The following is a 57,671-nucleotide window of genomic DNA, read 5'->3' as shown; positions in this document are numbered from 1 at the left end:
CGGCTCGACCCGGCCGCGGCCGCGGTCGCCAAGCGCCTCCAGCGCGAGCTGCGCGCCCCCGAGGTGGTCGTCCTGCTGGCCGGCTACTTCGCCCTGCTGACCTCCCACGGCGCGGGCCCCGACCTCACCGTGGGCTCGCCGATCAGCGTGCGCGGACGCGAGCAGAGCAGGACCGTCGGCTACCACATCAACGTCCTGACGCTGCGTCAGTCCGTCGCACCCGAACGGACGTTCCGCGATCTGGCCACGGGACTGCGGACTACCTTCCTGGACGCCGTCGGCCACGCCGGCTTCCCCGTCGACGAGTTGCTGGAGATCGTCCCCCGGGCCGACGCCTCCTGGCGCAACACGCTCTTCCGCCACGTCTTCAACTACGTGCCGCAGAGCGACCCGCGCTTCACCATCGGCGGCGGCAAGGCCCGGCTGGTGACCGTGGAGAACGGCTACAGCAAGTTCGACCTGGAGTTCTTCGTCACCGAGTCCGGCGACACGCTGCAGATCCGGGCCGCGTTCTACCGCGACGCCTACGACCGGGCCGACGTCGAGCTGATGATCGACCGCTACGAGGCGCTGCTGCTCGCCGTCGGCGAGGACCCGGACGTCACCCTCGGCGAGCTCAACGCCTGGTCCCGGTGCGACCGGACGGTGATCGACGGCGCCAACGCCACCGAGCAGGAGGTGCCGTACCCGTCCGTGCTGCACGCCGTCGCCGAGCAGGCCGCCGCCGCCCCCGAGGCCCCCGCCGTCCGCACGGACGAGGCCACCCTGAGCTACGGCGAGCTGTGGGCCGACGCGCAGGCCGTCGCCGCCCGGCTGCGGGAGGCCGGCGCCGGTCCGGGCGCCGTGGTCGCACTGCTCGGCCGCCGCGGCGCCGAGCTGGCCGCCGCCGTCCTGGGCGTCTGGCTGGCCGGCGGCGTCTACCTGCCGCTCGACCCGGAGCACCCGCACCAGCGGATCGCCTACCAGCTCGACGACGCCGATGCCCGGTTCGTCCTCGCCGCCGAGGGCGTGGCCGTGCCCGAGGGCGGCGAGCGGACGGTGCTGCCGCTGGGCGGGCCCGGGCCCGAGCAGTCGCTCGATCAGGCGCTCGATCAGGACCCCGAGCGGGCCCTCGAGCGGGCCCTCGAGCTGCCTCTGCCCGAGATCGACCCGGACGCCTGCGCGTACCTGATCTACACCTCCGGCTCCACCGGCCGCCCCAAGGGCACCCTGATCAGCCACCGCAACCTGGCCAACCTCGTCTCCCACTTCGCCGAGGAGCTGGCCTGCACGCCGGACACCTCGACGCTGTGGATGACCACCTTCAGCTTCGACATCTCCGCCCTGGAGCTGTTCGTCCCGCTCGCCACCGGCGGCCTGGTCGTCGTCGCCCCCGACGACGCCCGGGTGGACGGCGGCCGGCTGCTGGAGGTGCTCGACCGGCACTCCGTCGACCTCGTCCAGGCCACGCCGACCACCTGGCGCCTCGTCGTCCAGCAGGCCGGCGCCCGGCTGGAGGGCCGGAAGCTGCTCTCCGGCGGCGAGCCGCTGCCGCCCGCGCTGGCCCGCCAACTGCTCGCCACCGGCGGCGAGTTGCGCAATGTCTATGGGCCGACGGAGACGACCGTCTGGTCCGCCTCCGGCAGGCTGGACGACCTGGAGGAGGGCGGCCGGCTGCACGTCGGCGGCCCGATCGCCAACACCCGGATCTTCGTGGCCGACCCCTGTGGCCGCGAACTGCCCGTCGGTCTCCGCGGTGAGCTCTGCATCGCGGGGACCGGGGTGGGCATCGGCTACCACGAGCGGCCCGACATGACCGCCGAGCGCTTCGCCGACCACCCCCGCTACGGGCGCCACTACCGCACGGGCGACCTCGCCCGCTGGCTGCCGGACGGCACCCTGGAGGTGCTGGGCCGCATGGACCGGCAGGTGAAGCTGCGCGGCAACCGGATCGAGCTGAGCGAGGTCGAGTCGGTGCTGCTGGAGCACCCGGCCGTACGGGCGGCGGCCGTCGTCCCGGTCGGGGACCCGACCACGGACGGGGCCCTGGTGGCCTTCGTCGTCCCGGCCTCCGAGGCTTCGGACGGCGCGGTTTCGGCCGCGGAGGCTTCGGACGGCGAGGCTTCGGACGCCGGTCTCGCGGACGGGCTCTGGGCGCACAGCCGGGCGCTGCTCCAGGGGGCGGCCGTGCCACAGGACTTCATCGTGGTCGAGGCGTTTCCGATGACCGGCAACGACAAGGTCGACTACCCCGCGCTGGTGCGCGCCGCGATAGCCCGCCGGGCCGAGCGGGCGCGCGGCGAGGAGGGCACGGCGGCCGGCGGCACCGGGGACGAGGTGGTCGACGCCCTCACCGCGATGTGGAACGACCTGCTGGAGACCACGGGCCTCGACGCCGACACCCACTTCTTCACCAGCGGCGGCCACTCGCTGCTGGGGGCGAAGCTGCTCCAGCGCATCAGCAAGGAGATCGGGGTCCGGCTGAAGCTGGCCGACCTCTTCGCCAACCCGACCCCGAGGACGCTGGCTGACCAGGTCAGGGCCCACCAGGGCTGACCCTCCGAGGTCCCCCCGCCGTCCGGGCCCGCCCTCACCGGCCCGGACGGCCCCGGTACTCCGTCCGTGCCCGCGCCCGCCCTGGTGGTCGCGCTCCGGTGCCGTGGGCACGGGCGGTCCGCTTTGCCCTGTCCCACTCCCTTCACCCCTCCACCCCCTTCACCGTCCTTCCGCCAGGCCGCGAGGAGCGAGTAGCAGAGATGGCTGCCAACGACACCAAGCTGATCGATGCGTTGCGCGCGTCGCTGAAGGAGACCGAACGGCTGCGCGAGCAGAACCGCCAGCTGGCCTCCGCCGCGCGCGAACCGATCGCGATCGTCGGCATGGCCTGCCGCTACCCCGGCGGGGTCACCTCGCCCGAGGAGCTGTGGCAGCTGGTCGCCGAAGGGCGGGACGCCATCGGCGAGTTCCCGCAGGACCGGGGCTGGCCGCTCGACCGGCTCTTCGACGAGGACCCGGACCACCACGGCACCAGCTACACCCGCACCGGCGGATTCCTGTACGACGCCGCCGAGTTCGACCCGGCGTTCTTCGGCATCTCGCCCCGCGAGGCGATGGTCGTCGACCCGCAGCAGCGGCTGCTGCTGGAGGTCTCCTGGGAGGCCCTGGAGCGCGCGGGCCTCGACCCCCGTGGGCTGCGCGGCTCCCGCACCGGCGTCTACACCGGCCTGATGCACCACGACTACGCGACGCCGTTCCCCGCCGTGCCCGGCGACCTGGAGGGCATGGCCAGCACCGGCAAGGCGGCGAGCGTCGCCTCCGGCCGGGTCTCGTACGAACTCGGCTTCGAGGGACCGGCGGTGACGGTCGACACCGCCTGCTCCTCCTCCCTGGTCGCCCTGCACTTCGCCGCGCACGCTCTGCGCCAGGGCGAGTGCGAGCTGGCGCTGGCGGGCGGGGTCACGGTCATGGCGACGCCGGCCTCCTTCGTGGAGTTCAGCCGCCAGCGCGGACTGGCCCCGGACGGGCGCTGCAAGTCCTTCTCCACGACGGCGGACGGCACCTCCTGGGGCGAGGGCGTCGGGGTCCTGGTGCTGGAGCGGCTCTCCGTCGCCCAGGCCAGGGGCCACCGGGTGCTGGCGCTGCTGCGCGGCTCGGCGATCAACCAGGACGGCGCCAGCAACGGGCTCACCGCGCCCAACGGGCCCTCGCAGGAGCGCGTCATCCGCCAGGCGCTCGCCCAGGCGGGCCTGGCGTCGGCGGAGGTCGACGCGGTGGACGCCCACGGGACGGGCACGGCCCTCGGGGACCCGATCGAGGCGCAGGCACTGCTGGCCGCGTACGGGCAGGGGCGTGAGGAACCGCTCTGGCTGGGCTCGTTGAAGTCCAACATCGGGCACGCGCAGGCGGCCGCGGGCGTCGGCAGCGTGATCAAGATGGTGATGGCGATGCGCCACGGCGTGCTGCCGCAGACCCTGCACGTGGAGGAGCCGACCCACCACGTCGACTGGTCGCCGGGTGCGGTGCGGCTGCTCACCGAGCGGCGGGAGTGGCCCGCGCTGGACCGGCCGCGCCGGGCCGGGGTGTCCTCCTTCGGGATCAGCGGCACCAACGCGCACGTGGTGCTGGAGCAGGCGGAGCCCGTCGAGGCGCCGGAGGCTGATCCGCGGACCGGTCCGCGGGCCGGTGCGCAGGCCGGTGCGCAGGCCGGGCCGCACGCCTGGCTGCTGTCGGGGGCGAGCCCCGAGGCGCTGCGGGCGCAGGCCGCGCGGCTGGCGGCGTTCGTGTCGCAGCCGGGCGAGCCGGGCCCGGCGGCCGTCGCCTCGGCACTGCGGGGGCGGACGGCGTTCGAGCGCCGGGGTGTGGCCGTCGGGTCCTCCACGGCCGAACTGGCGGCCGGGCTGGCGGAGTTCTCCGTGACGGGTGTGGCGCACGGCCTGCCGAAGGCGGGCGTGCTGTTCACCGGGCAGGGGGCCCAGCGGTCCGGCATGGGACGGGAGTTGTACGCGGCCTTCCCGGTGTTCGCCACGGCCTTCGAGGAGGTGTGCGCGGCCTTCGACCCGCTGCTCGGGCGGTCGCTGCGTGAACTGTGCTTCTCCTCTGACGAGTTGGACGAGACGCGGTACACGCAGCCCGCGTTGTTCGCGTTCGAAGTCGCCGCGTACCGACTGCTGGAGGCATTCGGGGTGCGGCCGGCCGTGCTGGTCGGGCACTCGATCGGTGAGCTGGCCGCTGCGCACGTCGCCGGGGTGTTCTCGCTGGCGGACGCGGCCCGGCTGGTCGAGGCGCGCGGGCGGCTGATGCAGGAACTGCCCGGGGGCGGCGCGATGATCGCCGTCCGGGCGAGTGAGGCGGAGGTGCTGCCGCTGCTCGCGGGGCTGGAGCACCGGGCTGCCGTGGCGGCGGTGAACTCGCCCACGTCGGTGGTGGTTTCGGGCGAGGAGGAGGCCGTCACTGCGGTCGCCGAGAAGCTGGCCGCCGAGGGGCGCAAGACCCAGCGGCTGCGGGTGAGCCACGCCTTCCACTCGCCGCTGATGGACGGGATGCTGGCGGAGTTCCGCGCGGTCGCCGCCACCGTCGCGTACAGCGAGCCGGTGATCCCCGTCGTCTCCAACGTGACGGGCACGCTGGCGACTTCGGGGCAGCTCACCGACCCCGAGTACTGGGTACGCCACGTCCGCGAGGCCGTCCGCTTCGCCGACGGACTCGCCGCCGCACACGCCGCCGGGGCCCGCGCCCTGGTGGAGACCGGCCCGGACGCGATCCTCACCGCGCTGGCCCGGCAGATCTTCGCCGAGGACGAGCGGGTGGTCGCCGTTCCCGTCGCCCGGCGCGAGCACGAGGAGGCGACCACGCTGGTCACGGCCCTCGGCGGGCTCTGGGCGCGCGGGGTCGACGTCGACTGGTCGCCGCTGGAGCCGGGCGCCCCCGGTCCGGTGGACCTGCCCACGTACGCCTTCGACCACCAGCACTACTGGCTGCGCACCCACGTCACGGCCGGGGATCCGACCACCGTCGGCCTCGACGCCGTCGCGCACCCGCTGCTCGGCGCCGCCACCGAACTCGCCACCGGGGACCGGCTCGTCCTCTCGGGGCGGGTCTCCTTCGGCAGTCACCCGTGGCTGGCCGACCACGCCGTCCACGGATCCGTCATCCTCCCCGGCGCGGCCTTCGTCGAGCTGGCGCTCCAGGCCGGTGCCCGGACGGGGGCGCCCGGACTGCACGAACTCGCCCTCCAGTCACCGCTGGTGATCGCCGAGGGCGAGGCCGTCCGGCTGCAGGTCGTGGTGGAGGCTCCCGGCGAGGACGGGCGGCGCGAGGTCGGCGTGTACTCCTGCGCCGAGGGGGACGCCGAGGACGGCGGGTGGGTCGCGCACGCCACCGGGCTGCTGGGCGACGCCTCGCCGGCGGAGTCCGCTTCCGCCGAGTGGCCGCCCGCCGGCGCCGAGCCCGTCGAACTGGACGACGCCTACGGGCGGTTGGCGTCCATCGGGCTGGAGTACGGCCCGGCGTTCCGTGGTCTGCGCGCCGTGTGGCGGACGGAGGACGCGCTGTACGCCGAGGTCGCACTGCCGGAGGAGGCGCGGGCGGAGACGGACGGCTTCGCGCTGCACCCCGCGCTGCTGGACGCCGCCCTGCACTCCATCGCGCTGCGCTCCACGGCGCTGGACTCCACCGCGCTGCACTCCACCGCGCTGCACTCCGCCGCACCGCACGCCGCCGCCTCGGGCCGGTCGGACACCCTGCTGCCGTTCACCTGGTCGGGCGTCACCCTGCACGCCTCGGCCGCGACCGTGCTGCGGGTGCGCCTGGCCGCGCGGGGCCCGCAGGAGTACGCGCTGCACCTGGCGGACCCGTCCGGCGCGCCCGTGCTGAGCGTGGACGCCCTCACCCTGCGCCCGCTGGCCGCCGGGCAGTTGGGCGCCGCGACCGACGCCCTGTTGCGGGTCGAGTGGGAGCCGGTCACCGCCACCGGGGAGGGCGAGCCCGAACCGTACGCGCTGGCGGAGATCGTCACCGACCCCGCCGACGACCCGCTCACCCGGCTGCGCAGCGCCACCCGGCAGACCCTCGCCCATGTGCAGCTGCACCTGGCGCAGAGCGAGGAGTCCCGGCTGGTGGTGGTCACCCGCAGCGAATCGCCCGACCCGGCGCTCGCCGCCGCCCGGGGCCTGCTGCGGGCCGCGCAGGCCGAGCACCCCGACCGCTTCGTCGTCGTCGACGCCGACGGGGAGAGCCTGCCGCTGCTCCCCGCCGCCCTGGCCACGGGCGAGCCCGAACTCGCCCTGCGCGGTGGGACGATGAGCGCTCCGCGCCTGGTCCGACTGCGGGAGGCGAAGGGCGCCGCCGTGGCGCTCGACGGCACCGTGCTGATCACCGGCGGGACGGGCGGGATCGGCGCGCTGGCCGCCCGGCACCTGGTCGCCGTCCACGGCGTGCGCAGCCTGGTGCTGGCCGGCCGGCGCGGCCCCGAGGCCCCCGGCGCCGCCGAACTGCGGGACGAGCTGGTCGCGGCGGGCGCGGAGGTCGTGATCGCCGCGTGCGACGTCTCCGACCGCGAGGCGCTCGCCGCGCTGATCGCCTCGGTTCCGGCCGCGCACCCGCTCACCGCCGTCCTCCACACGGCCGGCGTCCTGAACGACGGCCTGGTCGAGGGGCTGACGGCGGAGGCTCTCGACAGCGTCCTCCGGCCGAAGGCCGACGCCGCCCGGCACCTGCACGAGCTGACCCGGGAGCTGCCGCTCACGGCCTTCGTCGTCCTCTCCTCGCTCGCCGGGGCCTGGGGCAACCCCGGACAGGCCAACTACGGCGCCGCGAACGCCTACCTGGATGCCCTGATCGCCGAGCGGCGGGACGCCGGCCTGCCGGGTTCGGCGCTCGCGTACGGGCTCTGGAACGCGGGCGGGATGGCCGGGGAGCTGGACGACGCGCAGGTGCGCCGCCTCGCGACCTCCGGCGTCCTGCCGCTGACCGACGCCCAGGGGCTCGCCGCCCTCGACCTCGCGCTCGGGGACGCCGGGCTGCTCGTCCCCGCGCGGCTCGACCTGCGGGGGCTGGCCGAGCGGGCGCCCGTACGGCCGCTGCTGCGTCGTCTGATCACCGCGCGGCCGCAGCGGGCCGCCGTCCTGGCCTCCGCTTCCGGCGGCGCCGACGCCTCGGGTCGGGAGGCGCTCACCGAGCGGCTCACCGGGCTGGACGCCGCCGGGCGGCTGGACCTGCTACTGGACGTCGTCCGTCGCCGGATCGCCGCCGTGCTCGGGTTCGCCGGGCCGGAGGCCGTCCACGTGGACCGGCTCTTCCAGGACCTCGGGCTCGACTCGCTCACCGCCCTCGAACTGCGCAACCAGCTCAACCAGGCCACCGGCCTGCGCCTGCCCGCCACGCTCGTGTTCGACCACCCCACCCCCACCGCCCTCGCCCGGCACCTGCTCGCCGAGCTGGCCCCGGCCGAGGCGCCCAACCCGCTGCTCGCCGACCTCGACCGGATCGAGGCGGCGATGGCGGCGCTCTCCCCCGACGACGAGTTGCGCCAGGAGGTGGCCGCGAGGCTGCGCGAGCTGGCGCGGTCGACGGCGGACGCCGAGCTGGCGGAGGCGTCCGAGGACGACCTGCTGGCGGCGCTGGAGAGCGAACTGCACAACTTCTGATCCTGACCGGGTTCGGAATCTTCCCTGGTTCCGAACCTGACCGAGTCAGAGTTGCGACCTTCTGATCTTCCGACCTTCTGAATCTCTGAGCTAGGGCTAGGGGACTGGCGATGTCGAACAACGAGAGCGGTCTGCGCGAGTATCTGCGTCGCGCCACGGCAGAGCTGCGGGACGTCAACCGCCGGATGCGGGAGATGGAGGAGCGGCAGCAGGAGCCGATCGCGATCGTGGGCATGGCCTGCCGGTTCCCGGGCGGGGTCGCCTCGCCCGAGGACCTGTGGCGGCTCGTCGCGGACGGCCGGGACGGCGTCAGCCCGTTCCCGACCGACCGTGGCTGGGACCTCGACACCCTCTTCGACGACGACCTGGAGAAGGCCGGCACCTCCTACTGCCGGGAGGCCGGATTCCTGCACGACGCCGGACAGTTCGACCCGGCGTTCTTCGGCATCTCCCCGCGCGAGGCCGTGGCCGTCGACCCGCAGCAGCGGCTGCTCCTGGAGACCTCCTGGGAGGCGATCGAGCACGCGGGCCTCGACCCCCGCGCCCTGCACGGCTCCCGCACCGGCGTCTTCGCGGGCGTGATGTACCACGACTACCAGCCGCCCGTGGCCGCCGTCCCGGAGGAACTGGAGGGCATGGTCGGCACCGGCAGCGCGGGCAGCATCGCCTCCGGCCGCATCGCCTACACCCTGGGACTGGAAGGCCCGGCGGTGACGGTGGACACCGCCTGCTCCTCCTCCCTGGTCGCCCTGCACCTCGCCGCGCACGCCCTGCGCCAGGGCGAGTGCGAGCTGGCACTGGCGGGCGGCGTGACGGTGATGGCCACACCCTCGTCGTTCGTCGAGTTCAGCCGCCAGCGCGGGCTGGCCCCGGACGGGCGCTGCAAGTCCTTCTCCTCCTCCGCCGACGGCACCTCCTGGGCCGAGGGCGTCGGCGTCCTCGTGCTGGAGCGGCTGTCGGTCGCTCAGGCCAAGGGGCACCGCGTGCTGGCCGTCGTGCGCGGCTCGGCGATCAACCAGGACGGCGCCAGCAACGGGCTCACCGCACCCAACGGGCCCTCGCAGGAGCGCGTCATCCGGCAGGCGCTCGCCCAGGCCGGGCTGGTGTCGGCCGACGTCGACGCGGTCGAGGCGCACGGGACGGGCACGGCGCTCGGTGACCCGATCGAGGCGCAGGCGCTGCTGGCCACGTACGGGCAGGAGCGCGAGGAGCCACTCTGGCTCGGGTCGCTGAAGTCCAACATCGGGCACTCCCAGGCGGCTGCCGGTGTCGGTGGCGTCATCAAGATGGTGATGGCGATGCGGCACGGTGTGCTGCCGCAGACGCTCAACGTGGACGAGCCGACCCGGCACGTGGACTGGTCGGCGGGTGCGGTGGAGCTGCTCACCGAGCGGCGGGACTGGCCGGCGGTGGACCGTCCGCGCCGGGCAGCCGTCTCCTCCTTCGGGATCAGCGGCACCAACGCCCACGTCATCCTCGAACAGGCCGAGGCGACCGAGCCCGCCGAGGTGGAGGCGGCGACGGAGACGCCTGCTGGGGTCGTCCCGCTGCTGATCTCGGCGGCGAGCCCGGAAGCGCTGCGGGGGCAGGCGGCGCGGCTGGCCGCGTTCCTGGAGCAGCGGCCGGAGGCCGAACCGGCGGCGGTCGCTGCCGCGCTCCTGCGGCGGACGGCGTTCGGGCACCGGGCGATGGTCGTTGGGTCGGAGACCGGCGAACTGGTCGACGGGCTCGGGTCGTTGGTCGTCGGCGAGGCCGTGTCGGACGCGCCGAAGGTGGGCGTGCTGTTCACCGGGCAGGGGGCTCAGCGGGCCGGGATGGGGCGGGAGTTGTGCGCCGCGTTCCCGGTCTTCGAGGCGGCCTTCGAGGAGGTGTGCGCAGCGTTCGACCCGCTGCTCGGGCGGTCACTGCGCGACCTGTGCTTCGAGGCTTCCGACTCGGACGAGTTGGACCGGACGCAGTACACGCAGCCTGCGCTGTTCGCGTTCGAGGTCGCCGCGTACCGGCTGTTGGAGAGCCACGGGCTGCGGGCCGCCGCCTTGATCGGGCACTCCATCGGCGAGCTGGCCGCCGCGCACGTCGCCGGGGTGTTCTCACTGGCGGACGCGGCCCGGCTCGTCGCCGCACGCGGGCGGCTGATGCAGGAACTCCCCACCGGTGGCGCGATGATCGCCGTCCAGGCCACCGAAGCGGACGTGCTCCCGCTCCTGGTCGGGCACGGCGACAAGGCAGCCGTCGCCGCCGTCAACGCGCCCACCTCCGTGGTGATCTCGGGCGAGGACGCCACGGTCACCGCCGTCGCCGAGCGGCTCGCCGCCTCGGGACGTAAATCCCAGCGGCTACGCGTCAGCCACGCCTTCCACTCCCCGCTGATGGACCCGATGCTCGACGAGTTCCGCACGGTCGCCGCCTCCGTCACCTACCACGAGCCGACGATCCCCGTCGTCTCCAACGTCACCGGCACCATGGCAACTTCGGCCCAGCTCACCGACCCCGAATACTGGGTACGCCACGTCCGCGAGGCCGTCCGCTTCACCGACGGCCTCACCACCGCCCACGCCCAGGGCATCACCACCTACGTCGAGACCGGCCCCGACGCCATCCTCACCGCGCTGACCCGCCAGATCCTCGCCGACCACCCCCAGGCCACCGCCACACCCCTCGCCCGCCGCAACCGCGACGAAGCCCGTACCGCCCTCGAAGCCCTGGGCACCCTCTGGACCCGTGGCGCCCGCATCGACTGGACCCCGCTGCTCCCCGCCCAGGCCGCCCCCGTCGACCTGCCCACCTACGCCTTCGACCACCAGCACTACTGGATCAAGCCCCAGGCCACGACCGGCGGCCTCACCACCGCCGGCCGCCTCTCCCTCACCACCCACCCCTGGCTCGCCGACCACACCGTCCACGGCACCCCCCTCCTCCCCGGCACCGCCTTCGTCGAACTCGCCCTCCAAGCCGCCCACCGCACCGACACCACCCACCTCCACGAACTCACCCTCCAAGCCCCGCTGGTGCTCACCGAGCAGGGCGCCCGCCAGCTCCAGGTGACCGTCTCCGAACCGGAAGGGACCGGCCACCGCGCCGTCACCATCCACTCGCGCCCCGCCGACGGCGAGTCCGAGGAGCCGTGGACCCTCCACGCGGACGGTCTGCTCGCCGGCCGGGACGTCCCGCCCGCCCAGGAGTTCACGGCCTGGCCCCCGGCCGGTGCTCAGCCGATCGCCGTCGACGGCCTCTACGACCGCCTCGCCGACCTCGGGCTCGGCTACGGCCCGCTGTTCCAGGGCGTCACCGCCGCCTGGTCCCTCGACGGCGAGATCCTCGCCGCCATCGAGCTGCCCGAGCAGACGCACGCCGACGCCGCCCGTTTCGGCCTCCACCCGGCGCTGCTCGACTCCGCCCTCCACACCCTCGCGCTGAGCGGCGGCGAGGAGGACTCCGAGACCCGGCTGCCCTTCTCCTGGTCGGGTGTGACCCTGTGGTCGGCGGGCGCGACCGCGCTGCGGGTGCGGGTCGCCGGTACGGACGGCCCGTCCGTCCGCCTCCAGGTCGCGGACGGCGCCGGTACGCCCGTACTCTCCGTGGACGCGCTGGTCCTGCGGCCGGTCACCGCAGGGCAGTTGAGCGGCGGCGCATCCGGCGCGCTGCTCGGCGTGGAGTGGGTCGAGCTGCCCGTCCCGGCCGCCGACCAGGCCCCGCGCCTGGCCGCCCTCCGCACGTCCACGCTCGGCGTCGACGCTTACGAGGACCTCGACGCGCTGGCCGCCTCCGGGCCGCTGCCCGAGGTCGTGCTGACCGAAGTCCGTAAGGGCGAAGGCCCGGAGGCCGTCCGGACCGTCGCCCGGGAGGTGCTGGCCCTCGCGCAGGAGTGGCTGGCCGAGGAGCGGTTCGCCGGTTGCCGCCTGGCCGTGGTCACCCGGGGTGCCGCCGCCACCGACTCGCCCGACCCGGCGCTCGCCGCCGCCCGGGGCCTGATCCGGGCCGCGCAGGTGGAGCACCCGGACCGGTTCGTCCTCCTCGACACCGACGAGGAGAGCCTGCCGCTGCTCCCCGCCGCCCTCGCCACCGACGAGACCGAACTCGCCCTCCACTCAGGCACGCTGAGCGCACCGCGCCTCGTCCGCCTGCGGGAGACGGCCGCCGCCGTGGCGCTCGACGGCACCGTGCTGATCACCGGCGGCACCAGCGGCCTCGGTGCTCTCGCCGCCCGCCACCTGGTCGCGACGCACGGCGTGCGCCACCTGGTGCTCGCCAGCCGACGCGGTATCGACGCGCCCGGCGTCGCCGAACTCCGCGACGAGCTGGCTGCGTTGGGCGCGAGCGTCACCGTCGCCGCGTGCGACGTCTCCGACCGCGACGCCCTCGCCGCGCTGCTCGCCACCGTCCCGGCCGAGCACCCCCTCACCGCCGTCGTCCACGCCGCCGGGACCCTCGCGGACGCCCCCGTCACCGCGCTCACCGAGGCACAGCTCGACCACGTCCTCGCGCCGAAGGCCGAAGCCGCCCGGCACCTCCACGAGTTGACCCGCGAGCTGCCTCTCACCGCCTTCGTCCTCCTCTCCTCCCTCGCCGGCACCTGGGGCAACGCGGGCCAGGCCAACTACGCCGCCGCCAACGCCTACCTCGACGCCCTCGCCGCCGCCCGCCGCGCCGAGGGGCTGCCCGGCACGGCCGTCGCCTACGGTCTCTGGGACACCCGCACCGGCCTGAGCGAGGCCCTCACCGACGCGGACCTGGAGCGCATGCGCCGCCAGGGCCTGCGCCCGCTCACCGTCGAGCAGGGCCTCGCCGCCCTCGACGCCGCCCTCGGCACGGACCGCCCGCTCATCGTCTCGACGGGCCTCGCCCTGCGCGCCCTCGCCGACCAGGACCGGGTGCGGCCGCTGCTGCGCCGCCTGGTCACCAACCGCGTGACCGGCGGCCCGCTGCGCCGTGCCTCCGCCGGGGGCGCCCGCACCGGTTCGCCGCTGTACGAGCAGCTGATCGGGCTGGACGAGCCCGGCCGCCAGGCGTTCCTGGTGGACGTGGTGCGCGGGCAGGTCGCGGCGGTTCTGGGCTTCGCCGGGCCGGAGGCCGTCCACGCCGACCGGCTGTTCCAGGAGCTGGGCTTCGACTCGCTCACCGCCCTCGAACTGCGCAACCTCCTCAACCAGGCCACCGGGCTGGTCCTGCCCGCGACGCTCGTCTTCGACTACCCGACGCCCACCGCCCTCGCCCGCCACCTGGCCACCGCGCTCCTCGGCACGGCGGCCGCCGTGAGCGTCGCCCGTACGGTCGGCGCGGACGAAGACCCGATCGCGATCGTCGGCATGGCCTGCCGATTCCCCGGCGGGGTCGGCTCGCCCGAGGACCTGTGGCGCCTGGTCGCGAACGGGCGGGACGGCATCACCGGGTTCCCGACCGACCGTAGCTGGGACCTCGACGGACTCTTCGACGACGACCCCGAGCGCGCGGGCACCTCGTACTGCCGGGAGGCCGGATTCCTGCACGGGGCCGGGGAGTTCGACGCCCCCTTCTTCGGCATCTCGCCCCGCGAAGCCGTGGCGATCGACCCGCAGCAGCGGCTGCTGCTGGAGACCTCCTGGGAGGCGATCGAGCGCGCCGGGCTGGACCCGCGCGGGCTGCACGGCTCGCGGACCGGCGTCTTCGCGGGCGTGATGTACCACGACTACCAGCCGGCGGTCGGGGCCGTGCCCGAGGAACTGGAGGGCATGGTCGGGACGGGCAGCCTCGGCAGCGTCGCCTCCGGGCGCATCGCGTACACCCTCGGGCTGGAGGGCCCGGCGCTCACCGTCGACACGGCCTGCTCCTCCTCGCTGGTCGCCCTGCACCTGGCCGCGCAGGCGCTCCGGCAGGGCGAGTGCGACCTCGCGCTGGCGGGCGGCGTCACCGTGATGGCGACCCCGGCAGCCTTCGTCGAGTTCAGCCGCCAGCGGGGCCTCGCGCCGGACGGGCGCTGCAAGTCCTTCTCCACCGGGGCGGACGGCACCTCCTGGGCGGAGGGTGTCGGCATGCTGGTGCTGGAGCGGCTCTCGGACGCGCAGCGCAACGGGCACCGGGTGCTGGCGGTCGTGCGCGGCTCGGCGATCAACCAGGACGGGGCCAGCAACGGGCTCACCGCACCCAACGGGCCCTCGCAGGAGCGGGTGATCCGCCAGGCGCTCGCCCAGGCCGGGCTGGTGTCGGCCGACGTCGATGCGGTCGAGGCGCACGGGACGGGCACGGCGCTCGGTGACCCGATCGAGGCGCAGGCGCTGCTGGCGACGTACGGGCAGGAGCGCGAGGAGCCGCTCTGGCTGGGCTCGTTGAAGTCCAACATCGGGCACTCCCAGGCGGCGGCCGGTGTCGGTGGCGTCATCAAGATGGTCATGGCGATGCGCCACGGCGTCCTGCCGCAGACCCTCAACGTGGACGAGCCCACCACCCACGTCGACTGGTCGGCGGGCGCGGTGGAACTGCTCACCTCGCGGCGGGACTGGCCGGAGGTCGACCGTCCGCGCCGGGCTGCCGTCTCCTCCTTCGGGATCAGCGGCACCAACGCCCACGTCATCCTCGAACAGCCCGAGAGCGTCGAAGAGCCGGAGACGTCCACCGGGCTGGTCCCGCTGCTGGTCTCGGCGGCGAGCCCCGACGCGCTGCGCGCCCAGGCCGCGCGCCTCGCGGCTCACCTGGAGGAGCAGCAGGGCGAGTTGGGCGCGGGTGCCGTCGCGGCCGCGCTCCTGCGGCGAACGGTCTTCGATCACCGGGCGGTGGTCGTCGGCGGCGAGACGGACGAACTCGCCGCCGGGCTCGCCTCGTTGGCGAACGAGCCCGGCGGTGTGGGCGGGGCCTTCGCGCCGCCGAAGGTGGGCGTGCTGTTCACCGGGCAGGGGGCTCAGCGGGCCGGGATGGGGCGGGAGTTGTGTGCCGCTTTCCCGGTGTTCGAGGCGGCCTTCGAGGAGGTGTGCGCAGCGTTCGACCCGCTGCTCGGGCGGTCGCTGCGCGAACTGTGCTTCGAGGCTTCCGACTCTGACGAGTTGGACCGGACGCAGTACACGCAGCCCGCGCTGTTCGCCTTCGAGGTCGCCGCGTACCGGCTGCTGGAGAGCCACGGGCTGCGGGCCGCCGCCCTGATCGGGCACTCCATCGGCGAGCTGGCCGCCGCGCACATCGCCGGGGTGTTCTCCCTCGCCGACGCGGCCCGGCTCGTCGCCGCACGCGGGCGCCTCATGCAGGAACTGCCCGAGGGCGGCGCGATGATCGCCGTCCAGGCCACCGAAGCCGACGTCCTCCCGCTCCTCGCCGGACACGAGCACACCGCCGCCATCGCCGCCGTCAACGCGCCCACCTCCGTCGTCATCTCCGGCCAGGACGCCACGGTCACCGCCGTCGCCGAGCAGCTCGCCGCCTCGGGACGTAGATCCCAGCGGCTACGCGTCAGCCACGCCTTCCACTCGCCGCTCATGGACCCGATGCTCGACGAGTTCCGCGAGATCGCCGAGAGCATCGCCTACCAGGAGCCGACGATCCCCGTCGTCTCCAACGTCACCGGAACGATGGCGACTTCGGGCCAGCTCACCGACCCCGAGTACTGGGTGAGCCACGTCCGCGAAGCCGTCCGCTTCACCGACGGCCTCACCACCGCCCACGCCCAGGGCATCACCACCTACGTCGAAACCGGCCCCGACGCCACCCTCACCGCCCTCACCCGCCAGACCCTCGCCGACGAGGAACAGCTCACCGTCGCGCCCGTCACCCGCCGCAACCGCGACGAAGCCCGTACCACCCTCGAAGCCCTCGGCACCCTCTGGTCACGCGGCGCCGCGATCGACTGGTCCCCCCTCGTCCCGGCCACCGCCACCCCGGCGGTGGACCTCCCCACCTACGCCTTCGACCACCAGCACTACTGGATCAAGCCCCTCCCCGCCCCCGGCGGCCTCACCACCGCCGGTCTGCACACCCTCGACCACCCCCTCCTCGGGGCCGTCACCCGTGTCGCGGGCACCGAGCAGCTGATCCTCTCCGGCCGCCTCTCCCTCACCACCCACCCCTGGCTCGCCGACCACACCGTCCACGGCGCCACCGTCGTGCCGGGCGCGGCGCTCGTCGAGCTGGTCCTGCAGGCGGCTCTCCGTACCGGCAGCGGCCGGGTCGGCGAGCTGGTCCTCCAGGCCCCGCTGGTGCTCGCCGAACAGGGCGCCCGCCAGCTCCAGGTGACCGTCTCCGAACCGGACGAGACCGGCCACCGCGCCGTCGCCGTCCACTCCCGCCCCGAGGAGTCGGCCGACTCGACCGAGCCGTGGACCCTGCACGCCGAGGGCCACCTCTCCCCCACCGCCGACCGGGCGCCCGGCGATCTCACCGCCTGGCCCCCCGCCGGCGCCGAGGCGGCCGACCCCGGCGAGCTCTACGCCCGGCTGGCCGCCCTCGGTCTCGACTACGGCCCGGCCTTCCAGGGTCTGCGCGCCGCCTGGCAGACCGAGGACGCCCTGTACGCCGAGGTCGAACTGCCCGAGGACGTACGGGCGGAGGCCGACCGCTACGCCCTGCACCCGGCGCTGCTGGACGCCGCCCTTCACACCCTCGCCGTCGACCAGCACACCCGGACCTCCGACGGGCAGGCGCAGACCCTGCTCCCCTTCACCTGGTCCGGCCTGACCCTGCACGCGCACGCCGCGACCGCCCTGCGCGTCCGGATCACCACCGAGGGCCCGCACGAGGCTTCGCTCCACCTCGCCGACACGACCGGCGCGCCCGTCCTCACCCTCGACGCGCTCGCCCTGCGCCCGCTGGCCGCCGACCGGCTCACGGCCGCCACCGCCTCCACCGCCGACGTCTCCTTCCACGTCGAGTGGACCCCGGTGGCCATCGGTGAGGCCGAGCCCGGCCCGTACACCGTCGTCGAGATCACCGCCGCGCCCGCCGAGGCCGAGGACCCGCTGCGGGACACCCTGCGCCGGGCGCTGGCCGCCGTCCAGGAGCACCTGGCCGACCCCGAGGCCCCCCGGCTCGTCCTCCTCACCCGGGGCGCGGTGGCGACGGCCGCCCCCGATCCGGTGCAGGCGGCCGTCCGGGGCCTGGTCCGCAGCGCGCAGGCGGAGCACCCGGACCGGTTCGTCCTGGTCGACGCCGACGAGAAGAGCCTGCCGCTGCTGCCCGCCGCGCTGGCCACCGGCGAGCCCGCGCTCGCCCTCCACGAGGGCGCGGTGAGCGCCCCGCGCCTCGTCCGCCACACGCCCGCGCCCACGTCCACGTCCACGCCATCCTCGGAACTCCCCTCCCCGGAACTCCCCTCCCTCGACGGCACCGTCCTCATCACCGGCGGCACCACGGGCCTCGGCGCCCTCATCGCCCGCCACCTGGTCACCGCGCACGGCGCCCGCAGCCTCCTGCTCACCAGCCGGCGCGGCTCCGAGGCGCCCGGAGCCTCCGAACTCGCCCTGGACCTCACCGAGTTGGGTGCCGAGGTGACCGTCGCCGCCTGCGACGTCTCCGACCGCGACGCCCTGGCCGCGCTGCTCGCCTCCGTCCCGGCCGACCACCCGCTCACCGCCGTCGTCCACGCCGCCGGGACCCTCGCGGACGCCCCCGTGAGCGCGCTGACCGAGGAGGGCCTCGACCACGTCCTCGCCCCCAAGGCCGATGCCGCCCGCCACCTGCACGAGCTCACCCGTGACCTTCCCCTCACCGCCTTCGTCCTCCTCTCCTCCCTCGCCGGCACCTGGGGCAACCCCGGCCAGGCCAACTACGGCGCCGCCAACGCCTACCTCGACGCCCTCGCCGCCGCTCGCCGCGCCGAGGGCCTGCCCGGCACCGCCCTCGCCTACGGCCTGTGGAACGCGGGCGGCATGACCGCCCACCTCACCGAGGCCGACCTGCGCCGCATGGGCCGGTCCGGCGTGCTGCCGCTGACCGACGCCCAGGGCCTCGCCGCCTTCGACGCCGCGCTCACCGCCGACCGCCCGGCCGTCCTCTCCGCCCGCCTCGACCTGCGGGCGCTCGCCGACGGCGACCAGGTGCACCCGCTGCTGCGCCGCCTCGCCACCGCACGCCCGGCAGGCCGTCTGCGCCGCGCCGCCGCCCGGCCCGGCGCCCAGGGCGCCCTCGCCGAGCGGCTCGCCGGACTCGACGGGCCCGCCCGGCAGGAGCTGCTGCTGGGGATCGTCCGGGGCCAGGTCGCTGCCGTGCTGGGCTTCGCCGGGCCGGAGGCCGTCCACAGCGACCGGCTGTTCCAGGAGCTGGGCTTCGACTCGCTCACCGCCCTCGAACTGCGCAACCAGCTGAACGCCGCCACGGGCCTCCAGCTGCCCGCGACCCTGATCTTCGACCACCCCACCCCCGTCGCGCTCGCCCGCCACCTCGCCACCGCGCTCCTCGGCACGGCCACCGCCGTGACCGTCACCCGCACCGGCGGCACCGACGCGGACGACCCGATCGCGATCGTCGGCATGGCCTGCCGCTTCCCCGGCGGGGTCGCCTCGCCCGAGGACCTGTGGCGGCTCGTCGCCGAGGGCCGGGACGGCATCACGCCGTTCCCCACCGACCGAGGCTGGAACCTCGACACCCTCTTCGACGACGACCCGCACCGCACCGGCACCTCCTACTGCCGGGAGGCCGGATTCCTGCACGAGGCCGGGGAGTTCGACGCCGCCTTCTTCGGCATCTCCCCGCGCGAGGCCCTCGCCACCGACCCGCAGCAGCGCCTCCTGCTGGAGACCTCCTGGGAGGCCGTCGAGCGCGCCGGGCTCGACCCGCGCGGCCTGCACGGCTCCCGCACCGGCGTCTTCGCGGGCGTGATGTACCACGACTACCTGCCTGCGGTGGGCACCACACCCGGCGAGCTGGAGGGCCTGATCGGCACCGGCGTCGCGGGCAGCGTCGCCTCCGGCCGCATCGCCTACACCCTCGGCCTGGAGGGCCCCGCCCTCACCGTCGACACCGCCTGCTCCTCCTCGCTCGTCGCCCTGCACCTCGCCGCGCAGGCGCTCCACCAGGGCGAATGCGACCTCGCGCTGGCGGGCGGCGTGACCGTCATGGCCACCCCGGGCGCCTTCATCGACTTCAGCCGCCAGCAGGGCCTGGCCCCGGACGGGCGCTGCAAGTCCTTCTCCACCGGCGCGGACGGCACCTCCTGGGCGGAGGGCGTCGGCATGCTGGTGCTGGAGCGGCTCTCCGACGCGCAGCGCAACGGACACCGGGTGCTGGCCGTCGTACGCGGCTCGGCGATCAACCAGGACGGGGCCAGCAACGGGCTCACCGCGCCCAACGGGCCCTCGCAGGAGCGGGTCATCCGGCAGGCGCTCGCCCAGGCCGGGCTGTCCCCCGCCGAGGTCGACACCGTCGAGGCCCACGGCACCGGGACCAGCCTCGGCGACCCCATCGAGGCGCAGGCGCTGCTCGCCACCTACGGGCAGGAGCGCGAAGAGCCGCTCTGGCTCGGCTCGTTGAAGTCCAACATCGGCCACGCACAGGCCGCGGCCGGTGTCGGCGGGATCATCAAGATGGTCATGGCGATGCGCCACGGCGTCCTGCCGAGGACCCTGCACGTCGAGGAGCCGACCACCCACGTGGACTGGACGGCGGGCGGGGTGCGGCTGCTCACCGAGCAGCGGGACTGGCCGGAGGTGGACCGGCCGCGCCGCGCGGGCGTCTCCTCCTTCGGAATCAGCGGCACCAACGCCCACGTCATCCTCGAACAGCCTCTTCGGGAAGCCGAGTTCACTCCGACTGATCCTTCCGATCCGGCCCCCTGGCTCGTCTCGGCCCGCAGCCCGCAGGCCCTGCGCGGCCAGGCGGCGCGGCTGACCGCGTTCCTGGAGCAGCAGCCGGAGGCCGAACCGGAGGCGGTCGCGGCGGCGCTGGCCGCCCGTACGGCCTTCGAGTACCGCGCGGTGGTGCTCGGCGGCGAGGAACTGCCCACCGCGCTGGGCGCGTTGGCACAGGAGGCGTCGACACAGGGCGGCACGGCTCCCGGCCTGGTCCAGGGCGCGGCGCTCACCGACTCCCCCCGGGTCGGCGTCCTCTTCACCGGCCAGGGCGCCCAACGAGCCGGGATGGGCCGGGAGTTGTCCGAGCGGTTCCCGGTGTTCGCCGCCGCGTTCGACGAGGTGTGCGCCGAACTCGACCAGCACCTCGGCCGCTCGCTGCGCGAACTGTGCTTCGATGCCTCCTCCGACTCGGGCGAGTTGGACCGGACGCAGTACACCCAGCCCGCACTGTTCGCCTTCGAGGTCGCCGCGTACCGGCTGCTGGAGAGCCACGGACTGCGGCCCGCCGTCCTGGTCGGCCACTCGATCGGCGAGCTGGCGGCCGCCCATGTCGCGGGCGTCCTCGACCTGTCCGACGCCTCCCACCTGGTCGCCGCGCGCGGCCGGCTGATGCAGCAACTCCCGGCCGGTGGCGCGATGATCGCCGTCCAGGCCGCCGAGGCCGACGTCCTGCCGCTCCTCGCCGGACACGAGGGCAGGGCGGCCGTCGCCGCCGTGAACGCCCCCAGGTCCACCGTGATCTCGGGCGAGGAGGAGACCGTCACGGCGATCGCCGGGCAGCTGGCCGCCGCCGGTCGCAAGACGCAGCGGCTGCGCGTCAGCCACGCCTTCCACTCCCCGCTCATGGACCCGATGCTCGACGAGTTCCGCGAGATCGCCGCCTCCCTCCACTACCACGAGCCGACGATCCCGATCGTCTCCAACCTGACCGGGGAGATGGCGACTTCGGCCCAGCTCACCGACCCCGAGTACTGGGTGCGCCACGTCCGCGAGGCCGTCCGCTTCACCGACGGACTCACCGCCGCCCACGCGCTGGGCATCACCACCTACGTCGAGACCGGCCCCGACGCCGTCCTCACCGCCCTCACCCGCCAGATCCTCGCCGACGAGGAGCAGCTCACCGCCGCACCGCTGGCCCGCCGCAACCACCCGGAGGGCCGTACCGCCCTCGAGGCGCTCGCCACCCTCTGGACGCGCGGCGCCCGCATCGACTGGGCCCCGCTCGTCCCGGCCGCCGGCCCGGTGGAGCTGCCCACCTACGCCTTCGACCACCAGCACTTCTGGATCAAGCCGCAGGCCGCCACCGGAGACCTGAGCACCGCCGGGCTGAACGCCCTCGACCACCCCTTCCTCACCGCCGTCACCGAACTCGCCACCGGCGAGCAGCTCGCGCTCTCCGGCCGCCTCTCCCTCACCACCCACCCCTGGCTCGCCGACCACACCGTCCACGGCACCACCCTCGTCCCGGGCACGGGCCTGGCCGAGCTGGCGATCCGGGCCGGGGACGAGGCCGGCTGCCCGGTGCTGGAGGACCTGACGCTGCAGGCGCCGCTGGTCCTGCCCGAGCAGGGCGGGCTCCAGGTGCAGGTGACGGTCGGCGCCCCGGACGCCCAGGGGCTGCGGCCGGTCGCGATCCACTCGCGGCCCGAGTCACGCGCCGAGGGCGAGCCCCAGGAGCCGTGGACCGTCCACGCGGACGGACTGCTCGCCCCGGCCACCCGTCCCGCCGCCGACACCGACACCGGGGCTGACCTGGCCGCCTGGCCGCCCGCCGGTGCCCAGTCCGTCGACACCGCCGACGCCTACCCCTACCTGGTCGGCCGGGGCTACGGCTACGGCCCGGTGTTCCAGGGTATGAAGGCGGTCTGGCGGCGCGGCGAGGAGGTGTTCGCCGAGGTCGAGCTGCCCGAGCAGGCACACGCCGACGCCGCCCGCTTCGGCCTCCACCCGGCGCTGTTCGACGCGGCGATGCACATGATGCTGCTGATCGGTCGCGAGGACGGCACCGAGCAGACGCTGCTGCCGTTCTCCTGGTCCGGGGTCACCCTGCACTCGGCGGGCGCCACCACCGTCCGCGTCCGGATCGCGCCCCGGGGCAGCGGCGGCGTGAGCATCGCCATGGCGGACGCCACCGGCGCGCCCGTCCTCACCGTCGGGACGCTCGGCATCCGGCCGGTCTCCGCCGAGCAACTGGCGGGCGCCGGGCAGGCGTCCGGGGTGCTGTACGCGCTGGACTGGATGCCTGCCGCCCTCGCGGCCGCCGAACCCGCCGCCAACGTCGCGGTGCTGGGCACGGGCCTCGCCGACCTCTCCGGCGTCGTCCGCCACGCCGACTGGACGGCGCTCACCGGCCCCGCCCCCGAGCACCTGCTGGCCGAACTCCCCGCGCCTGCACCCGGCGAGGCGCCGCAGCGGCTGCGCGAGGCTTCCCGCCACGCGCTCGGCCTGGTGCGGGGCTTCCTCGCCCAGGACGCCCTGGCGGACACCCGCCTGACCCTGGTCGTCCGAACCGACGCCGCCGCACCCTCCGCCGAACTCGCCGCCACCCCGGACCTCGCGCTCGCCCCCGTCCGGGGCCTGATCCGGGCCGCCCAGGCCGAGCACCCCGGCCGCTTCGCGCTCCTGTCCACCGACGAGGAGAGCGTGCCGCTCATCCCGGCCGCCCTCGCCACCGAGGAGCCCGAACTCGCCCTCCGGCAGGGCGCGATGACCGTCCCGCGGCTCGTCCGCCACACGCCCGCCCCCGCCGCGGAGCTCCCCTCCCTGGGGGGCACCGTCCTGATCACCGGCGGCACCGGGGGCCTCGGCGCGCTCGTCGCCCGCCACCTGGCCTCCGTCCACGGCGTCCGGCACCTCGTCCTCACCAGCCGGCGCGGCTCCCGGGCGCCCGGTGCGGCCGAACTCGCGCTTGACCTCGCCAAGTTGGGGGTCGAGGTCACCATCGCCGCCTGTGACGTGTCCGACCGCTCCGCGCTCGCCGCACTCATCGCCGAGCACCCGCCGACGGCCGTCGTCCACACCGCCGGAGTCGCCGACAACGGGCTCGTGGATGCCCTCACCGAGGCGCAGTTCGACCGCGTCCTCGCGCCCAAGGCCGACGCGGCCTGGCACCTGCACGAACTGACCCGCGACCTCCCGCTCACCGCCTTCGTCCTCTTCTCCTCCGCCGGCGGCATGGTCCTCGCCGCCGGCCAGGCCAACTACGCCACCGCCAACCTGTTCCTCGACACCCTCGCCGAGCACCGCCGCGCCGAGGGCCTCCCGGCCACCTCCCTCGCCTACGGCCTCTGGGACACCCGCACCGGCCTGAGCGAGGGCCTGACCGAAGCCGACCTGGAACGCATGCGCCGCCAGGGCCTGCCGCCGCTCACCGAGGCCCAGGGCCTCGCCGCCCTCGACGCCGCGCTCACCGCCGAACGGCCCGTCCTCGTCCCCCTCAGGGTCGACCCGGCAGCCCTGCGCCACCGCACCGACGACCTGCCCGCCCTGCTGCGCGGCCTGCGCCCCGCAGGCGCCCGCCGTACGGCCCGGGGCGGCGCGGGCACCGGCCCGGTGGAGCTGGAGCGCCGGCTCCTCGGCCTCGCCGGGGCCGAGCGGGAGGCGGCCGTCCTGCGGTTCGTCCAGGAGAAGGCGGCCGGCGTCCTCGGCCACGCCTCGGCCGACGCGGTGGAACCCGAACGGGCCTTCCAGGACCTCGGGTTCGACTCGCTGACGGCCGTCGAGCTGCGCAACCAGCTGAACGCCGCGACCGGTCTGCGCCTGCCCGCCACCCTGGTCTTCGACTACCCGAGCCCCGTCGCCCTCTGCGCCCACCTGCTCGGCGCCCTCGCCCCGGCTCCCGCGACCGCTCCCGGACGCGGACTGAACGCCGAACTCGACGCCGTCGAAGCCTCGTTGGCCGCCCGGAGCGCCGCCCCGGACACCGACCGCGAGGCGATCACCGTCCGCCTCGAGCAGCTGCTCGCCGACTGGAGGAAGGCGACCAGGCCCGCCGAGACCGAGGACCTGGCCGAACGGTTGGAGGCCGCCAGCGCCGCCGACCTGCTCAGTTTCATCGACAACGAACTCGGGCTCTCCTGAGCCGGTCCCAGCTGAGGAAGGACACAACCGTGCCCAGTGAAGAGCAGTTGGTCGAGTACCTCAAGCGCGTCACCGCCGAGCTGCACAGCACCCGGCAGCGCCTCCAGGAGGTCCGCGACAAGGACCGCGAGCCGATCGCCGTCGTCGGCATGGCCTGCCGCTACCCCGGCGGCGTCACCACCCCCGAACAGCTCTGGGACCTGGTGATCGAGGGCCGCGACGCCGTCTCCGAGCTGCCCGAGGACCGGGGCTGGGACATCGAGGGCCTCTTCCACGACGACCCCGAGAACCCCGGCACCTCCTACTGCCGCCGCGCCGGATTCCTGTACGACGCCGCCGAGTTCGACCCGAAGTTCTTCGGCATCTCCCCTCGCGAGGCCGTCGGTATCGACCCGCAGCAGCGCCTCCTGCTCGAAGCCTCCTGGGAGGCGATCGAGCGGATCGGCCTCGACCCGCGCACCCTGCGCGGCTCCCGCACCGGCGTCTTCGCGGGCGTGATGTACCACGACTACGGCATGAACGCCCTGCTCGCCTCCACCAGCGGCGGCAGCCTGATCTCCGGCCGCGTCGCCTACGCCCTCGGCCTGGAGGGCCCGGCCGTCACCCTCGACACCGCCTGCTCCTCCTCCCTCGTCGCCCTGCACCTCGCCGCCCAGGCCCTGCGCAACGGCGACTGCGAACTGGCGCTCGCCGGCGGCGTCACCGTGATGGCCACGCCCGGCATGTTCCTGGAGTTCAGCCGCCAACGGGGCCTCGCCCCCGACGGGCGCTGCAAGTCCTTCTCCTCCTCCGCCGACGGCACCTCCTGGGCCGAGGGCGTCGGCGTCCTCGCACTGGAGCGGCTCTCCGTCGCCCGGGCCAAGGGCCACCGCGTGCTCGCCGTCGTGCGCGGGTCGGCGGTCAACCAGGACGGCGCCAGCAACGGCATCACGGCGCCCAACGGCCCCTCCCAGGAGCGCGTCATCCGCCAGGCCCTCGACAACGCCGGGCTGACGCCCGCCGACGTCGACGCCGTCGAGGCGCACGGCACCGGCACCACCCTCGGCGACCCGATCGAGGCACAGGCGCTGCTCGCCACGTACGGGCAGGAGCGCCCGGGGGGCCGGCCGCTGCTGCTGGGCTCCTTCAAGTCCAACATCGGGCACGCGCAGGCGGCCGCCGGGGTCGGCGGCGTCATCAAGATGGTGATGGCGCTGCGGCACGGCGTCCTGCCGAGAACACTCCACGTGGAGGAGCCGAGCCCGCACGTCGAGTGGGACACGGGCGCGGTGGAACTGCTCACCTCGCAGCGCGACTGGCCCGAGCTCGACCGCCCGCGCCGGGCGGCCGTCTCCTCCTTCGGCATCAGCGGGACGAACGCGCACGTGGTGCTGGAGCAGGCCGAGCCCTCGGAGGGGACGGAAACCGAGGAGCAGGCCCGGCCGCACGCCTGGCTGCTGTCGGCCGCCGGCCCCGAGGCGCTGCGCGGGCAGGCGGGCAAGCTCGCCGAACTCGTCGAGCGGCAGCCGGAGTTGCACCCGGGCGCCGTCGCCAAGGCGCTGCACGGGCGGACGGTCTTCGAGCACCGGGCCGTGGTGGTCGGCGCGAAGCTGGACGAACTCCGGGGCGAGCTCGGGCGGTTGGCGGTCACCGGGGCGGCGCAGGGGGCGCCGAAGGTGGGCGTGCTGTTCACCGGGCAGGGCGCTCAGCGGGCCGGGATGGGGCGGGAGTTGTCCGCCGCGTTCCCGGTCTTCGAGGCGGCCTTCGAGGAGGTGTGTGCGGCCTTCGACCCGCTGCTCGGGCGGTCGCTGCGCGACCTGTGCTTCGAGGCTTCCGACTCTGACGAGTTGGACCGGACGCAGTACACGCAGCCTGCGCTGTTCGCCTTCGAGGTCGCCGCGTACCGGCTGTTGGAGAGCCACGGGCTGCGGGCCGCCGCCCTGATCGGGCACTCCATCGGCGAACTGGCCGCCGCGCACGTCGCCGGGGTGTTCTCACTGGCGGACGCGGCCCGGCTCGTCGCCGCACGCGGGCGGCTGATGCAGGAACTGCCCACCGGCGGCGCGATGATCGCCGTCCAGGCCACCGAGGCCGACGTCCTCCCGCTCCTCGCCGGACACGAGCACACCGCCGCCATCGCCGCCGTCAACGCGCCCACCTCCGTGGTGATCTCCGGCGAGGACGCCACCGTCACCGCCGTCGCCGAGCAGCTCGCCGCCTCGGGCCGCAAGTCCCAGCGCCTGCGCGTCAGCCACGCCTTCCACTCCCCGCTCATGGACCCGATGCTCGACGAGTTCCGCACGGTCGCCGAGAGCATCGCCTACCACGAGCCGACGATCCCCGTCGTCTCCAACGTCACCGGAACAATGGCGACTTCAGCCCAGCTCACCGACCCCGAGTACTGGGTGCGCCACGTCCGCGAAGCCGTCCGATTCGCGGACGGCCTGGGCGCCGCCCACGCCCAGGGCATCACCACCTACATCGAAACCGGCCCCGACGCCATCCTCACCGCCCTCACCCGCCAGATCCTCGCCGACGAGGAACAGCTCACCGTCGCGCCCGTCACCCGCCGCAGGCACCCCGAGGACCGGATCGCCCTCGAAGCCCTCGGCACCCTCTGGACGCGCGGCGCCCGCATCGACTGGACCCCGCTGCTCCCCGCCCAGGCCGCCCCCGTCGACCTGCCCACCTACGCCTTCGACCGGCAGCCCGCCTCTCCCTCACCACCCACCCCTGGCTCGCCGACCACACCGTCCACGGCACCCCCCTCCTCCCCGGCACCGCCTTCGTCGAACTCGCCCTCCAAGCTGCTCACCGCACCGACACCACCCACCTCCACGAACTCACCCTCCAAGCCCCGCTGCCGCTGGCCACGCCCGTCCAGCTCCAGGTCGCGGTCGGCGCCCCGGCCGAGGACGGCCACCGCGCGGTCACTGTCCACTCGCGCCCGGCCGACACCGAGGCGCCCTGGACCCTCCACGCCGAGGGCCATCTCTCCCCCACCCCCGACGAGGAGCCCGCCTCGCCGAGCACCTGGCCCCCGACCGGCGCGCAGCCCGTCGCCGTCGAGGACCTGTACGACCGCATGGCGGAGCTCGGCCTCGACTACGGCCCGCTGTTCCAGGGCGTCACCGCCGCCTGGTCCCTCGACGGCGAGGTCCACGCCGAGGTCGAACTCCCCGAGCCCGCCCACCCGGAGGCCGCCCTCTTCGGCCTCCACCCGGCGCTGCTCGACGCCACCCTCCACACCCTCGCCCTCGGCGACTTCCTGCAGGACGTCGAGCCGGGCCTCCCCGCCCTCCCCTTCGCCTGGCAGGGCGTGAGCCTGCACGCCACGGGCGCCACGACGGTCCGCGTCCGGGTCCGCTCCGAGGGCGCCAACGGCGTCCGGCTGGAGATCGCCGACGCGGACGGCTCGCCCGTCCTCACCGTGGGCGCGCTGCGGCTGCGCCCCCTCTCGGTGGAGCAACTGGCCACCGCCGACCGTTCCTCCGAGGTCCTCTTCGACGTCGAGTGGACGACCGTACGGGCCACGGGCCCCGCGCCCACCGGCCTCGCCGTCCTCGGTGACGACCTGCCCGGCCTCACCGGCGTCGACCGCCACCCCGACTGGGCCGCGCTCGCCGAAGCCCGTCCGGCCTGGATTCTGGCCGAGATCCCCGCCCCCGCCTTCGGGGATACGCCCGAGCGGCTGCGCGAGGCCACCTACCGGGCGCTCGATGTCGTCCAGGCGTTCCTCGCCCAGGACGGCCTGGCCGACGCCCGCCTCGCCCTCGTCACCCGGGGCGCTGTCGCCACCGCCGACCCTGACCTCGCCGTCGCCCCGGTCTGGGGCCTGGTGCGCGCTGCCCAGGCCGAGCACCCGGGCCGCTTCGCTCTCCTCGACACCGACGAGGAGAGCCTGCCCCTGCTGCCCGCCGCCCTCGCCACCGAGGAACCCGAACTCGCTCTCCACGCAGGTACGGTGGCCGCGCCGCGATTCATCCGCCACCCCGGCGCCGCTCCTGCCGCCTCGCCGCTCGACCCGAACGGCACCGTCCTGATCACCGGCGGCACCGGCGGCCTCGGCGCGCTCGCGGCCCGCCACCTGGTCGGGACGCACGGCGTCCGGCACCTGCTCCTCACCAGCCGACGCGGCCTCGCCGCCCCCGGTGCCGCCGAACTCCGCGACGAGCTGGCCGCGTTGGGCGCGAGCGTCACCGTCGCCGCCTGCGACGTCGCCCACCGCGAGGCGCTCGCCGCGCTGCTCGCCACCGTGCCGGCCGAGCACCCGCTCACCGCCGTCGTCCACGCCGCCGGCGTCGGCGACAACGGGCTCGTCGACGCCCTCACCCGCAAGCAGTTCGACGGCGTCCTCGGCGCCAAGGCCGACGCGGCCTGGCACCTGCACGAGCTCACCCGCGACCTCCCGCTCACCGCCTTCGTCCTGTACTCCTCCGCCGGCGGCATGGTCCTCGCCGCCGGGCAGGCCAACTACGCCACCGCGAACGCCTTCCTCGACACCCTCGCCACCCACCGCCGCGCCGCCGGACTGCCCGGCACGGCCGTCGTCTACGGCCTGTGGGACACCCGGACGGGCCTCAGCGAATGGCTCGCCGAGTCCGACCTCGAGCGCATGCGCCGCCAGGGCCTGCCCCCGCTCACCGAAGCCCAGGGCCTCGCCGCCCTCGACACCGCACTCACCGCCGAACGGCCGGTCCTGGTCGCCCTCAAGGTCGACCAGCCCGCCCTGCGCCACCGCACCGACGACCTCCCCGCCCTCCTGCGCGGCCTCCGCCCGGCGGGCGCCCGGCGGGCGGCCACCCGGGACACCCGGTCCTCCACCGGCCTGGCCTCCCGACTCGCCGGCCTCTCCGCCACCGAACGGCAGGAGCACCTGCTCAAGCTCGTCCGGGGCCAGGTCGCGACCATCCTCGGCTTCACGGACGCCTCCGAGATCAACCCGGAGAAGCCCTTCCAGGACTTCGGCTTCGACTCCCTGACCGCCCTGGAGTTCCGCAACCAGCTCACCGCCGCCACCGCGCTGCGCCTACCCGCCACCCTCGTCTTCGACTACCCCACCGCCGCCACCCTGGCCGCCCACCTCGCCACCCGCTTCGGCGACCCGGCCGACCGCCCGGCGGACGGCCTGCGCCTCTTCGCCGACCTCGACCAGATCCAGCGCTCCCTGGCCGACCTCCCCACTGACCCGGTCATCCGCACCCGCCTCACCACCCGCCTGCGCGAACTCCTCACGACCCTCGACACCCAGCCCACCACAACGGCCGACGTCTCCACGGCCACTGACGACGAGCTGTTCAGCTTCATCGAAGACCTAGGCGTCTGACCTCCTCACGCCCGGCGCCGGAAGTCGGTCCCCCCGACTTCCGGCGCCGCCCTGCTTGCGCAACAGCCACACCACGCCCCACCCACCACAACGCCCACACCCGCGCAGGAAGTCGGCCCCACCGACTTCCTGCGCGGCACCCCGCATCCCCTGCGCGAGAGTCCCTCTCCTGCTCGGCCTCGGCGACCGGCCTCACCCCGAACCACCCCACGCGCTGCAGCCGAGAGCCCGCGCCCCGCACTCCCACCCAAACCTCGTCCGGCCAGTCAGCGCGCGCCTGGAGTCGGCCAGAATCTGCGGAGGTGGTTCCGACGAAGGCAGCCTCCTCGCCATCCGGGTTACCTCTCAGAGTGGTTGGGATCCCAGGATGGCGTGTGCCAGTACCTGAGGAGGCCGTTCCGTGGAAGCTCAGAGCACGTGACCCGGAGTTACGGCGGCAACGGCCTCCGGACCGTTCGGCCAGCTTGAGCATCCCCGCCTCGAAGAGGTAGCCCGCCGTGCCCCTTGGCCTGTTCGTCAGTCACCATTGCTGGCTTCCCCGCCCCTCGATTGCATCACCGGCCGGAGCAGGTCGAGGACGCTGATCCAGTTGTAGGCGTTCCGGCCACCACCGGACTTGGGCTTGTGGGGAACGTAGTCGCCGATGAATACATCCATTGCCCGGAGGCGGGTCAAGCTCTCGACATATGCGGGGTGAGCGGCCTGGGCGGAGTTGAGGTAGGGCTGTACGGCCACGGGGATACCGAGCCCGTAAGCCTCGCACAGGATGCCGAGTGCGAGCGTGTCGGCGATGCCCGCCGCCCACTTGTTGATGGTGTTGAACGTGGCTGGAGCAACCGCAATGGCGTCGGCCCGGGGCACCGATGGCGATCCGCTCGGCGTGGACCACGCCGAGCGGATCGGGTAGCCACTCTGAGACTCGATGGCTTCCTGGTCTATGAACCCGAGAGCGCTGGGGGTGGCGACCACGACAACTGCCCAGCCTTCCGCATGGGCAGCCGCGATCAGCTCGCCAACGCCGTCGGCGATTCCCGCCGCGCAGACGATGATGTAGAGGATCGGCCCTCGGCGCGCCATCAAATCGGAACCCCCAACTCCTGGCAGAGGCGGCGAAGTTCCGGAACACTACCGCGCCGGTCTCGTGCAGCCATATCTCCGACCAGATCCAACACACTGGGGCGACGACGGACGTCCTCCGATGCGCAGCCATCAGCGATCCTCAACGCCTGGACCGCCTCGGCCAGTTTGCCCTGTTGGCTGTGGGCCCGGGCAGCATCCACCCAGAGTGCGGCACGCCGCTCTGGGACCGGGATACGGCGACGCATCAGAGGCTGGGCATCCGCCAGCGCCACCCCGGCATCACCGAGCGCCACGGCGGAGCTGACTCCATGGAGCGCAACGTTCGTGGGGCTGAAGTTCGCCCAGGATTCCGGCCCGTCGAGATCCACGTATCGCGCGACGTCTCGGGCCTCGGCGAGGAATTCACCCGCCTTCGCGCGGTCTCCGCCCGCGCTCGCGGCAGTCACACCACGGAGAAGCATCAGACCGAACGCCGCAAGGTAGCCGGGCGATCGTTTGTCGTAGCGGCCGGCGAGCTGGTCGGCGGTGTGACGGATCAGGTTGATGGCAGGTGCGGTGTGCCGATCGCGGGCAAGGACATGTGCCTGAACCCGGACACTGGACGCCAGCACCACCGGGTCGCAACTCCGCTCCGCCTCGGTCATGGCCCGGCCGACAGCGAGCCAGGCGTTTCCATGGTCACCGAGTTTGAGCAGCAGGCTCACGGCAGTCTGGTAGGCCGTAGCGAGCATCCCGGAGAGCGCGTGATCATCGGCTCGATCTGCGTGCTGCGCACTGCGCAGATCGGCGATCAACTGCGGTAGCTTCGCCTCGAGTTCGGCATAACGGCAGCTGTAGAAGCACCTCCGGGCCTGGGACAGTCGGGCCGAAAGCACAGCCGTCGAAAGAGGGGCCTGATCCAGCCGCACCGGTCCGGGCAGGAGCTCCCGCACGAGATCCTTCGCCACTCGCGGATGGCTCACGGGGGCCGCGAGCGCAGCGGCACTCGCGGCCAGGAAGTTTCGGCGGTGCATATCGTCCATCCTGCTGTCCGTGTGAGCCGGGGGCGCGAGGCCGAAGCTCGCCAGCGGAATGCCGAGCACGGCCGCGACGGCACGCAGGACCTCGATGTCCTGCGTGCCCTTCCCGCTCTCCAAGCGACTGATCTTCGACTGGTGATACCCCAGCTCCGAGGCCACATCCGTCTGCGAGCGACCACTGAGCACCCGCGCCCGGCGGATCACCTCACCGGGCGAGAGAACAGCGGTGTCTCTGCTGGTCGTCCGTGACATGGCTTCTCCTGCTTGCACTGATCACACCCGATATGCCGAGCGTATCCGCACCGGAACTGTCTGTGATGCGGAATCTGCATAGGCCATGCCCGGCATGCTTCGGACCCAGCTCCACGTCCCTGAGGTGCAGTTGTCTGTTCGTCGGCAGCTTTGCCCCAGCCGCTAAGGAGAAGCGCTGATGAACCTCCTCTCGAACACTGTGAGAGGCGCTGTCGCGCGGCGGCCCGACTTGGGTGTCCAGATCCATCAGCACTCGGAGCCGGCGACCATCTGCCTGCCCTACCTGCCGGAGTCGGTGGGGGCGTCTCGGCGGCTGGTGCGGGCGAAGCTCCAGGAATGGGATCTGGACGAGCTGGTGGACGATGCCACCCTGATCGTCAGCGAGTTGGCGACCAACGCCATCAGGACCGGCTGCCAGACCCGCATGGTCGTCGCGATCCGGCGCCCCTCCTCCCGGGTCGTCCGCATCCTCGTCGGTGACGGCTCCCGCGCGATGCCCGTGATGATCCGGGCCGGGGACGGTGCCACCTCGGGGCGTGGCCTCTCCATGGTTCACCAACTCACCCGTGGGCGTTGGGGCGTCACGCCCCTCGCACTCGGGAAGATCGTCCACGCCGACCTTCCGACCCCGCGGTGAAGCCCGTCCCACCAGAAGATCCCGAGGACGCATCACCCACCCCCGATCCCGTCCACATCTGGACCGCCTACGGGGTGTCCGCAGCTGCCGCGTTGCACGTGGTCACCGCCGCTCTCGTCCTGATCCACCGCGCCCACTGAACAGTTAGGGACGGCAACACGAAGTGAGTTCCTTGTATCGACCGGAGCACGCCGCATCGCGCAGCCTGCTCCGGGCCGTCGAGGCAGCGCTCGACGGCCCGGTCCCCCGCGAATGGGTGGAGGCGCTCACGGCGGTGCCGCGTCATCACTTCCTCCCCGAACGCATCTGGCTGGAGAACGGGCTCGGCGGCTACGAGCCGTGTGACCTCTCCGCCGACCATCAACGCTGGTTCGCGGAGGCGTACTTCGACGTCCCGATCGTCACCCAGGTGAACGACGGGGAGCAGCCGGGTGAGGATGTCTGGCCGTCGTCCTCGGCCTCCGCGCCCTCGATCGTCGTCCGGATGCTGCGCGACCTCGATGTGCAGCCCGGCATGAAGGTGCTGGAGATCGGCACCGGCACCGGCTGGAACGCCGCCCTGCTGGCCCACCGGCTCGGGCCCGGCCGGGTCGCCTCGGTAGAGGTTAACGAGAACGTCGCCCGGCAGGCGTGGGCGAACCTGAACGCGGCCGGCCTGAGCGTCGAACTGCTCTGCGGCGACGGCTCGCTGGGCTGGCCCCACCAAGCGCCGTACGACCGCGTCGTCTCGACCTGCGCCGTCCGGCGAGTCCCCTGGGCCTGGATCGAGCAGACCGAGCCCGGCGGGGTCATCCTCACGCCCTGGGACAGCCCGATGATCCCCTGGGGCCTGCTCAGGCTGACCGTCGCGGAGGATCACGCCGAAGGGCGGTTCAGCCCCCACTCCGCGTCCGTACTCATGCGCAACCAGTGCCGCGACCTGCGCATCTTCCGGGACATCGTCCGGGACGACCACCGCACCGACGAGAGCACCAGCACCTTCTCCCCGCACAAGGTCACCGGCAACAGCCGGGAGGCCCGCTTCGCCCTCGGCCTCCTCGTCCCCGACATCTGGACGGCCTGGGACTCCGACACCGACCGCCTCTGGGACGAGGTCGAGACCGCCTACGGCTGGTGGCAGGACCAGGGCAGCCCCGGCCCCGAACGCTTCGGCCTCACCGTCACCGAGTACACCCACCATGCCTGGCTCGACAGCCCCGACAACACACTGTGAACCAGAGCCTCGGCAAAACGCGGTGCACAGGAAGTCGGCCCCGCCGACTTCCTGTGCAGAGGTCACCGCCCCGCGCCCACCGCCCCGCTCCGATTCCAGTTCGTCCTCGCTCGATGATCAAGGTTCGGAGGGAATCCCCTACGATCACGGTCAACATCTTGCTGATCAACGGGGGAGCACCACCATGCGCAAATTCCTGGCCAAGTTCGCCGCAGTCGCCGCGACGCCTCTGCTCGCCGCCACGCTCGGCACCGGCACCGCTCACGCCGATACCCGCTCGGTCTGGGGTGAGGTCCGGTTCGCCAACGGGTACTGCCTCGACGTCTCCGGCGGCAGCTTCGACACCGGTGCCACGGTCCAGATCTGGGGCTGCAACGGCACCGAGGCTCAGCAGTTCTCGCTGTACCCGGCTGACGCGACCCACTTCGAGATCCACGCGTCCGGGAGCAACAACGGGCACGTCCTGTGCGTGAACAACTGGGAGGGGGGCGACACCACGGGCAACCACATGCGCCTCTACCCCTGCACCCAGGGCTCGGCGAACGACACCTGGTTCAACTGGGTCTACAAGGGCAACGGCAGGCAGATCCAGCCGAAGGTCGCCTCCGCCAACTGCCTCAACTCCTGGGGCGGCCTCTACCAGGGCGCCCAGGTCCGCCTGTTCGGCTGCTACGACAGTGCCGAGGAGAACGTCGTCTCCGCCCCGATCTTCCCGTCCTGATCTTCCTGTCCTGACTCCCGCCCTGGTTCCCGCGCGCACGACGGCCCCGCACCCCCGACACCTGGGGTGCGGGGCCTCGCCGTTGTCAGCGGACCTGGCCCCCTCCCCGCGCGGGTCCCTGTGGCCATCGCCTGCCGGATGCGGGCGGCGTGGTGGTGGACGGCGGCAGGAGAGAGGCCGGTGGGCGGGGGCGGTGTCGGGGTGCTGCGGCAGGGGCGGCAGAGGCCGCCGAGGAGGGCGGGTTGGCGGCAGGGGGCTCGGCAGGCGGTGCACTCGGTGATGCGGACAGCCGACACCGGGCGTTCCGGCGGCAGCTTGTCGACCAGGCGGCGGCGGGTGAAGGCCGCCGGGCTGTGGATCTCCGGCGGGAGTCCGGAGGCGAGGGCGGCCGTGAAGAGGGCCGGGGTGGTGCCCCGGGCGAACCATTCGGCGGCGAGCGGTTCGAGGGCGGTGCAGTCGGCGGCGGAGAGGGAGAGCCGGGCGTCGGCGAGGCCGAGGTCGGCGAGGGCCGCGTAGGCGGGGGTCTGGGCCGGCGCCTGGGCCGGAGTGGCCGGTCGCTCTTTCGGGGGATCGGGATCGGCGGGTGTTGACGCCTCGCCGGTGGCGATGAAGCGGTCCCACCAGGCATCGCTGCGCGGGGTCCGGGAGAAGTAGGTGCGGTGCACCCACCGGCAGTCCTTGGAGTCGATGCGCTCCCGGATGCGACGCAGGTGACCTGCGGCGGAGAGCCTGTTGAGCGCCGTACGGACGGCCATCTGCCCGAAGAGGGGCTGGTACGCGGCGAGGGTTTTGACGTCCATCGCCGCGCCGTCAGGGAGCCGGTCGATGAGCGAGGCGAGGTACGCCTCGCGGGCGGGGAGATGGGAGAAGTCAGTGGCGCCGCGAGGGAACTGGTCCGGAGCGGAGCGCTTTCCGTATCCGGAGGCGGCCATGGCGGTAGAGTCGTGGATAGCCACAGATCGAGTCCCATCGATCGAAGCGGTCAGACCCCCGTCCGGTGCTGGTAACACCGACGGGGGTTGTTTCGTTGGTGCGCACGCTACACGGCGCGACCAGTGGTAGTGAAGTCGTGACGATAAGTCATATCGACTGCGCACAGGGGTGGTTGGTAGGTGGTTACCCACCCGTTCAACTAAGGGATCACTCGACCCACGCCGCTTGAGCTTCGGCCACTTTCGGTTCGCGGCGAGCTGACGCCATTGCGGCGTGATCAGCAGTTTTCCGCCCTACGATCATGGTTGTTTTCAGTTCATACGGCGATCGTTCGGATGGGTGATGTTGAGATGACCGCAGAGGCACTGGCGATCCTGCAGGCGGCCGGAGCCGACAGGATCGAGCATCCCGGCGGAACGCTGCTGGCGCACCTTCAGCGAGTCAGCGACCTTCTCGCCTCGTGGGGCGCTCGCCCGGCGCTGGTGTCGGCTGGGCTGTGTCACGCGTTCTACGGGACCGACGGGTTCCCGGTCGCGCTGCTGGACCTGGAACGCCGCGCGGAACTGGTCGAGGCGATCGGCGTCGAGGCCGAAGCACTCGTCTACTTCTACGCCTCCTGCGACCGCGAGTCCTCCTACCGCGAACTGGCCGACAACCACGGCACATTCGTCGATCGGTTCACCGGCGCACCGATGAACCCGAGCCTCGAAGCACGTCGGGACTTCGCTGAAATCACCGCCGCCAACGAGCTGGACATCGCCGCAATCAGCCCAGAGGTCCGCGCCCGCTACGGCGCCGACCTGCTTGACCTTTTCACCCGCTGGAGGCCCCTGCTGTCCGAGCCCGCCTGGGCACACTGCCGCAGCGTGCTGGACCAGCCGATCCACGGGAACTGACCGTTCCCCCAAGGAAGCAGTCAAGCGCACCCCCGCCGACACTGGCGGGATCAGGGGTTGTCGGGGGTGGGGCGGGGGCCGAGCAGCAGCAGGGCGGCGATGGCGGCTACGGCGCAGGCAGCGGCGCCGGCGGTGTAGGCGAGGTGGGTGCCGTCCATGAAGAGGGTGCCGACCCTGGGGAGGACGAGCGGCCGTAGCTCGGCGGGGAGTTTGGCGGCGTCGGAGAGGTCGCCGGCTGCCAACTTGTCGACGGCGGAGGGCGGCAGCGGCAGCCCGGCCAGGGCGGTGCTCGCGGAGGTGGCGAGGTGGTGGGAGACGATGGTGCCGCAGGCGGCGACCCCGAACACCGAGCCGACCTGGCGGGCGGTGTAGCCGACGCCCGACCCCGTACCGGCACGTTCCTCGGGGACGGCCCGTAGGAGGGCGGCGGTGACGGGCGGTCCGGCGAGGCCGGCGCCGAGGCCGAGGAGGAGGAACTGCCACCAGTAGGCGTCGAAGCCGTCCCGGTACTCGAGCAGGCGCAGGCCGAGCAGGCCGCCGCCCATGGAGAGGGCTCCGGCCAGGGCCGTGATGCGGACGCCGATGCGTTCGGCGACGACGACGCCGACGATGGAGGCGATCGTCACCATGGCGGTCATGACGACCGTCCGCACGCCCGCCTGGACGGGGCTGAGGCCGTCGACCTCCTGGAGGGTGAGCATCAGCAGGAACACCGCGCCGAACATGGCCCCGAACACGGTGAAGTTGATGACCGCCCCGGCGCCCACGTGCGGGTGGCGGAAGAAGTCGAGGGGCAGCATGGGGTGTTGGTGACGCGCCTCCCAGACCCCGAAGAGGATCAGGAGCGCTGCGGCGGCCGCGAAGCAGCCGACGATCCGCGCCGAGCCCCAGCCCGCCGAGTTGCCCTCGATGAGCGCGTACGTCAGCAGCCCGACGCCCGCGACGAACAGCAGCTGCCCGAGCAGGTCGACGGCCTGCCCCCGGTCGGGCCGGGTGGCCGGCAGCAGCCGGGCGAGGACGGCGACGGCGAGGACGCCGACGGGCAGGTTGACCCAGAAGACGCTCTGCCAGCCGTACGCCTCGACGAGCGCGCCGCCGACCAACGGGCCTGCGGTGAGGGCGAGTCCGGCGACGGCGGACTGGATGCCGACCATCCGGCCGCGAGCCTTCGGGTCGGGGTAGAGCTGGGTGATGATCACCATGGAGACGGGCATCAGCGCGGCCCCGGTGACGCCCTGGGCGGCGCGGGCGGCGAGCAGCATGCCGACCGAGCCGCTGAGCGCGCACCACACCGAGGTGAGGACGAACCCCGCCAGCGCGCCGACGAACAGCTTCTTGGCGCCGACCCGGTCGGCGAGCGCGCCCGCACCGAGCAGCAGGCAGGAGAAGGTGAGGAGGTAGGAGTCGACGACCCACTGCAGCCCGCTGACGTCGGCGCCGAGGTCGTCCCGCAGGTCGGGCAGCGCGACGTTGACCACCGTCGTGTCGAGGAAGACCAGGAACAGCCCGCTGAACAGGGCGATCAGCAGCAGCGGACTCACACGCCCCTGCGCGGACCTCTCAGACATGCTCCTTCGCCCGCTTCCGGTACTCGGTGACGTCGTGGGCGCTGAACACCTCGGCCTTGCCGCTGCGCCGCAGTTCGCGCAGCCGGGCGACGTTCGGTGTCCGGTCGGGAACGGTCTCGACCTTCTGCTGGAAGGCTCGCAGCCCCGGGGTGCACCAGGGCCGGTCGGCCGTCTCGCCGTGGAACATGTACGCGTCCCCGGCGTGCAGCAGCCAGCGGTCTCCGGTGTCGACGGCGACGCCGATGTGGCCGCGGGTGTGGCCGGCGAGCGGGACGAGCAGGATCTCGGGCGGCAGGCCGGGGATGTCCCGTACCGCCTCGAAGCCGAACCACCGTTCCCCGTCGGTGAGTTCGTGCAGCACCCAGTTGGGGCGGTGGGCCCACTGGCTCTGCCGGTAGCGGTTGCGTTCGAGCTTGGTGGGCGGGTTCATGGCGGCCCGGTGTTCGGGGCCGAAGGCATGCACCTGGGCCTCGGGGAAGTCGGCGAGGCCGCCGGTGTGGTCGCGGTCGAGGTGGGTGAGCACGATGTGCCGTACGTCGCGCGGGTCGTACCCGAGCGCCTTGACCTGGTGCAGGGCGGTCTCCTCGGCGCGCAGGACCGGGCGGGAGCGCAGGAGGAAGGCGCGGCCGAGGCGGCCGACGGGGTCGGCTATGTCACGGGTGCCGAAGCCGCTGTCGATCATCACCAGGCCCTGGTCGGTCTCCAGCAGCAGGCAGTGGCAGAGCATGTGCGCGGCCTGGAAGTAGCCACCCTCGCCGTTCACCAGCCGGCGCGAAGGCGGCCGGTAGGTGCCGAAGTTGAGGTGCCGGACGAGCATCTGTCACTTTCCTTTCGCTGAAACGACTCGCTGAACGACTCGCTGAGACAGCTCGCTGAAACGACGTCAGTACGGTTGCTTCCCCGCCTGGTTGGCGAGCACGCGCAGGTATCCGCGGATCAGGGTTCCGGCCGGTCCGTCGACGGGCAGCCAGGGAGCGCGGTCGCGGTGCCAGGGTCGTGGGGTCGGCGCGTCGCCGGTGAGGGCGGCGGCGAGGTGGGCGCCGGTGGCGGTGGCCAGGGCGAGTCCGTGGCCGCAGCAGCCGCCGGCGAACCAGGTGCTCTCGTCGGTGCGGCCGACGACGGGCAGGGCGTCCCCGGTGTAGCCGACGCGTCCGGTCCAGCGGTGGGTGACGCGGGCCTGGACGGGCAGTCGGCGGGCGAGCCAGTCCCAGGCGCGCCGGTGGGAGGCGGGCCTGCTGGTGGGCGGGATGCGGACGGGGCCGCCGCCCATGACGAGCCGGCCGTCGGGGGTGAGCCGGTGGTAGGGCGCCAGCGTGGTGGCGTCGATGACGGCCTCGCGCCCCAGAGCGGCGCGGTCGGCGGCGGAGAGCGGTTCGGTGGCGACGGCGTGCAGTTGCAGCGCGGCGACGGTGCCGACGGGCAGGCGCAGGGTGCGGGCCCAGCCGTTGACGGCGAGCACGGTGCGCCGGGCCCGTACGGTGCCGCCGGGGCACTCCAGCAGGCCCCCGCCGGCGCGCAGCACGGGGCTGCGGTCGTGGCGGCGCACGCCGCGCCGGGCGAGGTCGGCGGCGAGGGCGGTGGTGAGCGCGGCCGGGTCGAGGGTGGCGGCGACGGGGTAGCGCAGGGCGGCGCGGTAGCCGTCGGGGCGGGGCAGGGCCCGGACGTCGAGGTCGAGGCGGCGGTAGGCGTCGGCGCGGCGGGCGAGGTCGGCGGCGGCGCGGTCGGTGCGGGCGACGACGAGCTGTCCGGCGACGTCGAGGCCGCAGTCGACGCCGGGTTCGGCCTCCAGCTCGCGGGCCAGGGCGACGGTCTGGCGCACCCAGTCCTCGCTGGCGAGGTGGCAGGCGCGGGCGGTGTCGTCGCCGAAGCGCTGGCGGGCGCGGTCGATGGGCGGGCCGATGCGGGGGCCGACGAGGCCCGTGCCGCGTCCGCTGGCGCCTCCGGCGGGGGCGGTCGCGTCGAGGACGACGATGTCGAGCGACGGGTCGCGGCGCAGCAGGTGGTGGGCGGTGGCCAGGCCCGTCAGTCCGGCGCCGACGATCGCCACGTCCGCCCGGACCTGCCCGCGTACGGGCGGCGCCGGCGGCAGGTCGAGGGGCCGCCAGGGCGGGGCCGTCACCGGTTCCCCGACCAGTTCCCCGGCGCTCACCGACTCCTCAGCGCCCACCCGATCCGCCCTACGCACCGAACCCGCCCTACGCACCGAACCCGCCCTCCGTACCGGCCAGCGCCCGGAAGCGCCGGTCGACCCAGAGCAGCGGCGAGGGCCCGTCGTCCGGGGAGTCGCCGGCCCGCACCGAGACCACCCGCCCCACCACCACGCTGTGGTCCCCGTACACCCGCTCCTCCACGAGCGTGCACACCGCCCGCCCGAGGGTCCCGTCCAGGACGGGCACCCCCAGCTCCCAGCCGAACACCACCCGCGCGAACTTGCCGCTGCCCCCGGGCCCGGCGAAGGTCGTGGCGAGCGCCTCCTGGCCGCTGCGCAGCAGGTGGACGGCGAAGGTCCGGCGGGTGCGGAGCGCGGCGAGCGTCCCGGACCCGCCGGACAGGCAGGCCAGCAGCATCGGCGGCCGCAGCGACACGGTGGTGACGGCGGAGGCGGTGAGGCCGAGCGGTTCGCCGTCCGGCCCGCAGGTGGTGACCACGGTGACCGGCCCGGCGAGGCGCCGGTAGAGGTCGAGGCAGTCCTGCGGGTCGGGTTCGGCGGTGCCGGTGCGGGCGAGCGTCAGCTTCACGGGCGCGCGGCTCCGGCGGTCTCGTCGGCGACGATCTCCTGGGCGTCGCCGAGGAGGCCCTCGAGGATCTTGAGGATGTTGGTGCGCAGGGCGCTCTCGGCGACGGGGTCGAGGATCGCGGCGAGGGTGGGGATGCCGAGGTCGAAGTCGGCGATGAAGCGCACCAGGGTGCCCTCGCCGTCGGGCTCGATGCGCCAGTCGCCGCCGAACTCGGCGAAGTCGCCCTTGACCTGCTCGAAGGAGATGGCGAGGTCCTCGGGGTGGAAGGTGTCCCGCTCGGACCACTTGAGCAGGCCGTTGCGGAAGTGGACGGTCCACTCGGAGAGCACCGTGCCGTCGGCCTCGGGCTCGTGGACCTCGACGCTCTGGACGGTCTCGGTGAGCTCCGGGTAGCGGGCGAAGTCGCTGATCCGGCGGTACGCCTCGGCGGGCGCCACGGCCGGGGCGAGCACGTGGATGGTCACGTTGGGCATGGGGTGGTTCCTTCCGGAAGAAGAGGGCTCAGGCCCGCTCGGCGACGGCGGTCAGCGCCTCGCCGAGGACGGTCAGGAACAGCTGGACCTCGTCCTCGGTGAGGGTGGCGGGCGGGGTGAAGCGCAGGACCTCGGAGGCGTTCAGCGAGTGGTTGAGCAGCACTCCGCGGTCCATCAGTTCCAACAGCAGCTCACCGACGAAGCGCTGTTCGGCGGGCTGGAGGGCGATCAGCAGGCCCCGTCCGCGCACCTCGGCGATCAGCCAGGGCGCCCGGTCGGCGACGGTGCGCCGGATGCCGTCGAGGAGCCGTTCGCCGAGGGCGGCGGCGCGCTCGACGACGTTCTCGTCGCGGATGGTCTCGACGGCCGCGAGGGCCGCCGCGCAGGCGAGCGGGGAGGCCCCGAAGGTGGAGGTGTGCAGGATCGGGTCCCGGCCGAAGGGCTGGTAGACCTCGGGACGGGCGAGCATGGCGGCGGCCGGCACGACCCCGCCGGACAGGCCCTTGCCGACGAGCATGATGTCGGGGACGATGCCCTCGGCCTCGCAGCCCCACCAGGTGCCGAGCCGGCCAAGGCCCGTCTGGATCTCGTCGACGATCAGCAGCGCGCCGAACTCCTGGCAGGCGTCCGCGACTTCGCGCAGGTAGCCGGGCGGCGGGATGCGCACCCCGCCCTCGCCCTGCACCGGTTCGAGGATGACGCAGCCGCGCCCGGGCCGGGCGGCGAGCGCCCGGCGCAGGGTGACGGCGTCGCCGTACGGCACCTGGCTGGTGTCGGGCAGCAGTGGCTTGAACGGCTGCTGGTACTGCCGGTTGGCGGTGACGCTCAGCGCGCCGAGGGTCTTGCCGTGGTAGCCGCGCTCGGTGGTGATCAGCGCGGTGCGCCCGTGCGCCCGTGCGAGCTTGATGCCCGCCTCGGTGGCCTCGGCGCCGGAGTTGACGAAGTGCACGCAGTCCAGGTCGCCGGGGCTGACGGAGGCCAGCGCCTCGGCGGCGGCGGCCGTCACCGGCTCCAGGAAGACCCGGGTGGCCAGCGGGTGGCGGTCGATCTGCCGCTTGACGGCCTCGACGACCCGGGGGTGGCGGTGGCCGAGGATGAACACCCCGTACCCGCCGAAGTCCAGGTAGCGCTTGCCGTCCGCGGCGGTGACCCAGGCGCCCTCGGAGTGGGTCTCGACGACGGCGCCGAGCATCCGCGCCAGGGACGCCTTGCCGTGGCCGAAGTGCCGCTCGTACCGCCGGCCGATCAGCTCGGCGTCGACCTCGGCCCGGGGTACGACGTCGGCCCCGGCGTCGGCCTCGACCCCGGGAACGACCTCGGCCCCGGCGTCGACGTCCGTACTCACGCCGCCTCCCGGGCCGTCATCTTCTCGCGCACCCAGTAGTCCGAGCACTTGCCGAAGGCGTCCTTGAGCTTGGCGTGGGTGACGTCCTCGGCCATGCCCAGGTCCCCGAAGGAGGAGTCCATCTTCGCGGAGACCTGGAAGAGCATCATCAGCTCGGCGAAGACCCGGAAGTTGTGGCGCACCGAGCGCGGCAGGGTGTCCTCCAGCAGCGGCAGAAGCAGCCGGTCGAGGGCCTCGGTGGGCATCAGCCGCGGCGCGTGCGCGGGCGGGTAGCCGGCCCGCTCGGCGGCCAGCATGGCCTGCTCCACGCACTCGAAGAGGGTGAGCGACTGCCGGCCGGCGGTGAGCCAGAACTCGCCGGTGGTGGTGCCGCGCCGGATCAGATTGCCGACGGCGCGGGCCGCGACGTCCGAGGGCACGGTGTCGATCGGCGCGTCCGGGCCGGCCGGCAGCACCGGGATGATGCCCATGGCCACCCCGCCGATGACCCTGTGCAGGCCCTGGAAGGCGGCGATGTAGCCGGTGCGGGAGTGCCCGCAGACCACCGAGGGGCGCACGATCACGGCGGGCACGCCGCTGTCGCGCACCAGCTGTTCGGCGGCGGCCTTGGAGTCCACGTACGCGGCCGGGCCGATCTCCTTGTGCTCCTCGCCCTGCGGGCGGGCCACGAAGGCGGTGGAGACGAAGGTGAACGGCACCTCCGCCCGCCGGACCAGGCCGAGCATGTTCTCGGTACCGGTGACGTTGGCGGCGAACAGCTCGTCCCGGGTGGCCTTCCAGCCGGTGTGGGCGGCGGAGTGCAACACCCCGTCGATCCGGCCGGCCAGCTGCCGCAGGCCGTCCGGCCCGAGGCCGAGGTGCTCGTCGGCCAGGGTGCCCGGCAGTTCCTCGATCCGCGGGTCGTCGACGGGGGTGCGGTGCCGCAGGCACACCAGGTGGTGGTCGTCGGCGAGTTCGTCGATGAAGGCGCGGCCCAGCACACCGGTTGCACCGGTGAGCAGCAGCGTCGGCTTGCTCACGTTCTTCTCTCCCTAGACGATCTGGACCAGCCGGATGAGCCGGACGAACTGGATGATCTGAACGAACTGGACGATCTAGACGATGGCCAGCGCGCGGCCGGCGAGGTGGTCGGCGAGCGGTTCGGCCATCCGGCCGCGTGCCGGCGGGTGCAGGCCGAGCCCGTTGACGGCGGCGGCCAGGTAGGCGACGTCGTCGGAGCTCATGAAGTTGAGGCCGCCGAGGAGTTCGACGGCGCGCGGCACGACCCGGGCGATGGCGTCCTGGGCGGCGTAGCGCACGTGCAGGGAGTCGACCAGCAGGTCGGGCTCGCAGCGCTCGGCGCCGGTCTGGCGGGCGACGTTCTCCACACCGGCCATTGCCGCCTCCAGCTCGGTGACCAGCCGCATCCGGTCCCCGACGGGGACCTTGGGGCTGGCGAGCAGCCGCTCCACCAGGGCGCTCGCCGCGCCCAGGTAGCTGGCGGTCATCAGCAGTTCGAACCAGACGAAGCCGGTGGTCTGGATGTCGTCCAGCAGCTCGCCCTCGGGCACGTCGGTGCGCACCACCAGGTCCTCGGGGACGAGCACGTCGGTGACGGTGACCTGGTCGCTCTCGGCGCCGGCCAGCGCGAAGCTGCCCCAGAACGGGCTCACGCTCAGGCCCGGGTCGCCGGCCGGGACCAGCACCACGGCGAGCTGCTCGCCGGTGCCGTCGGTGCGGGGCACCATGACGCTGGCGGTCAGCAGGTCCATCGAACGGGCCAGGCTGCAGGGGCGCTTGGCACCGCTGACCCGCAGGCCCTGCTCGGTGACCTCGGCGGTCATGCTGGGCCGCAGGATGCTGCCGCCGGGCTGGCCCTCGGCGAAGCCGGAGGCGAGCAGCAACCTGCCGTCGACGATGCCGGTCAGCAGCATCCACTCGAAGCCGTTGCCGGTCCGGCTGAGCACCACCAGGCTGGCCAGCGAGAAGTGGTGCATGGTGGTGGCCACGGCCAGCGAGGGCGAGCGGGAGCCGATGGCCCGCTGGACCCGGACGGCGCTGAGCGCGTCGGCGCCCTTGCCGCCGTGCTCGGCGGGGATCAGCAGTCCGGCGCCGCCGGCCTCCCGGAACAGCTTGACGCCCGGGTTGCCCTGGGCCTCCAGCGCGCCGAGCGGCAGCGCGGCCAACTCGGCGTCCAGACCTGGCAGCAGCGCTTCCAGGGCGGCCCGTTCCCGGTCCAGGAATCCCATCTGTCCAACCCTTCGGTGCGGTTCGTTGCTGGTGGAGGAGCCGACTCAGATCGCGTTGGTCAGCCGCATCAGGGCGAGGATCGCGCCCAGGCTCGCCCCGCCGTCGAAGGCGAGGTACTCGGGCAGCACGGCGTGCGGGTCCCACTTCTCCTTGTAGGCGACCTGCGTCGCGGAGGGGTACACCTTCTCCCCGTGCTCGGCCAGGAAGCGGACGACCTTGCCGACCATCGGGCTCGCCGAGGCCACCTCGTGCTCCCCGTCCAGCCCGGTGAACGGGGTGAAGCCGAGGTGCAGCCAGGCGGCGCCGTCCTCGCAGAAGGTCTGCACGGCCTGGGCGTTGATCGCCTCCATGACCCCGGGCGGGGCCTCGCGGCGGCGCCGGGTGAGGTCGTGCAGCCAGCCGGGCCGGGTGCCGTAGACCGGCGAGTAGGAGATGTAGCCGATCACCTCGCCCTCGATCCGCCCGACGAACAGCCGCCGCAGCGGGGCGGCCTCGCCGGTGCGCTCGCCGATGAGGAAGGCCAGCTCCTTGGCGAAGCGGCCCTTGCCGCGCAGCCAGTCCCGGTCGAGTTCGGTGAGTTCGGCGTCGACCTCGAGCGGGTCGGCCTCGGTGACGACCAGTCCGCTGCGCCTGGCGCGGGAGATCTTGTTGCGCAGCCGGACGAACTTGGAGCCGCGCAGGGTGAACCGCTCCAGGTCGATCGCGTAGGAGGCGCCGATCTGGTTCACCGTGAAGCCCTGACGGGCGTACAGTTCGGCGTCATCGCGCTGGAGTTGGACGGCCATCAGCTTGCGCCGGGTGCTGCGGGCGTGTGCCTGGAAGGCGGCGAGCAGTGGCGCGCGGTCCTCCGCTGCGGCGAAGGGGCCGCCGAACTGGACGAGCCGGCGACCGGCCGTCCGGTAGGCAATGACCCCGTCGAGGCCCTCCTCGCGGAAGTACTCGGTGCGGGTGTTGAGGGCCAGGAAGGCGCTCGGGTTGTCGGCGTGCCGCTCCAGGGCGGTGCGGACGTCCTCAAGCCGAGGCGGGGCTGACGGCATCGGCGGCGTTCCTTTCGGCAGCGGCAGCGGCAGCGGCGACGGCGGGGCTGGGCGAGGCGGCCGAGGCGTACGCGCCCTCGAAGTCGGCGAAGGCCGGGTGCCGGATCGGCTCGAAGGAAGTGCCCAGCGGCTTCAGCGAGTTGCCGAACAGGCCCCGGTCGCCGAAGAGGTGGACGGGCAGTGCGAGCAGCGCCCACTCGGGTTCGACCAGCCAGGCCCACAGACCGGCCAGGACCATCGAGGTCAGCAGGCTGTGCATGACGTTGTAGGCGACGTAGTAGCCCTTGGCGATGTCGCCGCCGCCCGCCCGCCGGTAGGCGATCGCGCCGGGAACGTATCCGACGAGATCGATCACCAGGAACAGGGCGATGAAGACCGGCCAGCGGATGTCACCCAGGTGCGTCAGGGTGAGGAATACCGCGATGCCGAGCCCCGCCAGCCATTCCAGGCGGGTCCAGAGGAACGTTTTCTTCGTTTCGAAACGATTCAGTGCATCCATTTCAACCCCACCTCGGTGCCCGTCCGGGCGATGTACCGGGAAAAGTCTGCGTCAAGTACGCGCTTCCGGCGGGGGTCGGCGCCCCCCTATCGCTCCCCTGTCTTTGCGGCCCTCGCGTCCCGATGGAGTAGGGGTGGGTGCGGGCGTCGGAGTGCTTTTCCATCCCCGTCAACCGGAATGCCACGCTCCCGCCGACCGGTCGACACCTCGCCATCCGGAAGGCGCCCTCGCACCGTTCGGGGGGCGCCCGAACACCGTTCGACGGGTGTCCGAAAATCACCGAGAGTCGCCGACCGGCCGTTCGGACGGACCCCCGGCGGCCGACACGCCCGCCCGCCCGCCACCCCGAGCGCGACCGAATCGTGACCTTCTACTACTCCGTGCAAGTGCGAATTCCCTTAAGTAGGGGGGCATTTCACCCTCCACCCCTGCTCAGCGACCCGGAACCGACGGCTCCACCCCGGCTCCGAGCCGCCGCCACCCCTGTCGGCTACACGCGGGTAACGAGAGGTCCGTCACATAAGCGGCACCTAAGCACTCAGATACGCTCCCGTAGCGTATGGAAATCCTCTAAAGTCCGGCTCAGTGCTCGGACCACCCGCCGCACGCGCCCCCGCGGGCGACGGGTGCCCGAGGGGTCCCGACCCGGGGGAGCAGTAGGGGCCGGGGCCGTCACTGGGTGGCCTGCACCGCAAATCGGGGACACGAGTCGACACCGGAAATCGCTGGCTGCGGTCAAAATGGGGGAAGAGCGCAATGGCGCTGATTGAAATGGGTGACGCGCTGGTCACCCTGAGCGATATATTTTCCGAGATCAAAGACAGACGAGGACGAACTGTCGTGGTCAGCGGTTCACTGGCCAGTGGCGGAACGGAACTCCTCCATTCATTCTGCGAACAGGTCCAGGAGTCCGAGGCGCTCCTGCTCACGGCCACCGGCTCCTACTCCGAGCGCATGGTCAGGCTCGGCGCCCTCAGCCAACTCGTCCACCACGCACCCCTACCCGCCGAGGTCCTGCGCCGGCTCGCCGAGGCCGTGGCCGAACAGCCGCGCGGTGAGGCCGACACCCCTTCGGACGTCGCCCCCCGCCGGGAGACCGGCATCATCCAGGAGGTCTGCGACGCCGTCCTGAAGCTGGCCGAGCAACGCCGCGTCGTCCTCGCCGTCGAGGACCTGCACTTCGTCGACCAGGCGTCCCTGCGCGCCCTCCTCTACCTACGGCTGCGCATGCGCGCCACCTGCAGCCTGCTCGTCCTCACCGAGTGGACCGAGTCCTTCACCACCCCGCTGTCCCTGCGCGTCGAGCTGACCCGGATGCCCCACCAGCGGATCACCCTCGACTCGCTCTCCACCAGCGGCGTCGCCCGCCACCTCTCCGGCGCGCTCGGCGCCCGCACCGCCGCCCGCATGGCCGGCACCTACCACCGGCTCACCGCCGGGAACCCGATGCTCGTCGACGCCCTCCTGGAGGACAACTCCACCGCCGACGAGAACGCCACCGCCCTGCCCGTCGTCGGCCCCGCCTTCGAACGGGCCGTCCTCACCTGCCTGCACCGCTGGGAGCTGGGCCTGGTCGACATCGCCCGCGGCGTCGCCGTCCTCGGCTCCCACGCCTCCCCGCACCTGATCGGACGCCTCCTCAACTCTCCCCCGGACGGCGTCGCCAGGGGCCTGACCGTCCTCGCCGAGGCCGGCCTGCTGGAGGAAGGGCGCTTCCGGCACCCGGCCGTGGCCGCCCTCGTCCTCAAGAACGTCCCGCCCGAGGAGGCCGGGGGCCTGCACTCGCGCGCCGCCGAACTGCTCTACGAGAACGGCGCCGCCGCCGGCGACGTCGCCCACCACCTGATCGCCCTCGACGACGTCCCCGGGCCGTGGGCGGTCACCCTGCTGCGCGAGGTCGCCAAGGAGGCCCTGGTCGTCGCCGACGACGCCCGCCTCGCGACCCAGTGCCTGGGCCTGGCCCTGCGGCACTGTGCCGACGGGCCCCAGCGGATCTCCGTCGCCGCCGAGCTCGCCATGGCCCGCTGGCGGACCAACCCCTCCGCCGCCATCCGCCTGACGCCACTCCAGAACGTCCTGGGCGAACGGGAGTTGACGGACCGCGACGCCGCCATGGTCGTACGCAACCTGCTCTGGCGCGGCGACCACGACCAGGCCGTCAACGCCCTCGACCGCCTCCACGGCAGCACCACGGCCCCCGACCCCCAGGCCGCCGCCGAACTCGACCTCACCTACCTCTGGATCTACGGCCCCCGGCTCGTCCGCCCCGGCCGCCTCGACGCCGAAGCCGTCCGCAGCGCCGCGGCGGCCGACAGCGACCCGTGGAGCCGCGCCGCCGCCCTGCTCTACGCCTCCCTCCACGACTGGCAGCGCGACGACCTCGTCGAGAGCTCCTGGCACCTGCTCAGCAGTTCCCGCCTCAGCGAGACCTCCCTCGGAGTGCTCGCCAGCACCCTGCTCTGCCTCACCTACGCCGACGAACTGGAGTGCGCCGCCTCCTGGTGCGACAGCCTCATGGCCGAGGCCGGCCGCCGCCGCGCCCCCGCCTGGCAGGCCATGCTCGGCTGCGTCCGCGCGGACCTCGCCCTGCGCCGCGGCAAGCCCGCCCTGGCCAGCAGCTGCGCCCGCGACGCCCTCGAGCAGGCCACCACCCAGAGCTGGGGCCTGCTCGCCGGCTACGCGATCTCCACCCTCGTCCTGTCCGCCACCGCCACCGGCGCCTACGAGGAGGCCGAGGTCCTCCTCCAGACCACCTCGCCCGGCAACCTGTACGAGACCGTCTTCGGCCTGCGCTACCTGCATGCCCGCGGACACTTCTACCTGGAGACCAACCGGGTGCTCGCCGCCTTCAGCGACTTCCAGAAGTGCGGCAACCTCACCCGGCAGTGGGGCATCGACATCCCCGCGATCGTGCCCTGGCGCGCCGACCTCGCCCAGGCCCACCTGCGGCTCGGCCACCAGGACAAGGCCCGCGAACTGGTCAACGAGCAGTTGGAGCGCCCAGGCGCGATCGGCACCCGGCTGCGCGGCACGTCCCTGCGCGTCCTGGCGGCGAGCAGTCCCCAACCGGACAAAGTGCCCCTCCTGCGCGATGCTGTCCGTCTTCTACGCGCGTCCGGCGATCTCCTCGAGGCCGCCAGGGCCACCGCGGACCTGGCCAACGCCTATCTCGCCGCAGGTGAGACGGGTCGCGCCCGCCGCGTCGCCCAGCGCGCCCAGGAGGAGGCCGAGTCCTGCCAGATCCCGGCCCTGGTCACCGACCTCCTGGACTACGGCCCCGAACGCCCCGCCGAACCGGAGCCGCCCCGCCCCGCCGCCGAACCCGCCCACCCGACCGTCGACACCCGCTTCTCCGACCTCAGCGACGCCGAACTCCGCGTCGCCGCCCAGGCCGCCCTCGGCTACACCAACCGCGAGATCGGCATGCGGCTGTTCATCACCCCCAGCACCGTCGAGCAGCACCTCACCCGCGTCTACCGCAAGCTGCGCGTCAACGGCCGCCGGAACCTCCCCCTCGAACTCCTCCGGACCGCCGCCGACGACACCCCCCGCACCCCCGTCCCCGCCGTGGCCGGCGCCACCCCCGCCCAGCGCCAGGCCGTGTAGGAACGCCCGGTGCACGACGAAGGCCCAGGTCAGCTGACCTGGGCCTTCGTCGTCGTGCGTGCGGTGCCCCAGGCAGGATTCGAACCTGCGACACCAGCTTTAGGAGAGCTGTGCTCTATCCCCTGAGCTACTGAGGCCCCGGTGGTCGGCCTGCGAGAGGCTCGGCCACCGAGGGCTCAGTGTAGCGGGTCGGGGATGGGCGGCGTGGGTCAGTCCTGGCTGTCGTCGTCCTCGGCGAGGCCGCGCGGGTTGATCGACCAGATGCCGCGTCCGAAGGTGGCGGCGTAGAGGCGGCCGTCGGGGCCGCTCCTCAGCTGCTGGACCGAGGTGGTGGGCAGGCCGTTGCCGAGGACGGAGAAGGTGCTCTCGCCCGGCGCGCGGTAGAAGGCGGCGAGGTCGCTGCCGAGGGCCAGGCCCCCGTCGGCGAGCAGCTTGACGGAGGTGGTGGGGACGTCGGGCAGGTTCGCCGAGACGTCCTTCCAGGTGGCTCCGCCGTCACGGGTCTCGAAGAGGTGGCCGATGCCCGCGCCGGGGCCCTCCGTCCAGGTCCGCGAGAAGCCGTTGAAGGCGACGAAGACGTGCTTCGCGTCCTTCTCGTCCACCGCGAAGGAGGAGATGTAGCGGTTGGGCAGGGCGCCGTCCACGGGCAGGTTCAGCTGGTGCCAGCCGGTGCCGTCGGTGTTGCCGACCGCGATGCCGCGGCTGAAGCCCTGGTTGTTGCACGGGCCGCACCAGCCCGCGTACACCGTGCCGTTGACCGTGGCCACGGCGGTGGCGACGTGGCCCGCGCCCAGGTCGTAGGCCGAGGTCCACTCGGAGCCGCTGCGGATCGCGAAGCCCTTGTGCTGCACCCAGACGTGCCGGCCGCCGGCGATCCAGGTGTTGCCGTCCTTCGGGTCGGCGGTGATGGGCGCGATGAAGCGGGCGGAGCTGGTGTCCTTGTCCGGCGGGGCGATCTCGTACGAGGTGGCCTTGCTCGGGTCCTTCGTCCAACTGCCGTCGTTGACCGCGCAGTTCTGGGTGACCCACATGTCGAGGTAGACGTACTCCTCGGCGGTGTTGCAGCCGTTGGCCGGGTCGACGATGGTGTCCGCCCCGTCGCCGCCGAAGTTGGAGCCCATCACCTTGTCGTGGGCGCGCAGGATCGACTGGCCGTTGTCCTGCAGGCCGCCGCTGACGATGACGCCCCGGCCGGACTTGTCGGCGAGGTCCTTGCCGACGCCGACCGAGTAGTACTGCAGGGTGTCGATGGTGCCGTCGGCGAGGGACTTCCAGTCCTTGCCGTGGCCCCACTGGTCCAGCTGCCCGTTGGCCGGGCGGGTGTAGATGCCGCCGTCGTTGCCGACGTAGACGTTCGGCTTGCCCTGGTAGCTGCCGAAGGCCACGGCGTGCTGGTCGGAGTGGGTGGTCGGCGAGCAGTCGCCGGTCTGCTTGGAGGGGTCGATGCTCCAGCAGGAGAAGCCGTTGTTCCAGTACGGGCCGACGGTGTTCCAGTCGGCGCCCGCGTTCTTGGTCTCGAAGACCTCCTCCAGCCCCATGTACACGTGGTCGGGGTTGGCCGGGTCCACCTGCAGCGACTGATTGTACCAAGCCTGGATGCCGGGCTGGTAGCCCGCGTCCTGGAGCGCCGAGCCGGAGCCCTTCAGCTTGTCCTTGTCCGCGATGAGCGTCCACGGGCCGAACGGGGAGCCGGACTTGGAGACGTACACGCCCTTCAGCCCGGTGTCCGGGTTGTGGGCCATGACGTCCGGGGACTGGTCGATCGCGTAGTAGCGCGAGCCGTCCGCCGAGCGGGCGAAGGTCACGTTGCCGACGTTCGCGGAGTCGGTCGGCAGGTCGCCCAGCGAGGAGACGCGCTGCCAACTGCCGTCCGCTGCCTTGCTGAAGAAGCCGTTGTAGGTGTCGCCGCCGCGCCAGCCGACCGCGACGACGACCTTGGACGGGTCCTTGGGGTCGATCGCGATGTCGTTGGCGATGTTCTTGTACGGCGCGCTCGGGTCGCCCGCCTTCGAACCACCGGGCAGGTACTCCGGGTTGGGCGCGTACTCCAGCTTCCACGGGCCGGTCAGGTCGGTGGTGGAGTGGCTCCACACGCCGCGGCTGGTCGCCGCCCACGCCTTGCCGCCGCCGAAGCGCAGCGCGTGGATGATGGTGGACTCCAGCTCCTTGCCGCCGATGCGGTCGCCCGGCTTGAAGATGCCGGACTTCGGGTCGGCCAGCACGTACACGCCGGTGCCCACGTAGGAGGTGGCGCCGGTGTTGGACTCGCCGGTGGCGTACCAGAGCTTGCCGCCCTCGTCGAGGTTCAGCGTGCCGGTGGACAGGGTGGGCAGCCGGTCCGCGATCGGCTGCCAGTTGCCGCCGCCGGTGCGGGAGCGGAACACGCCGCCGTTGGCGCCGCCCGCGTAGACGTAGCCGTCCTGGTCGGCCGCGATGCCGGTGATGCGGCCGGTGACGAAGCCGGAGCCGCCGCTGGAGTTGGAGTTGACGTCGCGGTAGCGCGGGTCGTCGGAGTTGTACGGCTTCTTGGTGACGTGCCGCCAGGAGCCGTCGGTGTGCGGCATCGACTGGAGCTGCGCCCAGGCCGCACCGTAGGCGCCGGGGGCGATGACACCCGGAGCGGTACGGGCCTCGGTGTACTGGGCGACACCCTCGGCGGAGTTCTCCGCCTCGCCCGAGCCGTCGTCGCCGGCCGTCTCGGCCTTGGCGGCGAAGGTGTGCGGGGCGGCCGCGCCGGCCCCGAGGACCTTCTTGGCGTGCTTCTGACCGACCTGGGCCAGGTGCTGCGCCTGCTTGTTGCCGGCAGCCGGCGACGCCGGGGCGGCGAGGGCCTGGGTGGTGGTCAGGCCGAGGACGGTCAGGGTGACGGCGGGAAGCAGCAGCCGTCGGCGTTGCCTGGTGGGCACGGTGGTGGGTCCTCCCCATGGGATCGGGCGGCGCGGTCGCGCGGCCCGGCGGAAAGCCGACCGAAGCCTGACGTGTCGCAGGGCCCGGCGGAAGGGGGAATCGGGTAACGAATGTTCAAAACCAAATCAGTTAAGAGTGTGAAAGCAGAACTGAAAAAGCCCTCCCTTCCACACACGTGGAAGGGAGGGCTTTCGCCCGAAGGGCTCAGAGCGTACGAAGCAGCCGGGACTGGATGGACGGCGGGTCGAGGTCGCCCTGCAGGGCCACCGGCACCTCGGTCTTCGCCTCGCCCGCGCCGACGCGCAGGACGCCGATCTCCTTGCCCCCCGTCATCCGGTGGTCGATCTTCGACGGGTCCAGGGTGACGGTGCCGGTGACGCCGGGGAAGCCCGCCACCACGAGATCCTTGGTCGCCACGACCGGGACCTTCCCGCCGAGGCCGTCCTCGACGCTGCCGACCACATCGCCCTTCCTGACCACCGTCTGGCCGGTCACCCCGTTCTGCGCGGCCTGGATCTGCTTGCCGCTCACCTTGAGGACGGTGGGCAGGATGCCGTCATTGGGCCCGGAACCGGTGGCCTGCTGGCCCAGCGTCACGCCGAGGATCAGCCGCCGCACGCCGCCGACCTCCTTGTACGCGGCCCACATCAGGCAGCCGCCCGCCGGGGTGCTGGAACCGGTCTTCACGCCGATCACGCCGGTCTTCGGGTTGATCAGGTTGTTGGTGTTCGGGATCTTCGTGTTGTTGAAGTTGGTCTCCGGCGTGGACACGAGCTGCCGGAAGATCTCGTTCTGCATGACCTGCTCGGCCAGCTTCAGCTGGTCCTTGGCCGTGGACTTCGTCTCCGGCTTGATGCCCGCCGCGTCCGTGTAGGTGGTGTTGGTCATCCCGAACTTGGCCGCGGTGTCGTTCATCTCCTTGACGAACGCCTCCTCGGAACCGGAGTGGAAGCGGGCGAGCAGCCGGGCCACGTTGTTGGCCGAAGGCAGCATCAGCAGCTCCAGCGCCTGGTACTCGGTGAGCGCCTGCCCCTCGGTCAGCGTCACCCGGGACTCGTCCACACTGCCGGACTCCTGCGCGGCCGGCTTGTCGACCTGGATCTTCGGGCCCGCCTCCCCCTTCTTCAGGGGGAACTTCTGCAGGATCAGGTAGGCGTTCATCACCTTGGTGACGCTCGCGATGGAGGCGGGCTTCTCCTCGCCGGAGCTGCCGAGGCTGCCGACGCCGACCACCTCGGCGGCGGACTGGCCCTTGGCCGGCCAGGCCAGGTCCAACTGCTCGCCGCCGAAGCTGTAGCTGCCGGCCGTCGTCATCTTCAGCTTCGGGTCCGGCAGGGGGCGCAGCAGCTGGGCGACCACGGCGGCGCCGACCACCACGGCCAGGAACACCGTCCAGATGGTGATCCGCTTGAGCGCGCGGCGCAGCGGCGAGACCGGACGGGAGTTGAGGGAGGCCAGGACCTCCATCGCCTCGGAGGTGTTCTCCGGGGTGCCGGCGAGGTCGCCGTCCGGCTCGTCACCGCCCGGCAGGGGCAGCGGCGCGGGTGCCGGCAGCGGCGGGAGCGGCGGCATCGGGCGCGGGTCGGGCTCGGGCAGCGGGGTGGGGGCCGGGGTCGGCCCGGGGGCCGGCTTCGGGGCGGGCCTCGGCAGCGGTTCCGGCGCGGGGCCGGGCTCCGGCTCGGGCAGCGGCGCGGGCTCCGGCGGCTCGGGAACGGTCCCGGCGGAGTGCAGCGGCTCCGGCTTCTCCAGCTTCTCGGCACGGTCCGGTCGCTGACCGGGCTGCCCGGTCTCGGTCAGCGCGACGGGCGCGGGAGCGGGAGCGGGAGCGGGCGAAGTGTCCGCTTCTTCCTTCTCCTCGACGGCCTCCTCAGCGGCCTCCTCGGCGGCGCCCTCCGCAGCCGCCCAAGCCGTCCGCATGGCGAGACGGGGATCGGAGACGGGCGGCTTCGCGGACGGCGCCTTCCCCTCCTCCCCTTCCTTCTCCTCCGCTTCGACCAGTTCCTCCGGCAGCCGTAGCGCCGTGGTCCTGGTGTCGACGGGCAGGCGCAGCGAGGTGGTCCTGTTGTCCGCCGGCAGCCTCAGCGTCGTCGTCCGCTCGTCCGCATCCTGGACGCGCAGCTGCACGGTGGAGCCGCCCCGGGGCCCGTCGCCCGCGGCCTTCGCGGGCGAATCCGACGGCGAGTCCGACGGCGACTTCGACGAAGGGCTCTTCGCCGCCTCGGCGCCGGTGGCGCCGTCGCCCGGTTCGCGCTCGCGCTCACCGTCCCGCTCGCCGTCCCGCAGCACCCTGTCGGGGGACTCGCCCACGTATCCCAGCCTCCTCAACGCCCGGCGGGGCACCGGCAGACCCGATTTCGGGAAGCCGACGCCCCGCCCCGTGTACCTGTACAGTCTCCGCCACCGACGGCGGATCCGGCCGCGCACACCCCGCCCGACCGGCGCCTAAACCCCGCGCCCGGTCGCACCGCGGCCTGTTCACCGCTCAGACGCCGTGCCCGCGGCCGCCGGTTCCGCGCCTCCGGTCCAAGGTCACGATTCGGAGGCGTACTCGACAAGCCCGTGTGAGAGGCGTCACCCTGTCTCTCATCCACGCGGGGAGGCTTGGATGGGCAAGAGCCGCAGAACTATTCCCGAGGAACTCCTGCTGCTCGCTTTGGACCCGACCACGGGTACCACGGCGCAGCCGCAGACCCTCGACCTCGGACTCGCCGGGGCACAGCTCGTCGAGCTGTCCCTGGCCGGACGGATCGTACCGGAGGGTGACCGGATCGCCGTCGTGCTCGCACGACCGACCGGTGACCCGACCCTTGACCACGCACTGGAACTGCTGCGCCGTCGCGGCAGTCCGGTCCGCGCGGCGCACTGGATCGGCGGGCCCCGGCTGGGCCTGCGGCAGACGTACCTGGCACACCTGGAACGCTGCGGCATGGTCACGGCCGTGGCTGGCCAGATGTGCGGGGTCCTGCCGACGACCCGCTACCAGGCGTCCGACGACTGCACCAACGCCGCGATCAAGCAGCGGCTGGACACCGCGATCCGCACCGGTGTGCCGCCTGACCCTCGGACGGCCGCGCTCGCGGCCCTCGCCCACGCGGTGGGCCTGGGCAAGCACCTGTACCCGGGCAACGAGGGCCGGTCCTCACGGTCGCGGCTGCGCGACCTGATCCGCTACGACCCGCTGGGCGGGATGGTCGCGCACGCCGTGATGGACGTGCAGAACGGCCTGCCGGCCCAGCAGAACCGTTCATCCCAGGGCGCGGCGCCGGTCACGGGCCGCTCCGGCTCCCGTACGCCGGGCCGCGGGTCCGGCGGCGGGCGGGTCGCCCCCTCCCGGGTGGGCGTCCGCTGACGGGCGCGGGCACCGGCGCGCGGACCCGCGCACGGACGGGCACGAGCGCCGCACCCGGGCGCCGCGCACCAGGTCCCGTCTGAGGCACCTGCAGCACCACGAAGCACCACAGGGCACCGCCCGGCACGGCAGGGCACCCGAGGAACAGCCCGGAAAAGCTCAGAACTGCTCAGAACTGCCCAGAACGGCACAGCACACCTGCACACAGCAGTACCGAGGGGCGGTCGCCCGCGACGCAAGGTCGCGGACGACCGCCCCTCGGGCGTCCCCGCCGACGCCGCCGAGGTGTCCGCGTGCACGTGCCAGGGGCAAGCGCGCCGCTTCGGGGGTAGAGGCAGGTAGCAACACTGTTCCGCGCAAGCCGAGTCGCATTACCACCCCGGCGCCCGTGCTGTCCCGCAGAAGCGGTTTTCCGACGATCTGTTCTACCCCGCTCCTGCGAATTCGCGGCACCGGCCCGACCGAGGTGTCATGCTGCTCCGAGTCAGGGGGGTAGGTCCCATTGTCCGAAGTGTCCCGAGGGCTGCCGTTCCAACGTTCAGCAGAGGTACGGCCGGAGGTCGACGTGTCCGCGAACATCAACCCCACGGTGCGCCGCCGGCGCCTCGGCTCCGAACTGCGCAGGCTCCGCGAGCACCGGGGCATGACGGCCGAGGAGGTCGCCGGCCGCCTGATGGTGTCCCAGTCGAAGATCAGCCGGTTGGAGAACGGCCGCCGCAGCATCAGCCAGCGGGACGTGCGCGACCTCTGCGACGTGTACGAGGTCACCGACGAGCAGATGCGCACCAGCCTGATGGACATGGCCAAGGAGTCCCGCCAGCGCGGCTGGTGGCACGACTTCAACGACATGCCCACCCCGTACAGCGTCTACATCGGCCTGGAGGCCGAGGCGTCCTCGATCCGCGCGTACGAGTCCTCCTTCGTCCCGGGCCTGCTCCAGACCGAGCAGTACGCCCACGCCGTCGTCGAGGGCACCCAGCCGGACACCGACGCGCTCTCGGTGCAGCGCCGGGTACAGGTGCGGATGAAGCGCCAGGAGCGCGTCAACGGCGACAACCAGCTGGGCAGCCTGTGGACGGTCATCGACGAGGCGGTGCTGCGGCGCGTGGTCGGCAGCAACGAGGTGATGGCCCAGCAGCTCAAGCACATGCTGGAGCTGAGCCAGCGGTCGAACATCACCATCCAGGTGATCCCGTTCTCCCACGGCGCCCACCCCGGAATGACCGGGACATTCTCCCTGCTGGAGTTCCCCGAGTCAGCCGATTCCACAGTTGTCTACTTCGAAGGTGTGACGAGCGATCTCTACCTCGAGAAAGAGGCTGACGTGCGTCGTTATACCGGTCTCTACGACTACCTGAGGGCCGCCGCCCTCGGGGTCGCGGAGAGCCGGACGCTGATAGCCCGTATTGGAGAGGATTACCACCAATGAAGACCACCCCCGAGTACCAGTTGATGATGTGGCGCAAGAGCTCTTACAGCGGCGGCGCCGGTGCCTGTGTGGAGATGGCCGTCCCGACCGCGGGGGCGGTGGCCGTGCGCGACTCGAAGGACCCGTCCGGTCCGCAGCTGCGCTTCTCCGCCGAAGCCTGGCGGGCGTTCGCTGCGGCGGCGGCCGTGAACAGCTTCGAGGCGGCCTGAGCCCCCGGCCCGAACGCCCTGCCTGAACCCACCGCCTGAAGTCCCGCCTGAACCCCCCGCCTGAACCCCGCCTGAAGTCCCGGCCGGAGGGCTGGACCGGCCCTCCGGCCGGCTCAGCCCTCCACCGGGTAGCGCTGGGCCCACACGGCCCCGGCCGCCGTGGACCGGTCGTGCAGTTCGCCGCCGTGCACGAGCTCCAGCACGAAGTCGTCGGCGAGTTCGAGGATCGCCCCCCGCCCCTCCAACCCGGCCACCAGGCCCGGCGGCAGCGCGGTGTCC

Annotated in this window: 26 protein-coding genes, 1 tRNA gene and 2 pseudogenes (2 of these 29 only partly in view); 12 read left to right on the top strand and 17 right to left on the bottom strand. The window is 73.2% G+C overall.

Features of this window, described 5'->3' with window-relative positions; all coding sequences use genetic code 11:
• The 4 genes and pseudogenes from IH61_RS0118605 to IH61_RS50290 all read left to right on the top strand — a co-directional run.
• Positions 1–2,535, top strand: partial view of a non-ribosomal peptide synthetase gene (locus IH61_RS0118605; RefSeq protein WP_031071130.1) — the 3' portion only. Its footprint begins 792 nt before the window's first position; 2,535 of the gene's 3,327 nt are visible here — the last part of the coding sequence; its start codon lies beyond the left edge, outside the window; its stop codon occupies positions 2,533–2,535.
• Between the two features lie 215 nt (positions 2,536–2,750).
• Positions 2,751–8,123, top strand: a pseudogene (locus IH61_RS0118600) (SDR family NAD(P)-dependent oxidoreductase); the annotation flags it as partial.
• A 104-nt stretch (positions 8,124–8,227) separates the two neighbouring features.
• Complete coding sequence (locus tag IH61_RS42980) at positions 8,228–23,947, top strand: SDR family NAD(P)-dependent oxidoreductase (protein ID WP_420713959.1); 15,720 nt, start codon at positions 8,228–8,230, stop codon at positions 23,945–23,947.
• A 71-nt stretch (positions 23,948–24,018) separates the two neighbouring features.
• A pseudogene (locus tag IH61_RS50290) lies at positions 24,019–29,252 on the top strand (type I polyketide synthase); the annotation flags it as partial.
• 516 nt (positions 29,253–29,768) lie between these two features.
• Here the strand turns inward: IH61_RS50290 and IH61_RS0118585 are convergent.
• Positions 29,769–30,329, bottom strand: a complete 561-nt coding sequence (locus IH61_RS0118585; RefSeq protein ID WP_037972992.1) for a flavoprotein — start codon at positions 30,327–30,329, stop codon at positions 29,769–29,771.
• Positions 30,329–31,603 (bottom strand): helix-turn-helix domain-containing protein, encoded by a 1,275-nt coding sequence (locus tag IH61_RS0118580; RefSeq protein ID WP_031071122.1) that lies wholly within the window; start codon positions 31,601–31,603, stop codon positions 30,329–30,331. The genes IH61_RS0118585 and IH61_RS0118580 overlap by 1 nt, the downstream gene beginning before the upstream one ends.
• Before the next feature lie 229 nt (positions 31,604–31,832).
• Between IH61_RS0118580 and IH61_RS0118575 the strand changes: the two genes are divergently transcribed.
• The 3 genes from IH61_RS0118575 to IH61_RS0118565 all read left to right on the top strand — a co-directional run bounded on the left by IH61_RS0118575 (position 31,833) and on the right by IH61_RS0118565 (position 34,174).
• Positions 31,833–32,240 carry an ATP-binding protein gene (locus IH61_RS0118575; RefSeq protein ID WP_063763227.1) on the top strand — a complete coding sequence of 136 codons (408 nt, stop codon included), beginning with the start codon at positions 31,833–31,835 and terminating at the stop codon, positions 32,238–32,240.
• Positions 32,241–32,403: 163 nt separating this feature from the next.
• Positions 32,404–33,453: a methyltransferase domain-containing protein gene (locus IH61_RS0118570; protein WP_051837367.1), complete on the top strand. Its 1,050-nt coding sequence runs from the start codon at positions 32,404–32,406 to the stop codon at positions 33,451–33,453.
• 184 nt (positions 33,454–33,637) lie between these two features.
• Positions 33,638–34,174 (top strand): RICIN domain-containing protein, encoded by a 537-nt coding sequence (locus tag IH61_RS0118565; protein WP_031071109.1) that lies wholly within the window; start codon positions 33,638–33,640, stop codon positions 34,172–34,174.
• Here IH61_RS0118565 and IH61_RS0118560 read toward each other — a convergent pair.
• Positions 34,123–35,106, bottom strand: coding sequence for a hypothetical protein (locus IH61_RS0118560; RefSeq protein WP_063763224.1), 984 nt, complete (start codon positions 35,104–35,106; stop codon positions 34,123–34,125). The two genes, IH61_RS0118565 and IH61_RS0118560, sit on opposite strands and share 52 nt — an antisense overlap.
• Before the next feature lie 351 nt (positions 35,107–35,457).
• Between IH61_RS0118560 and IH61_RS0118555 the strand changes: the two genes are divergently transcribed.
• Positions 35,458–36,003 (top strand): DUF6817 domain-containing protein, encoded by a 546-nt coding sequence (locus tag IH61_RS0118555; protein ID WP_031071105.1) that lies wholly within the window; start codon positions 35,458–35,460, stop codon positions 36,001–36,003.
• A 50-nt stretch (positions 36,004–36,053) separates the two neighbouring features.
• Here IH61_RS0118555 and IH61_RS0118550 read toward each other — a convergent pair whose 3' ends face one another.
• The 10 genes from IH61_RS0118550 to IH61_RS0118505 form a co-directional block, all read right to left on the bottom strand.
• Positions 36,054–37,571 (bottom strand): DHA2 family efflux MFS transporter permease subunit, encoded by a 1,518-nt coding sequence (locus IH61_RS0118550; RefSeq protein ID WP_078911211.1) that lies wholly within the window; start codon positions 37,569–37,571, stop codon positions 36,054–36,056.
• On the bottom strand, positions 37,564–38,388 hold the full coding sequence (locus tag IH61_RS0118545; RefSeq protein ID WP_031071102.1) for an MBL fold metallo-hydrolase: 825 nt from the start codon (positions 38,386–38,388) through the stop codon (positions 37,564–37,566). The genes IH61_RS0118550 and IH61_RS0118545 overlap by 8 nt, the downstream gene beginning before the upstream one ends.
• A 66-nt stretch (positions 38,389–38,454) precedes the next feature.
• Positions 38,455–39,720 (bottom strand): NAD(P)/FAD-dependent oxidoreductase, encoded by a 1,266-nt coding sequence (locus tag IH61_RS0118540; RefSeq protein WP_234327238.1) that lies wholly within the window; start codon positions 39,718–39,720, stop codon positions 38,455–38,457.
• A 46-nt stretch (positions 39,721–39,766) separates the two neighbouring features.
• Positions 39,767–40,309, bottom strand: coding sequence for a flavin reductase family protein (locus IH61_RS0118535; RefSeq protein WP_031071098.1), 543 nt, complete (start codon positions 40,307–40,309; stop codon positions 39,767–39,769).
• Positions 40,306–40,782, bottom strand: a complete 477-nt coding sequence (locus tag IH61_RS0118530) for a type II toxin-antitoxin system RatA family toxin (RefSeq protein ID WP_031071097.1) — start codon at positions 40,780–40,782, stop codon at positions 40,306–40,308. The genes IH61_RS0118535 and IH61_RS0118530 overlap by 4 nt, the downstream gene beginning before the upstream one ends.
• Before the next feature lie 28 nt (positions 40,783–40,810).
• A complete protein-coding gene (locus IH61_RS0118525) occupies positions 40,811–42,127 on the bottom strand; it encodes an aspartate aminotransferase family protein (protein ID WP_234327237.1) in 1,317 nt (438 codons plus the stop codon).
• Positions 42,124–43,146, bottom strand: a complete 1,023-nt coding sequence (locus IH61_RS0118520; protein WP_051837363.1) for an SDR family oxidoreductase — start codon at positions 43,144–43,146, stop codon at positions 42,124–42,126. Before IH61_RS0118520 ends, IH61_RS0118525 begins: the two co-directional genes overlap by 4 nt.
• Before the next feature lie 75 nt (positions 43,147–43,221).
• Positions 43,222–44,355, bottom strand: coding sequence for an acyl-CoA dehydrogenase family protein (locus IH61_RS0118515; RefSeq protein ID WP_031071091.1), 1,134 nt, complete (start codon positions 44,353–44,355; stop codon positions 43,222–43,224).
• 45 nt (positions 44,356–44,400) lie between these two features.
• Positions 44,401–45,393, bottom strand: coding sequence for a bifunctional lysylphosphatidylglycerol flippase/synthetase MprF (locus IH61_RS0118510; protein ID WP_031071089.1), 993 nt, complete (start codon positions 45,391–45,393; stop codon positions 44,401–44,403).
• Complete coding sequence (locus tag IH61_RS0118505; RefSeq protein WP_031071086.1) at positions 45,368–45,892, bottom strand: membrane protein; 525 nt, start codon at positions 45,890–45,892, stop codon at positions 45,368–45,370. Before IH61_RS0118505 ends, IH61_RS0118510 begins: the two co-directional genes overlap by 26 nt.
• 756 nt (positions 45,893–46,648) lie before the next feature.
• Here IH61_RS0118505 and IH61_RS0118500 point away from each other — a divergent pair.
• Complete coding sequence (locus IH61_RS0118500; protein WP_158845075.1) at positions 46,649–49,498, top strand: helix-turn-helix transcriptional regulator; 2,850 nt, start codon at positions 46,649–46,651, stop codon at positions 49,496–49,498.
• A 64-nt stretch (positions 49,499–49,562) separates the two neighbouring features.
• Here the strand turns inward: IH61_RS0118500 and IH61_RS0118495 are convergent.
• The 3 genes from IH61_RS0118495 to IH61_RS42970 all read right to left on the bottom strand — a co-directional run bounded on the left by IH61_RS0118495 (position 49,563) and on the right by IH61_RS42970 (position 54,712).
• Positions 49,563–49,635, bottom strand: a tRNA-Arg gene (locus IH61_RS0118495).
• Between the two features lie 72 nt (positions 49,636–49,707).
• A complete protein-coding gene (locus IH61_RS0118490; RefSeq protein WP_199823346.1) occupies positions 49,708–52,404 on the bottom strand; it encodes a glycosyl hydrolase in 2,697 nt (898 codons plus the stop codon).
• 205 nt (positions 52,405–52,609) lie between these two features.
• A complete protein-coding gene (locus IH61_RS42970) occupies positions 52,610–54,712 on the bottom strand; it encodes a D-alanyl-D-alanine carboxypeptidase family protein (RefSeq protein ID WP_051837358.1) in 2,103 nt (700 codons plus the stop codon).
• Between the two features lie 298 nt (positions 54,713–55,010).
• Here IH61_RS42970 and IH61_RS0118480 point away from each other — a divergent pair, with 298 nt between their 5' ends.
• The 3 genes from IH61_RS0118480 (at position 55,011) to IH61_RS0118470 (ending at position 57,392) form a co-directional block, all read left to right on the top strand.
• On the top strand, positions 55,011–55,754 hold the full coding sequence (locus IH61_RS0118480; protein WP_031071079.1) for a GOLPH3/VPS74 family protein: 744 nt from the start codon (positions 55,011–55,013) through the stop codon (positions 55,752–55,754).
• 565 nt (positions 55,755–56,319) lie between these two features.
• Entirely contained in the window at positions 56,320–57,183 is an 864-nt protein-coding gene (locus IH61_RS0118475; RefSeq protein WP_031071077.1) for a helix-turn-helix domain-containing protein, read from the top strand.
• On the top strand, positions 57,180–57,392 hold the full coding sequence (locus IH61_RS0118470) for a DUF397 domain-containing protein (protein WP_031071075.1): 213 nt from the start codon (positions 57,180–57,182) through the stop codon (positions 57,390–57,392). The genes IH61_RS0118475 and IH61_RS0118470 overlap by 4 nt, the downstream gene beginning before the upstream one ends.
• A 113-nt stretch (positions 57,393–57,505) precedes the next feature.
• Here IH61_RS0118470 and IH61_RS0118465 read toward each other — a convergent pair whose 3' ends face one another.
• A protein-coding gene (locus IH61_RS0118465) for an ADP-ribosylglycohydrolase family protein (RefSeq protein ID WP_031071073.1) crosses the window boundary here: on the bottom strand, positions 57,506–57,671 show its 3' end. The gene runs 956 nt beyond the window's last position; 166 of the gene's 1,122 nt are visible here — the last part of the coding sequence; its start codon lies beyond the right edge, outside the window; it ends in the stop codon at positions 57,506–57,508.

This window comes from Streptomyces sp. NRRL WC-3742, assembly GCF_000720635.1.
Taxonomy (GTDB): Bacteria; Actinomycetota; Actinomycetes; order Streptomycetales; family Streptomycetaceae; genus Kitasatospora.
Note: the sequence above shows the minus strand (reverse complement) of the source record. Positions and strands in the feature narration are given on the sequence as shown.

Bases quoted from the DNA above. Each gene is read 5' to 3' on its own strand.
- IH61_RS0118585 (WP_037972992.1), bottom strand. From the start codon at position 30,329: ATGGCGCGCCGAGGGCCGATCCTCTACATCATCGTCTGCGCGGCGGGA.
- IH61_RS0118580 (WP_031071122.1), bottom strand. From the start codon at position 31,603: ATGTCACGGACGACCAGCAGAGACACCGCTGTTCTCTCGCCCGGTGAG.
- IH61_RS0118565 (WP_031071109.1), top strand. From the start codon at position 33,638: ATGCGCAAATTCCTGGCCAAGTTCGCCGCAGTCGCCGCGACGCCTCTG.
- IH61_RS0118560 (WP_063763224.1), bottom strand. From the start codon at position 35,106: ATGGCCGCCTCCGGATACGGAAAGCGCTCCGCTCCGGACCAGTTCCCT.
- IH61_RS0118555 (WP_031071105.1), top strand. From the start codon at position 35,458: ATGACCGCAGAGGCACTGGCGATCCTGCAGGCGGCCGGAGCCGACAGG.
- IH61_RS0118550 (WP_078911211.1), bottom strand. From the start codon at position 37,571: ATGTCTGAGAGGTCCGCGCAGGGGCGTGTGAGTCCGCTGCTGCTGATC.
- IH61_RS0118545 (WP_031071102.1), bottom strand. From the start codon at position 38,388: ATGCTCGTCCGGCACCTCAACTTCGGCACCTACCGGCCGCCTTCGCGC.
- IH61_RS0118530 (WP_031071097.1), bottom strand. From the start codon at position 40,782: ATGCCCAACGTGACCATCCACGTGCTCGCCCCGGCCGTGGCGCCCGCC.
- IH61_RS0118515 (WP_031071091.1), bottom strand. From the start codon at position 44,355: ATGGGATTCCTGGACCGGGAACGGGCCGCCCTGGAAGCGCTGCTGCCA.
- IH61_RS0118510 (WP_031071089.1), bottom strand. From the start codon at position 45,393: ATGCCGTCAGCCCCGCCTCGGCTTGAGGACGTCCGCACCGCCCTGGAG.
- IH61_RS0118505 (WP_031071086.1), bottom strand. From the start codon at position 45,892: ATGGATGCACTGAATCGTTTCGAAACGAAGAAAACGTTCCTCTGGACC.
- IH61_RS0118500 (WP_158845075.1), top strand. From the start codon at position 46,649: ATGGCGCTGATTGAAATGGGTGACGCGCTGGTCACCCTGAGCGATATA.
- IH61_RS0118480 (WP_031071079.1), top strand. From the start codon at position 55,011: ATGGGCAAGAGCCGCAGAACTATTCCCGAGGAACTCCTGCTGCTCGCT.
- IH61_RS0118470 (WP_031071075.1), top strand. From the start codon at position 57,180: ATGAAGACCACCCCCGAGTACCAGTTGATGATGTGGCGCAAGAGCTCT.